The organism is Pyxidicoccus fallax (genome assembly GCF_012933655.1).
GTDB lineage: Bacteria > Myxococcota > Myxococcia > Myxococcales > Myxococcaceae > Myxococcus > Myxococcus fallax.
Window position 1 is genome coordinate 1 of record NZ_JABBJJ010000037.1, and the last position, 56,643, is coordinate 56,643.

At 70.6% G+C, this 56,643-nt stretch carries 48 protein-coding genes (1 of these 48 only partly in view); 17 read left to right on the forward strand and 31 right to left on the reverse strand.

Annotated features, from left to right (window positions below; all coding sequences use genetic code 11):
• From HG543_RS10730 to HG543_RS10785, 12 genes are all read right to left on the reverse strand, one after another.
• Positions 1-433: hypothetical protein (locus HG543_RS10730; protein WP_169344620.1), on the reverse strand; the 433-nt coding region annotated here is incomplete at its 3' end.
• Entirely contained in the window at positions 430-1,659 is a 1,230-nt protein-coding gene (locus HG543_RS10735) for a hypothetical protein (RefSeq protein ID WP_169344621.1), read from the reverse strand. The genes HG543_RS10735 and HG543_RS10730, both read right to left, overlap by 4 nt.
• A complete protein-coding gene (locus HG543_RS10740; RefSeq protein WP_169344622.1) occupies positions 1,656-2,222 on the reverse strand; it encodes a c-type cytochrome in 567 nt (188 codons plus the stop codon). The genes HG543_RS10735 and HG543_RS10740 overlap by 4 nt, the downstream gene beginning before the upstream one ends.
• Positions 2,219-2,770, reverse strand: a complete 552-nt coding sequence (locus HG543_RS10745) for a DUF3341 domain-containing protein (protein WP_169344623.1) — start codon at positions 2,768-2,770, stop codon at positions 2,219-2,221. The genes HG543_RS10740 and HG543_RS10745 overlap by 4 nt, the downstream gene beginning before the upstream one ends.
• 4 nt (positions 2,771-2,774) lie before the next feature.
• Positions 2,775-4,208 carry an NrfD/PsrC family molybdoenzyme membrane anchor subunit gene (gene nrfD, locus HG543_RS10750; protein ID WP_169344624.1) on the reverse strand — a complete coding sequence of 478 codons (1,434 nt, stop codon included), beginning with the start codon at positions 4,206-4,208 and terminating at the stop codon, positions 2,775-2,777.
• A gap of 2 nt (positions 4,209-4,210) precedes the next feature.
• Positions 4,211-7,393, reverse strand: coding sequence for a TAT-variant-translocated molybdopterin oxidoreductase (locus HG543_RS10755; protein WP_169344664.1), 3,183 nt, complete (start codon positions 7,391-7,393; stop codon positions 4,211-4,213).
• Positions 7,390-8,052: a cytochrome c3 family protein gene (locus tag HG543_RS10760; RefSeq protein WP_169344625.1), complete on the reverse strand. Its 663-nt coding sequence runs from the start codon at positions 8,050-8,052 to the stop codon at positions 7,390-7,392. The genes HG543_RS10755 and HG543_RS10760 overlap by 4 nt, the downstream gene beginning before the upstream one ends.
• A 499-nt stretch (positions 8,053-8,551) precedes the next feature.
• The gene (locus HG543_RS10765; RefSeq protein ID WP_169344626.1) at positions 8,552-8,917 is read right to left on the reverse strand and encodes an HNH endonuclease; all 366 of its coding nucleotides are present in this window, start codon (positions 8,915-8,917) and stop codon (positions 8,552-8,554) included.
• A 1-nt stretch (position 8,918) separates the two neighbouring features.
• Positions 8,919-9,572, reverse strand: coding sequence for a ligase-associated DNA damage response endonuclease PdeM (pdeM, locus tag HG543_RS10770; protein ID WP_169344627.1), 654 nt, complete (start codon positions 9,570-9,572; stop codon positions 8,919-8,921).
• On the reverse strand, positions 9,542-12,148 hold the full coding sequence (locus HG543_RS10775; RefSeq protein WP_169344628.1) for a ligase-associated DNA damage response DEXH box helicase: 2,607 nt from the start codon (positions 12,146-12,148) through the stop codon (positions 9,542-9,544). The genes pdeM and HG543_RS10775 overlap by 31 nt, the downstream gene beginning before the upstream one ends.
• Entirely contained in the window at positions 12,135-13,730 is a 1,596-nt protein-coding gene (locus HG543_RS10780) for an ATP-dependent DNA ligase (RefSeq protein ID WP_169344629.1), read from the reverse strand. The genes HG543_RS10775 and HG543_RS10780 overlap by 14 nt, the downstream gene beginning before the upstream one ends.
• A gap of 3 nt (positions 13,731-13,733) precedes the next feature.
• A complete protein-coding gene (locus HG543_RS10785) occupies positions 13,734-14,759 on the reverse strand; it encodes a ligase-associated DNA damage response exonuclease (RefSeq protein ID WP_246356908.1) in 1,026 nt (341 codons plus the stop codon).
• Between the two features lie 201 nt (positions 14,760-14,960).
• Between HG543_RS10785 and HG543_RS10790 the strand changes: the two genes are divergently transcribed.
• The 3 genes from HG543_RS10790 to HG543_RS10800 are packed head-to-tail and all read left to right on the forward strand — an operon-like array spanning position 14,961 to position 17,981.
• The gene (locus HG543_RS10790) at positions 14,961-15,905 is read left to right on the forward strand and encodes an SH3 domain-containing protein (RefSeq protein ID WP_169344631.1); all 945 of its coding nucleotides are present in this window, start codon (positions 14,961-14,963) and stop codon (positions 15,903-15,905) included.
• Positions 15,906-15,927: 22 nt separating this feature from the next.
• On the forward strand, positions 15,928-17,421 hold the full coding sequence (locus tag HG543_RS10795; protein ID WP_169344665.1) for an anthranilate synthase component I family protein: 1,494 nt from the start codon (positions 15,928-15,930) through the stop codon (positions 17,419-17,421).
• Entirely contained in the window at positions 17,418-17,981 is a 564-nt protein-coding gene (locus HG543_RS10800) for a glutamine amidotransferase-related protein (protein WP_169344632.1), read from the forward strand. The genes HG543_RS10795 and HG543_RS10800 overlap by 4 nt, the downstream gene beginning before the upstream one ends.
• A gap of 3 nt (positions 17,982-17,984) precedes the next feature.
• Here HG543_RS10800 and HG543_RS10805 read toward each other — a convergent pair whose 3' ends face one another.
• The gene (locus HG543_RS10805) at positions 17,985-18,590 is read right to left on the reverse strand and encodes a histidine phosphatase family protein (RefSeq protein ID WP_169344633.1); all 606 of its coding nucleotides are present in this window, start codon (positions 18,588-18,590) and stop codon (positions 17,985-17,987) included.
• Between the two features lie 147 nt (positions 18,591-18,737).
• Here HG543_RS10805 and HG543_RS10810 point away from each other — a divergent pair, with 147 nt between their 5' ends.
• A complete protein-coding gene (locus tag HG543_RS10810; protein ID WP_169344634.1) occupies positions 18,738-19,157 on the forward strand; it encodes a hypothetical protein in 420 nt (139 codons plus the stop codon).
• Positions 19,158-19,205: 48 nt separating this feature from the next.
• On the opposite strand, the gene trpA is transcribed toward HG543_RS10810, so the two are convergent.
• The 6 genes from trpA to aroF all read right to left on the reverse strand — a co-directional run bounded on the left by trpA (position 19,206) and on the right by aroF (position 24,825).
• The gene (gene trpA / locus HG543_RS10815; RefSeq protein ID WP_169344635.1) at positions 19,206-19,997 is read right to left on the reverse strand and encodes a tryptophan synthase subunit alpha; all 792 of its coding nucleotides are present in this window, start codon (positions 19,995-19,997) and stop codon (positions 19,206-19,208) included.
• Positions 19,994-21,199, reverse strand: coding sequence for a tryptophan synthase subunit beta (gene trpB, locus HG543_RS10820; protein WP_169344636.1), 1,206 nt, complete (start codon positions 21,197-21,199; stop codon positions 19,994-19,996). Before trpB ends, trpA begins: the two co-directional genes overlap by 4 nt.
• Before the next feature lie 3 nt (positions 21,200-21,202).
• Positions 21,203-21,841, reverse strand: coding sequence for a phosphoribosylanthranilate isomerase (locus HG543_RS10825; protein WP_169344637.1), 639 nt, complete (start codon positions 21,839-21,841; stop codon positions 21,203-21,205).
• Between the two features lie 135 nt (positions 21,842-21,976).
• Positions 21,977-22,729: an indole-3-glycerol phosphate synthase TrpC gene (locus HG543_RS10830; RefSeq protein WP_169344638.1), complete on the reverse strand. Its 753-nt coding sequence runs from the start codon at positions 22,727-22,729 to the stop codon at positions 21,977-21,979.
• A gap of 50 nt (positions 22,730-22,779) precedes the next feature.
• Positions 22,780-23,796, reverse strand: coding sequence for an anthranilate phosphoribosyltransferase (trpD, locus tag HG543_RS10835; protein WP_169344639.1), 1,017 nt, complete (start codon positions 23,794-23,796; stop codon positions 22,780-22,782).
• Between the two features lie 3 nt (positions 23,797-23,799).
• The gene (gene aroF / locus HG543_RS10840) at positions 23,800-24,825 is read right to left on the reverse strand and encodes a 3-deoxy-7-phosphoheptulonate synthase (protein WP_169344640.1); all 1,026 of its coding nucleotides are present in this window, start codon (positions 24,823-24,825) and stop codon (positions 23,800-23,802) included.
• Between the two features lie 190 nt (positions 24,826-25,015).
• Between aroF and HG543_RS10845 the strand changes: the two genes are divergently transcribed.
• A complete protein-coding gene (locus HG543_RS10845; RefSeq protein ID WP_169344641.1) occupies positions 25,016-26,263 on the forward strand; it encodes an FAD-dependent oxidoreductase in 1,248 nt (415 codons plus the stop codon).
• A complete protein-coding gene (locus HG543_RS10850; RefSeq protein WP_169344642.1) occupies positions 26,264-26,923 on the forward strand; it encodes an Isoquinoline 1-oxidoreductase subunit in 660 nt (219 codons plus the stop codon).
• 758 nt (positions 26,924-27,681) lie between these two features.
• Here HG543_RS10850 and HG543_RS10855 read toward each other — a convergent pair.
• Entirely contained in the window at positions 27,682-29,889 is a 2,208-nt protein-coding gene (locus HG543_RS10855) for a xanthine dehydrogenase family protein molybdopterin-binding subunit (RefSeq protein ID WP_169344643.1), read from the reverse strand.
• A complete protein-coding gene (locus tag HG543_RS10860) occupies positions 29,886-30,353 on the reverse strand; it encodes a (2Fe-2S)-binding protein (RefSeq protein WP_169344644.1) in 468 nt (155 codons plus the stop codon). Before HG543_RS10860 ends, HG543_RS10855 begins: the two co-directional genes overlap by 4 nt.
• A gap of 55 nt (positions 30,354-30,408) precedes the next feature.
• Between HG543_RS10860 and HG543_RS10865 the strand changes: the two genes are divergently transcribed.
• Positions 30,409-31,008: a macro domain-containing protein gene (locus tag HG543_RS10865; protein WP_169344645.1), complete on the forward strand. Its 600-nt coding sequence runs from the start codon at positions 30,409-30,411 to the stop codon at positions 31,006-31,008.
• A gap of 127 nt (positions 31,009-31,135) precedes the next feature.
• A complete protein-coding gene (locus HG543_RS10870; protein ID WP_169344646.1) occupies positions 31,136-33,334 on the forward strand; it encodes a M4 family metallopeptidase in 2,199 nt (732 codons plus the stop codon).
• Between the two features lie 61 nt (positions 33,335-33,395).
• Here the strand turns inward: HG543_RS10870 and HG543_RS10875 are convergent, their stop codons facing one another.
• Positions 33,396-34,859, reverse strand: a complete 1,464-nt coding sequence (locus HG543_RS10875) for a hypothetical protein (protein ID WP_169344647.1) — start codon at positions 34,857-34,859, stop codon at positions 33,396-33,398.
• 298 nt (positions 34,860-35,157) lie between these two features.
• On the opposite strand from HG543_RS10875, the gene HG543_RS10880 reads away from it, so the two are divergent.
• Together HG543_RS10880 and HG543_RS10885 are read left to right on the forward strand one after the other, a co-directional pair.
• Positions 35,158-35,499: a hypothetical protein gene (locus HG543_RS10880; protein ID WP_169344648.1), complete on the forward strand. Its 342-nt coding sequence runs from the start codon at positions 35,158-35,160 to the stop codon at positions 35,497-35,499.
• 152 nt (positions 35,500-35,651) lie between these two features.
• Positions 35,652-36,281: an RNA polymerase sigma factor gene (locus HG543_RS10885; protein ID WP_169344649.1), complete on the forward strand. Its 630-nt coding sequence runs from the start codon at positions 35,652-35,654 to the stop codon at positions 36,279-36,281.
• A 9-nt stretch (positions 36,282-36,290) separates the two neighbouring features.
• Here the strand turns inward: HG543_RS10885 and HG543_RS10890 are convergent, their stop codons facing one another.
• Positions 36,291-37,214, reverse strand: a complete 924-nt coding sequence (locus HG543_RS10890) for a universal stress protein (protein WP_169344650.1) — start codon at positions 37,212-37,214, stop codon at positions 36,291-36,293.
• A 202-nt stretch (positions 37,215-37,416) separates the two neighbouring features.
• On the opposite strand from HG543_RS10890, the gene HG543_RS10895 reads away from it, so the two are divergent.
• From HG543_RS10895 to HG543_RS10905, 3 genes are all read left to right on the forward strand, one after another.
• The gene (locus tag HG543_RS10895; RefSeq protein ID WP_169344651.1) at positions 37,417-41,271 is read left to right on the forward strand and encodes a serine/threonine-protein kinase; all 3,855 of its coding nucleotides are present in this window, start codon (positions 37,417-37,419) and stop codon (positions 41,269-41,271) included.
• A 174-nt stretch (positions 41,272-41,445) separates the two neighbouring features.
• Positions 41,446-42,039: a hypothetical protein gene (locus tag HG543_RS10900; RefSeq protein ID WP_169344652.1), complete on the forward strand. Its 594-nt coding sequence runs from the start codon at positions 41,446-41,448 to the stop codon at positions 42,037-42,039.
• Positions 42,040-42,154: 115 nt separating this feature from the next.
• Positions 42,155-43,327, forward strand: a complete 1,173-nt coding sequence (locus HG543_RS10905; RefSeq protein WP_169344653.1) for an acyltransferase family protein — start codon at positions 42,155-42,157, stop codon at positions 43,325-43,327.
• Positions 43,328-43,384: 57 nt separating this feature from the next.
• Here HG543_RS10905 and htpG read toward each other — a convergent pair whose 3' ends face one another.
• The 4 genes from htpG to HG543_RS10925 all read right to left on the reverse strand — a co-directional run bounded on the left by htpG (position 43,385) and on the right by HG543_RS10925 (position 47,589).
• Positions 43,385-45,397, reverse strand: a complete 2,013-nt coding sequence (gene htpG, locus HG543_RS10910; RefSeq protein ID WP_246356909.1) for a molecular chaperone HtpG — start codon at positions 45,395-45,397, stop codon at positions 43,385-43,387.
• Between the two features lie 145 nt (positions 45,398-45,542).
• Positions 45,543-46,355 (reverse strand): carbohydrate-binding protein, encoded by an 813-nt coding sequence (locus HG543_RS10915; RefSeq protein ID WP_169344654.1) that lies wholly within the window; start codon positions 46,353-46,355, stop codon positions 45,543-45,545.
• A 116-nt stretch (positions 46,356-46,471) separates the two neighbouring features.
• Positions 46,472-47,059 (reverse strand): hypothetical protein, encoded by a 588-nt coding sequence (locus HG543_RS10920; RefSeq protein ID WP_169344655.1) that lies wholly within the window; start codon positions 47,057-47,059, stop codon positions 46,472-46,474.
• On the reverse strand, positions 47,056-47,589 hold the full coding sequence (locus tag HG543_RS10925; protein ID WP_169344656.1) for a restriction endonuclease: 534 nt from the start codon (positions 47,587-47,589) through the stop codon (positions 47,056-47,058). Before HG543_RS10925 ends, HG543_RS10920 begins: the two co-directional genes overlap by 4 nt.
• Positions 47,590-47,774: 185 nt before the next feature.
• Between HG543_RS10925 and HG543_RS10930 the strand changes: the two genes are divergently transcribed.
• From HG543_RS10930 to msrQ, 4 genes are all read left to right on the forward strand, one after another.
• Complete coding sequence (locus tag HG543_RS10930) at positions 47,775-49,493, forward strand: DUF8614 domain-containing protein (RefSeq protein ID WP_169344657.1); 1,719 nt, start codon at positions 47,775-47,777, stop codon at positions 49,491-49,493.
• A 77-nt stretch (positions 49,494-49,570) separates the two neighbouring features.
• Positions 49,571-50,362, forward strand: a complete 792-nt coding sequence (locus HG543_RS10935) for a fatty acid desaturase (protein ID WP_169344658.1) — start codon at positions 49,571-49,573, stop codon at positions 50,360-50,362.
• 12 nt (positions 50,363-50,374) lie between these two features.
• The gene (msrP, locus tag HG543_RS10940) at positions 50,375-51,385 is read left to right on the forward strand and encodes a protein-methionine-sulfoxide reductase catalytic subunit MsrP (protein ID WP_371876543.1); all 1,011 of its coding nucleotides are present in this window, start codon (positions 50,375-50,377) and stop codon (positions 51,383-51,385) included.
• Positions 51,386-51,390: 5 nt separating this feature from the next.
• Positions 51,391-52,017, forward strand: coding sequence for a protein-methionine-sulfoxide reductase heme-binding subunit MsrQ (gene msrQ, locus HG543_RS10945; protein WP_169344660.1), 627 nt, complete (start codon positions 51,391-51,393; stop codon positions 52,015-52,017).
• A 165-nt stretch (positions 52,018-52,182) separates the two neighbouring features.
• Here the strand turns inward: msrQ and HG543_RS10950 are convergent, their stop codons facing one another.
• The 4 genes from HG543_RS10950 to HG543_RS10965 form a co-directional block, all read right to left on the reverse strand.
• The gene (locus HG543_RS10950) at positions 52,183-52,665 is read right to left on the reverse strand and encodes a response regulator (RefSeq protein ID WP_169344661.1); all 483 of its coding nucleotides are present in this window, start codon (positions 52,663-52,665) and stop codon (positions 52,183-52,185) included.
• An 85-nt stretch (positions 52,666-52,750) separates the two neighbouring features.
• Positions 52,751-53,986 (reverse strand): hypothetical protein, encoded by a 1,236-nt coding sequence (locus HG543_RS10955; protein ID WP_169344662.1) that lies wholly within the window; start codon positions 53,984-53,986, stop codon positions 52,751-52,753.
• Entirely contained in the window at positions 53,983-56,502 is a 2,520-nt protein-coding gene (locus HG543_RS10960) for a TonB-dependent receptor domain-containing protein (RefSeq protein ID WP_246356910.1), read from the reverse strand. Before HG543_RS10960 ends, HG543_RS10955 begins: the two co-directional genes overlap by 4 nt.
• Positions 56,499-56,643 carry part of the coding region annotated (locus tag HG543_RS10965) for a PEGA domain-containing protein (RefSeq protein WP_169344663.1) on the reverse strand (this coding region is incomplete at its 5' end). Its footprint extends 248 nt past the window's final position, so 145 of the 393 annotated nt are shown. The genes HG543_RS10960 and HG543_RS10965, both read right to left, overlap by 4 nt.

Consider the following 56,643-nt stretch of genomic DNA (forward strand, 5'->3'; position numbering starts at 1 on the left):
GTAGATGTGGATAAGAGACAGGGGCGGGGGGCGGGTTGCGCGCCTCGGTGATGACGCGGTTCATGGCCTCGTTGAGGTCGGGGTGCGCCTTCACGCCGGGCTGGTCGCCCCAGCCGGCGCCGAGCGCCTGCTGCTGGCTGCCAATCTTGTCCACCGCGTGCCAGTCCTGCTCGAACAGGCGCTGGTTGACGATGCCAATCTCGTACTGGCCGATGGCGGCCGGCCGCGGGGCAGCCTCGACGCCAGGGCCGAGGATGTCCTCCATGGTCCGGACCTGGATGCGCCACGCCCAGACGATGCCCACCAGGAAGATGACGAGCGAGCCCACGCCGATGCCCACCACCTTGCTCATCACGATGCGGTCTTCCTCGGCCGCCACACCGTGCGGGCCGACGATGACGCGCGACTCGAGCTCCGACTGGGTCTTCTTCATGGCTGCACGTACCTCAGGGACTCGGCGATGTAGGGGTCCTTCACCGGGAGCGTGAAGCGGTTGCGGGCCTGCATGAGGGCGAAGCCCACCGAGATGCCGCCCACGCCGATGAACGCCGTCACCAGCGTCCAGTGGAAGGTGGGGCCCTCCGTGCCCGTGAGCGCCGGCCACACCAGCCAGTACAGGTCCACCGCGTGGATGGCGAGGATGTAGACGGCCACCACCGCCAGCCTGCGCGGCTGCAGCTTCAGGTTGCGCGACAGCAGCGTGAAGAAGGGCAGCACGAAGTGCAGGAAGAACAGGGCGATGGACAGCGGGCGCCACGAGCCGAAGATGCGCAGGCCGTACCAGGGCGCCTCCTCGGGGATGTTGGCGATCCACACCAGCAGGAACTGGGAGAAGGCGATGTAGGCCCAGAACGCCGTGAAGGCGAGCATCAGCTTGCCGAGGTTGTGGAAGTGGTCCAGCTTCACGACGCTGCCGAAGAGGTTCGCCCCCGTGGCGTTCGCCGTGACGATGGTGAGGATGCAGAAGGCGGCCAGGAAGCTGCCCGCGAAGTAATAGACGCCGAAGATGGTGGACTGCCAGAGCGGCGTGAGGCTCATCAGCCAGTCAAAAGAAGCGAAGGTGATGGTCAGAGCAAGGAACGGCAGCGCGCCCGGCGAGAAGCGGCGCTGCTTCACGGTGAGCTCCAGCTCGCCCGTCTCGTCCTGCTTCAGGCTCCACGAGCGCAGGCGCCAGGCCACGAAGGCCCACACGGCGAAGTAGATGACCTGCCGGACGTAGAAGAACGTCGGGTTCAGGTAGCCGTGCTGCTTGTGGGACAGGTGCTCGGCCTCCAGGCCCGTGATGTGGGCCGCCAGCGGCGAGCCCGGCCACCAGGGGTACAGGTCCTTCGTCATCAGCAGCAGGACGATGAAGAGCGGGATGAAGATGACCACCGAGGCGGCCCCCGTCTCCATGGTGCGGCGCAGGACGATGAGCCACTTGGCCTTGGCCGTGTGGAAGATGGCCACCATGAGGAGGAAGGCCACGCTGATGCCCAGCCAGTAGGCGAAGGCGATGAGATAGGCGTGCGCGGCCTGGCCGGTGGCGCCGGTGAAGTAGCCCGCCAGCGTGGCCAAAAGGCCCAGGATGCCCAGGCCGAAGGCGGGCACCATCAGCTTCGGGGTCGCGGTGTAGCGCGCGATGTCGGACAGGCGCGCGGTGGTGACGGGGGGGCTCATCGGTTCTCCTGCGGAACGGGCTGCTGGCCGTCCGTGCGCGTGTTGCGGGCCGCCTGGAGGGCGCGCACGTAGGCGACCACGGCCCAGCGCTCGCGCACGTCCAGCTCACCCGAGAACGACGGCATCACGCCGTAGCCCTCGTTGATGGCGGCATAGAAGTGACCGGCCGGCTTGCCCTGCAGCTCCAGCAGGGACGGCGGCAGGCGCAGCGCCATGTTCTCCGCGACGATGCTGTTGCCGTCGCCGAGCACGCCATGACACTGCGAGCAGACGATGTTGTACTTCTTCTGACCCAGGGTCAGCAGCGCCTTGTCCACCTCGACGGGGATGTTCCCCACGAGCTGGCCGTTGGAGCGGCCGCTGGTGATGCCGGGGTTGCCCACCGGGCGCTCACGCGGGACGGTGCCCTCGGGGGGCGTGCGCATGGCGCGGCCGTCCGCCCAGAAGTCGGACGCCTCGTAGTACTCGTACTTGGCCTGCGCCTCCATGCGCTGGAGGAACTCGGAGGGGACGTCGCAGCCCGAGAGCGCGACGAGTCCGGCGGCGGGGATGAGCCACCTCATTCCTTCTCTCCCGTGACGACGGTCACCTGGGTGGCACCCAGGGCCGTGAGCTGATCCGTGATGGCGGTGGCGTCCTGGCCGACCGCGTTCGGCACGCTCAGCCAGTAGCCGTGCGTGGACGCGCTGCGGAAGGCCTCGGACTCGAAGACGGGGTGATACGGCTGGGGCAGGCGGCTGAGCCCCAGCAGACCGAAGAAGATGCCGAACGCGGCGAAGAGCACGCTCAGCTCGAAGGTGATGGGCACCCACGCCGGCAGCGACAGCAGCGGGCGGCCGCCGATGTTGAGCGGGTAGTCGAGGGTGTTCATCCACGTCTGCATGGCGAGCGCAGTCACCAGGCCGGTGAGGCCTCCGCACAGCGCGATGAAGGGTACGCGCGAGGGGGGCAGGCCCAGGGCCTCCGAGCCGCCGTGCAGCGGGTACGGAGAGTAGGTGTCCATTCCCTCGAAGCCCTTCTCCCGCATCTGGCGGGTGGCGGAGACGAGGGCGTCCGGCGTCGCGAACTCGGCCAGGACCCAGGAGTAGAGGGGGGTGGTGGCAGCAGCCATGGCTCTAGTGCGCTCCGTGCGTGAGGGTGCCGGCGCCAGCGTCCGCGCCGTCGTGGTGGTGGGCGGCGTGCTTGAGCTCCAGCTGGAGCTCCTTCACCTCGCTCACGGCGACCGCGGGCACGAACTTGAGGAACAGGAGGAACAGGGTGCCGAACAGGCCCAGGGTGCCGATGTAGATGGCCCAGTCCACCCAGGTCGGGCTGTAGATGCCCCACGACGAGGGGAGGAAGTCCTGGCTCAGCGAGGTGACGATGATGATGAAGCGCTCGCACCACATGCCGATGTTCACCATGATGGAGGCCACCCACATGATGGGGATGCTCCGGCGGCACTTCTGGAACCAGAAGATGTTCGGGGTGATGACGTTGCAGGCAATCATCAGCCAGTACACGCCGGCGTAGGGACCGGTGGCGCGGTTCACATAGAAGGTCCAGTACTCGTACTGGTTCTGCGAGTACCACGCGATGAAGTGCTCCATCATGTACCCGTAGGACACGATGAGGCCCGTCGCGAGGATGACCTTGTTCATGTTCTCCAGGTGCCGGTCCGTAATCACGTCACGCAGGCCCAGGTACTTGCGGGCCGGCACCATGAGCGTGATGACCATCGCGAAGCCGCTGAACACGGCGCCCGCCACGAAGTAGGGCGGGAAGATGGTGGCGTGCCAGCCGGGCAGCAGCGACACGGCGAAGTCGAAGGACACGATGGTGTGCACCGAGACCACCAGCGGCGTGGAGAGGCCGGCCAGCAGCAGGTACGCAATCTTGTAGTTGTGCCAGTGACGGCCCGAGCCGCGCCAGCCGAGGGCGAAGAGGCCGTAGATGAGCCGCTGCGTCTTCGTCTTGGACGAGTCACGCAGGGCCGCCAGGTCCGGGATGAGGCCCACAAACCAGAACAGCGCGGACACCGTGAGGTACGTCGAGATGGCGAACACGTCCCACACCAGCGGCGAGCGGAACTGCGGCCACGCGCCCAGGGTGCTGGGGTAGGGGAACAGCCAGAAGGCGAACCAGGGACGGCCCGTGTGCAAGAGCGGGAAGAGACCCGCGCACATGACCGCGAAGAGCGTCATCGCTTCCGCGAAGCGGTTGATGCTCGTGCGCCACTTCTGCTGGAAGAGCAGGAGGATGGCGGAGATGAGCGTACCGGCGTGGCCGATACCCACCCACCAGACGAAGTTGATGATGTCGAACGCCCAGCCGACGGGCTGGTTGTTACCCCACACGCCGATGCCGCGGGCGAGCGTGTAGGTGACGCCGATGACGAGCAGGCCCAGGGCGCTGAGCGTCATGCCGAAGAGCATGAACCAGCCCTTGCCCGGCTTGGCCCAGACGTGGGCCAGGAGCGTCTCGTTGAGGGAGGCGTCGTCGTGGTGCGGCGCGACGAGGGGCCTTGGCTCGAGCGGGTCGAGCGTGGCGGTGGCAGCAGTCTCGGCCATGATTAGTGGCTCCCTTCGGTCGCCGCGGCGGACTTCGCGGGTTCGAGGGCGGGGTTGGGGTTACGCACGCGGATGAGGTGCGCGGTGCGCGGGCGGGTGCCCAGCTCGTGGAGCAGCTTGTAGGCGCGCTCGTCCTCGTGCAGCTGGGTGACGCGCTGCTGCTTGTCGTTGAGGGAGCCGAAGACGATGGCCTGCGTGGGGCAGGTCTGCTGGCAGGCCGTCATCAGCTCCTTCTCCTGGATGAGGCGCTTCTCCACCCGGGCGTTGATGCGCACGCGCTCGATGCGCTGGACGCAGTACGTGCACTTCTCCATGACGCCGCGGTTGCGGACCGTCACGTCCGGGTTCATCAGCATCTTCTCGGTGGAGGTCTTGTCCGCCGTGTAGTGCAGGTAGTTGAAGCGGCGCACCTTGTACGGGCAGTTGTTGGAGCAGTACCGGGTGCCGACGCAGCGGTTGTACACCATGTCGTTCAGGCCCTCGTCCGAGTGCACGGTGGCGTTCACCGGGCACACGTACTCGCAGGGGGCCTTCTCGCAGTGCACGCACATGACGGGCTGCATGACCATCTTCGGGTCGTTCTCGGGACCCTCGAAGTACCGGTCGATGCGCAGCCACTGCATCTCGCGGCTGCGGGCGACCTGCTCCTTGCCCACGACCGGGATGTTGTTCTCCGCCTGGCAGGCGACCACGCACGCGCTGCAGCCGGTGCAGCGGGACAGGTCGATGGCCATGCCCCACTTGTAGCCGTTGCTGTAGTCGAAGTCGGGCAGGTTGTCGTGGATGGTGGGCTTCAGCTCGCCCTGCACCCGGTGCAGCACGTGCTGCGTCGCCACGGAGGGCTTCTGCAGCTCGGCGATGGGCATGTCCAGCGCCACCGGGCGGCCTTCCATGCGCCAGTGCGTCTGGGTGAGGCTGAACTTGTGGCTGCCGCGCGCCTGGGTCAGCTTCGCGCCGCCGTCGAACCACGGCGCGGCGGAGCGGCGCAGGACGTTGGCGTTGAAGCCCACGCCCTTGGCGACGGACTCGTGCAGGCCGCTGCGGCCGTAGCCCAGCGCCACCGTCACGGTGCCGTCCGCGAGGCCCGGCGTCACCCACACGGGCACGGTCAGCGTCTGGCCGCCGTAGCTCAGCTCGGCCAGGCTGCCCGGCTCGAGGTTGTTGTCCGTCGCCGTCTGCGGGCTCACCAGGGCGGCGTTGTCCCAGACCATCTTGGTGATGAGGTCGGGCAGCTCCTGGAGCCACGCGTTGTTGGCGAAGCGGCCGTCGAAGACCTTGTAGTCGTGGACGAAGTTGAGCTCCAGCTCACCCGCGGCCGGCGGCGTGTAGCCCGTCACCAGCGCGCTGGCGGCGCCGAAGTCCGGCGTGGCCGTGGCGGCCGGGGAGGCGGTGCCGGCGATGATGCCCTCGGACACCCATACCTCCCAGCGCGACTCGAAGTCGGCGGGGGCGCCGGCCGTGGCCTGCGCCTGGCCCTGCCAGTACTCGCGCAGCAGCTGGTAGGCGGGGCGGAAGGGCTCGTCCAGGAACAGCGCGAGCAGCTCGGACTCGGGCACGCCGTTGAAGAGCGGCTGGATGAGCGGCTGGGCGATGGCCACGGTGCCGTCCACCGCGCGGCCGTCGCTCCACGTCTCGAGCGGGTGCGCCGCGGGGACGAACCAGTCCACGAACTGGCTGGTCTCGTCCTCGTAGAGGCCCGTGTACAGCACGGACATCTTCGCGCGGTTGGGGTTCTTCGCCGGGTCCAGCAGCTCCGCCAGGCCCGCGTCGGCCGGCAGCGAGTAGACCGGGTTCCAGGTGGTGATGACCAGCGTGTCCACGCGGCCGGCCTTGATGTCCTCCACGAGGGCGCGCACCTGGCTCAGGCCGGTGGGCTCCGCGATGGGGGCCTGGACGTAGCGCACGGTGGAGCCGGCGGCGCCCAGGGCGGCGTTGATGGCGTGGGCCAGGGCGTGCACGGCGGCCGGCTGGCGCTCACCGGCGACGACGACGGCGCGGGCGCCCGCGGTGCGCAGGTCGCCGACGACGGCCTGCACCCAGGCGTTGAGGTCACCGCGCAGCTGCGCCTTGCCCGCGGCGGCGCCGGCCAGCGAGGCGGCGGGGCCACCCACGGCCTGGGCCACGGCGGCGGCGACGGCGAGCACCTCGGAGGACTTCACGCGCAGGCGGTGGTCCGCCATGCCGCCGGTGATGGAGTAGCGGGCCTCGGCGACGTAGAGGCGGTTGAGCGGGCCGTTCTTCGGGTCGCGGCGGTCCGCGAACTGGCGCGCGTAGGCCAGGTTGGCCGGGCGGCTCTCCAGGAAGTCCGCGTCCAGCGACAGGATGACGTCCGCCTTGGAGAAGTCATAGACGGCGGAGACGGCCTGGCCACCGAACAGCGCGCGGGCGGCCTCGGACTCCGCGTCCTGCGTCATCGCCGTGTAGCTGTAGAAGCGCGCGTTGGGCAGCTTCTTCAGGACGCGGTTGCGCAGGTCGCCCATCAGCGGCGAGTTGGTCGGCTCGCCCAGGAAGCGCAGGCGGGCGCCACCGTCGGCGGCGGCGGCCTTGCCCACCAGGGTGGAGATGTCCTCGGCCAGCACGCGCAGGGCGCGCGGGCTCTTGCCCTGGCGCAGCACGCGGGCGCGGCTCGGGTCATAGAGCGAGAGCAGGAACGCCTGCTCCCAGGGGCCGGCGGCGCCCTGGTTGACCGGGTGCTGCGGGTTGCCCTCGATCTTGATGGGGCGACCCTCGCGGGCGGTGATGAGCAGGCCGGAGGTGTGGCCGGCCAGCGTCATGCCGGACGCGTAGTGCAGCGGGTTGCCCGGGGAGACCTCGGGCGGCGTCTTGGTGTACGGCAGGATGCGCTCGTCCTGGGGACGGGTGCTGCACGCCGTGGCGCCGGCCAGGGCCAGCGAGGCGCCCAGCAGCTGCATGAACTCGCGGCGGGCCACGCCGGAGGGGGGCAGGTCCGCGCCCACGGGGAACTCGGGGCGCGTCTCCTCCATGTACTCGGAGGCGCCGAGCTTCTCCTCGAGGCTCCGCCAGTAGCTGCGGCCGTAGCCGGGCTCGGTGGAGACGGCGTTGGCGGCGGCGTGCTCAAGCGCCTCGCCGACGGCGTCAGCCGCGGCGGCGGGCCGGTCCGACACGACCGGGAGCGCGAAGGAAGAGGTGTCCTGCGACGGGGCGCCGTCGCGCTTCGTGTTCATCGGTGGCATGTGGAGCAGCTCGTGCGCGAGTGGACGTCGTACTCTTCCGCCAGCTTCTTGCCGAGCGCGGCGGCCTCGGCGGCATCGGTCGGCGGAACCCAGGTCATGGAGGTGATGAACTCGGCCGGACGCAGGTTGGGCTCCGGATTGCGGTGGCAGTCCAGGCACCAGGCCATGGTCAGCGGCGCGGACTGCTCGACGGCGGCCATCTGGTCGATGCGGCCGTGGCAGGTGGCGCAGCCCACGCCCTTGTTCACGTGGATGGCGTGGTTGAAGTAGACGAAGTCCGGCAGGTTGTGCACGCGCACCCAGGGGATGGGCTGGTCCGCGAAGAAGGCCTTGCGCACCTCGGTGAGGTACGGGCTCTTGTTCCAGACCTGCGCGTGGCAGGACATGCACACCGTGGTGGAGGGGATGCCCGCGGAGGGCGACTCCTCTACCGTCCAGTGGCAGTACCGACAGTCGATCTGCTCGTCACCCGCGTGGTGGCGGTGGTCGAACTCGATCGGCTGTTCGATCGGCATCTGCTGACCGGTGACGTACGGCGAGCGTACGTAGGCCATGAGGCCGCCGATGCCGATGGCGGGCACGGCGAGGAGCGCCGCGGCGGACAGCCGCGACACCGTGTTCGTCCAGCGTGGGAAGAGAGGGCCACTCATACCAGGACCATGGGCAAGGGGGCTTCGACGACAGCAGGGACAGGAAGGCTCTGAAGACGAGAAGAGGCGCTGACGTTGCCGGACGCGGGGAGCGGAAGGGCGATCCCGGCCCCGATGGGGCGGGCGGGCGGCGGCTCCTGGCGCGCGGAATCCGAAGCAGTCACGTCCAACGAAACCTCTATGAGAGTGCCGCGGGCGGGGCCCTCCGAAATCTCCCAGCCCTGACGCGGCGCGGGACCATCGGGCATCGACACGGCAGTGTCAACCATTCTGATGTGGCGGCAGTCGGATACCACTTTCACGTGCGGAGGCGGAAAGTCGCGGGCGAGCGCGGATGAATCTCTCTTCTGGCGGAAGGAAGGGGCGTTTGAGACGCGTGCCTTCAGGGGAGATCAGCGGCCCGGAGGAAGGCCGTCGGTATCACCCGGCGTGTGGTGGCGAACGCCGTGCTACAGGTCGCGACAGACGAAGTGAAGCCCGCCATCAGCGGTGCGAGGACTCACTCCGAGTCGTCGGCGTCCGGGTCTCTCCAGCGCTCGCGGCGGCGGGCCAGCAGCCGCTCCACCATCTCCCGGACGCGGGCGTCGCGGTGGTAGTGGGGGTCGTGCCGGCTGCCCTTGCCCTGGTTGCAGCGGGCGCAGGCCAGGCCGAGGTTGGCCAGCTCATCCGTGCCGCCGGCCGTCTGCGGAACGATGTGCTCGATGGTGGCGCGGCTGATGGGCTCGCCGTCCAGGTCCACCAGCAGGTGCGCGTTGCAGTGAAGGCACTTGCCGATCCACGCCTCGCGGCCCCGGTGCTCGGTGCGCTCGAAGGTGCGATCCGTGGCGATGATGCCCAGGATTCGGCGGCGCTTGGCGGTGCTCATCCTACACCTCGACCACGGCGGGGTCGGCGATGGCGAAGACTCGCTCGCCGGGACGGCGGGAAACGTCGCACCCGCCGGTGAAGGCGCTGAAGGCCGGGAGTACACCCACGTCGCTGCCCACATGGAAGCAGGGCAGGCGCAGCCGGTCCCCCCTGCCGGACAGGCGCACCATGGGATGAAGGTGGCCCGCCCACACGAAGCGGCCGGGGGCGGGCTCGGGGTGGTGGGCGAAGCGGAAGGGGCCCTCGTCCAGGTGGGACTCGCGGACGTCGAGGCGCCACTCCGGGGGCAGCGTCTTCACGTGACGGTCATGGTTTCCGCGCACCAGCACCAGCTCCACCCCGGCCTGGGACTCGCGCCAGGCGGCGAGGCGCTGGACGAGGGCGGGGGTGAGGCCCTGACGGGAGTGGATGAGGTCGCCCAACAGCAGCAGCCGCCGGGCTCCGGTGGCGCCGAGCGCGGCGGACAGCCGGGCGAGGTCATCCTCCAGGACGCCGGTGGGCAGGGGGATGCCGTGCTGCTGGAAGCTCTCCGTCTTGCCCCAGTGCAGGTCCGCCACGGCCAGCACGCCGGCGTCGGGCCAGTACAGGGCGCGCTCGGGGAGCAGCTCCAGGAGGGTGCCGCCTACGCGGACCTGGCATCTTCTCGCGTCCATCTCTCCTTCAGGCGCTCCACGCGCTCCAGCAGGGACTCATTGGAGACGCTGGCGCTGATGCGCTCGACGACGAGGGGGAAGCCCAGGGGCGTGGGCCTGCGCACGTGGACGAGCTCCACGGGACTCTGCTCCAGGCGCTCCAGGGTGCGGCCCAGGCGTCCCTGCTCGAACTGCTGCTCCAGCACCTCGCGACGGGCCTGGACGAGGAGCAGGTTGTCCGGGTCGTACTTGAGGAAGACGTCATAGAGGAGCGACGAGCTGGCCTGCACCTGCCGCGTGGACTTGCGCGCCCCGGGCAGCCCCGGCAGCACCAGCCCCGCCACGCGGGCGATGTCGCGGAACTGCCGCTTCGCCAGCTCGCTGACGTTGACGCTCTCCAGCACGTCCTCCACCAGCCGCTCGCGGGTGAAGAGGGCGGGGCGCAGCGCCTCCTCGAAGGGGAAGGGCGCCGGGGTGAGCAGCTCCAGGCCATAGTCATTCACGGACAGGCTGAAGGTGGCCTTCTGCAGGCGCGTGAGGCGCAGGGCGAGCAGTGCGGCCAGGCCCTCGTGCACCAGCCTCCCCTCGAAGGGGTAGAGGAAGAGGTGGTGGCCGTCACGCGTCTGGCACACCTCCGCCAGCAGCGAGCCCGCGGCGGGGATGCGCGACAGCCGCTCCTGCGCCTCCAGCACGGGCCACGCGGCGGCCAGCTCGTCCATGCTGACGTCGCCGTGGCGCGCGGCGTCCAGCGTGCGGCGCACGGCGGCGGCGAGCGAGCTGGACAGGGGCAGGCGGCTGCCATTCCAGCGCGGCGTCTGCGTGGCCTTCGCCTTCGCGGGCTTCACGTACGCCGTCATGTCCTTGAAGCGGCTGAACTCCAGCCGCTTGCCGGCGAAGATGAAGGTGTCCCCGGGGCGCAGCCGGCTGACGTAGGACTCTTCAATCTGTCCGATGCGGCCGCCGCTCCAGTAGCGCAGTTGCACCACGGCGTTGGACGTAATCGTCCCGATGTTGAGGCGGTGCAGCCGGGCGATGCGCGCGTCCGCGACGACGAAGCGGCCCTCGTGCTCCACCACGCGGCGGAACTCCGGGTAGGCGCGCAGCGTGGGGCCGCCCTCGCGCACCAGGGCCAGCGTCCAGTCGAACTCCTCGTCGGTGAGGCCGGCGTAGGCCGCCGCGGTGCGCACCTCGTCGCGCATGGCCTCGCGCGTGAAGCCGCCGCCCATGGCGCACGTCACCAGGTGCTGCGCGAGCACATCCAGCGGCTTGCCCGGCGGCGTGCGTGGCTCCACCTCGCGGCGGAGGATGGCGTCCTTCGCGGCGGCCATCTCCACCAGCTCCAGCGCGTGCGTGGGGACGAAGAGGATGTGACAGGTGGCCCCGGGGCGGTGGGCGCTGCGGCCCGCGCGCTGCATCGTCCGGCCGATGCCCTTGGGGCTGCCCACCTGCACCACGCGCTCCACGGGCCCGAAGTCCACGCCGAGGTCGAGCGAGGAGGTACACACGACGATGCGCAGCGCGCCGTCCTTCAGGCCTTGCTCCACGCGCTCGCGCTCCTCGCGGTCGATGGAGCCATGATGCAGGGCGATGAGGTGCTCCCACTCGGGGCGGGCGAAGCGCAGGCCCTCGAACCAGCGTTCCGCCTGGGAGCGCGTGTTGGTGAAGACCAGCGTGGACTTCTCCGGGGCCAGCCACGCGGCCACGCGGGCCAGCATGGTGAAGCCCAGGTGGCCGGACCAGGGGAACGAATCCACCGAGTCCGGCAGCAGCGTCTCCACCTCCACCGGGCGCTCCAGCTCCGAGCTGACGAGCGTGGGCGTACGGCCAGTGCCCACGACGTGGCGCGCGGCCTCGTCCAGGTTGGCCAGCGTGGCGGACAGCGCCCAGGTGCGGACCTCCGGAGCGAAGCGGCGCAGGCGGGCCAGGGCCAATTCCATCTGCGTGCCGCGCTTGGAGCCGAGCAGCTCGTGCCACTCGTCCACGATGACGGAGCGCAGCGAGGCGAACAGCTCCGCGGCGCGCTCCTGGGAGAGGAGGACGGAGAGCGACTCCGGCGTGGTGATGAGCACCTCGGGCAGGCGCTCGCGCTGACGCTGGCGCACGGAGGACGTGGTGTCGCCGGTGCGGCTCTCCACGTCGATGTCCGTGTCCAGCACGCTCAGGGGTTCGAGCAGGGCCTTCTCCACGTCGCGCGACACCGCGCGCAGCGGCGTCACGTAGAGGACCTGGAGCCCCTTCTGGCCGCGCTCCGCCACGTCCGCCAGCGGGCCGATGTAGGCCGCGTACGTCTTGCCCGCGCCGGTGGGCACGTGGATGAGGCCGCTGTCGCCGCGCGCGTACGCGGCCCAGGCCTCCTCCTGGAAGGGGTAGGGCGTCCACCCCTTCGAAGCGAACCAGCCTCGCAGCCGCTCCATCGGCGTGCCCGTGGCCTTCGTGCCCGTGGCCTCCGCGGCGCGGCGGCGGCGCCTCACCGGGCGGCGCTTCTTCGCGGGTGGACCGGGCTGGGCGGGCGCGCCGCCTCCCTCGTTGTTGGAGCGCAGGGCCTTGCGCCGGGCGGCAATCTGCGCCCGCAGCGAGCGCGGCCTAGTGGACGGCATGGAGCAGCTCCTTGAGCGAGTCCAACGTGTCCGCGTCCTGGGGCTTCTTGTCCGTGCGCCAGCGGGCGATGCGGGGGAAGCGCAGCGCCACGCCCGACTTGTGGCGAGGCGAGGCCTGGATGCCCTCGAAGTGCAGCTCGAAGACCTGCTCGGGCTCCACCGAGCGCACCGGCCCGTACTTCTCCTTCGTGTGCGCGCGAATCCACCGGTCCAGCCGCGCAATCTCCTCGTCCGTGAGGCCGGAGTACGCCTTCGTCACCGGCTGCAGCTCCTGCCCGTTCCACACCGCGAAGGTGTAGTCGGTGTACAGCGACGAGCGCCGGCCGTGGCCCGGGTGCGCGTAGAGCAGCACCGCGTCCACGGTGAAGGGGTCTATCTTCCACTTCCACCAGTCGCCGCGCTTGCGTCCCGTCAGGTACGCCGAGTCGAGGCGTTTGATCATGAAGCCCTCGACGTTGCGCTCGCGGGCCTGGTCGCGCAGCTTCGCCAGCTCGTCCCACGACTCCGCCTTCACGGCGGGGGAGAGGGGGACGCGGGGCCTGTCCTTCAGCAGCGCTTCCAGCTTCGCGCGCCGCTCGCGCAGGGGGCGCTCGCGCAGGTCCTTTCCCTCCAGCTCCAGCAGGTCGTAGACGATGAAGGCCGCGGGGGCCTCCGCCAGCACCTTGGGCGTCAGCTTCTGCCGGCCGATGCGCCGCTGCAGCTGGGCGAAGGGCAGGGGCCGGCCATTCTCATAGGCCAGCACCTCGCCATCCAGCACCGTGCCCTCTGGCAGCGCCGCGGCGGCCTCGGTGATTTCGGGGAAGCGCTCGGTGATGAGCTCCTCGCCGCGGCTCCACAGGTAAACGCCGCCCTGACGGCGGATGAGCTGGCCGCGGATGCCGTCCCACTTCCACTCCACCAGCCAGTCCTTCAGCTCCCCCAGCGACTCGGGCGGCTGCTCCAGTGGCGAGGCCAGATAGAAGGGATACGGCCGCGAGCGGTCCCCGTCCGACACGTCCGGTGACACGAGCTGCTTGAAGAAGGCCGGCGTGGGTTTCCACGTCCCCATCAGCCGGTGCGCCACGCTGGGCGGTGGCAGCCCCGCCACCTGCGCCACCGCGCGAATCACCAGCGTCGCGGAGACGCCCACGCGCAGCTCGCCGGTGAGCATCTTGTTGAGCAGGAACAGCTCCCGCCGGGGCATCACCTTCCACCAGGACACCACCCGCTCGCGCTGCTCGACGGCGTCCAAGTCCCGCAGGGGCAGGAGCCGCTGCTCCAGCCAGACGGACAGCGGCAGCTCCTCGGGCTCGGCCGGGCGCTCCAGGCCATCGAGGAGCAGGGCAATCACCTCCGCCAGGTCTCCCACGGAGGCGTAGACCTCCGCGAAGAGCCAGTCGGGGATGCCCGTCAGCTCCTGCGTCCACCCCACCAGCAGCTTCGTGGTGAGCAGCCGCTTCAGCTTCTGGCCCGTGAGGAAGTACAGCGCCCACGCCGCGTCCTCGGGCGGCGCTTCCTTGAAGTAGCGCACCAGCGCCTCCACCTTCGCGTTGGTGGACGTCGTCTGGTCCAGCGCTTCGTAGAGGTCCGCGAGCCGCCTCACGCGTCAGTCCTCCGCCTCGCCCTCGAAGGGCGTTGCCAGGGGGGCGGCGTCCACGCCCTTGTCGCGCAGGTAGTGCGCCAACGGGTCCGTGTAGCCGTGCGTCACCAGCACCCGCTCCGCGCGCGTGTCCGCCACCGTGCGCAGCAGGTCCGGCCAGTCCGCGTGGTCCGACAGCACGAAGCCCCGGTCGAACCCGCGACGCCGCCGGTTGCCCCGCACCCGCATCCACCCGGACGCGAAGCCCGTCTCGTGCTCCCCGAAGCGGCGCATCCACGTGGAGCCCCCCGCGCTGGGCGGCGCCAGCACCAGCGCGCCCGCGAAGGACGTGCCCTTCTCCACCTCGGACACGAGCTGCGTGGGGAGCATCTTCACGCCCGCCTCGCGGTAGACGGCCACGAGGCTGTTGAGCGCCCCGTGCACGTACGCCGGCCGGTCTGTCAGCCGCGCCAGCTCCGCGAGGATGCGCTGCGCCTTGCCCAGCGCGTAGCAGAACAGCACCGCGGAGCGGCCCACGGCGCGGTTGGCGTCCCACCAGCGCAGGATGTCCTCGGCCACGAGGCGCGTGTCGTCCCAGCGGTAGATGGGCAGGCCGAAGGTGGCCTCGGTGATGAAGGTGTTGCAGCGCACCACCTCGAAGGGCTCGCACGTGGGGTCCGGCGCGCGCTTGTAGTCGCCGGAGACGACCCACACCTCGCCCTGGTGCTCGATGCGAATCTGCGCGCTGCCCAGCACGTGGCCCGCGGGATGGAAGCTGACGGTGACGTCGTTGATGCGCAGCCGCTCGCCGTAAGGCAGGGTGTCGATAGCGGAGTCGGCGCCCAGCCGCCGGTGCAGCAGTCCCTCGCCTGTTCGGGCGCCGAGGTAGCGGCGGCTGCCGCCCCGGGCGTGGTCCCCATGCGCGTGGGTGATGAGTGCCCGCTCCACCGGGTGCCACGGGTCGATGTGGAAGTCGCCTGGCGCGCAGTAGAGCCCCTGCGGCGTCACGGTGATGAGCGGCGGTCTGTCCTGGAAGGGATAGGAGGCGCTCAAAGCTCCATTCAGATAGCGAGGCGTCCCGATGGAGGCCACCCGAGGTGTGGGTCCACCGGACGGGGCGTTGCCCCCTGGGCTGCTCCCTTGACACGCCCGCGTCAATGACAGGCCCAGGCCACCTTCCGGGACTCCGGGGCCCCTTGGACGGCGCTTCCGGACGGGGGATAACCCCGGGACCTCGCATCTGGACGGTCTCACATGACGCCTGCCCTCTTGCTGTCGCTCGTGCTCTCCCAGGCACCCGCCGAATCGATTCACTACACCGCCCCCGCTTCCGAGGAGGAAGGGGCGAAGCCCGCGGCAGACGGTTACGACTTCACGGTGTGGGAGCCGACCGGCAAGCAGGCGAAGCACTTCATCGGCGTGGACGAGGCGAACCTCCGCGAGACGCCCACCGCGGACGGGCCCGTCGTCACCACCCTGCCGCTGGGCGCCAACGTGCGCGTGTTGGAGCGCGGCCAGGAGCGGCAGAAGGTGGGCGAGTACGTCAACCACTGGTACCGCGTGGAGTACTTCGACACCAAGGGCACCCCGGACACGAACGACGACGCGCCCGTCCGGGGCTGGGTGTTCGGCAACACGCTCACGCCCTTCCGCTTCGAGGCGGACTTCGACGGCGACGGCGAGCTGGAGGTCGCCACGGTGGTGATGAGCGCGGACTTCAAGATTCGCGTCCGCGTCCTGGAGCCCAACGTCAAGCCGCCCCGCCGCGTCAGCAGCGTGGACCTCACGCCCTCCGGACAGGGCTACCTGAGCGTGAAGGGCGGACCGGCGACCGTGCGGCTCGTCGCCGCGAAGACGGCGGGCCTGCCGCTGGTGCAGGTGGACTCGGCGCCCGAGGCGTGCGGCGACTTCAGCACCGGGTACGTGAGCTACACGGTGCCGGGCAACAAGAAGGGCGTGCTCGGCAAGGCGAAGGTGGCGCTGGAGCTGGCCGGCCTGTCGGACGCGCCCAACTACTCCGAGTACAAGGTTTCATTCCAGCCGAAGCAGAAGGGCCTCACGGTGGTGCGGACGAACACCGAGGAGGACGAGTCCGAAAAGACGACGAAGACGACGGAACGCACGCGGTACAAGCTGGTGGACGGTGTCTTCTCGGAAGTGAAGCCCGCGGGTTCCGCGGTGGCCGAGACACAGCCCTAGAAGGGCAGAGCCAATCATGAAGATGGATGCACAGGAGCGGAAGGCGGCGTACCGGCAGCTCGCGGAGAAGGGCCAGTCGGTGCCCGTCTCGGTGGAGCTGCCGGCGGACCTGGATACGCCGCTGTCGGCATACCTGAAGCTGGGCGGAGGCTCGCACGGCTTCATCCTCGAGTCCTGCTACGGCGGCGAGCGCTTCGGGCGCTACAGCCACGTGGGGGCGCATGCGGCGGGCCGCGTGCGGCTGGACGCGAAGGGGGCCACGCTGTGGCGTGGCTCGCGCGAGGAGCGCCGCGAGGGCAAGCCGCTGGACGTGCTGCGCGCGCTGTGGCGCGAGCTGGCCGTGGCCCGGCTTCCCGGCGAGGCCCCGTTCCTGGGCGGGTTGGTGGGGTACATGGGTTACAACTGCATCTCGTGGTTGGAGCCCACCGTGCCGGACCGGCACCCGCGCGACATCTCCTATCCGGACTCGGAATGGCTGGTGTGCGAGGACTTCGTCACCCACGACACGCGCACCGGCACGCTCAAGGCCACCGCCATCGCCCGGCCTTCGCTGCACGGCAGCGTGGCGGGCGCGCTGAAGGACGCCGAGGAGCGCGCGCAGGCCATCGCGGACAAGCTGCTCAAGCCGCTGCCTCCGGAGGCGTATGCGCCGGCCCCGCGCATGAAGGGAGCCACCGAAACCACGGCGTGCTGGGACCGCGCCGGCTACGAGGCCGCGGTGGAGCGCGCGAAGGAGTACATCCGCGCCGGAGACATCTTCCAGGTGGTGCTCGCGCGGCGGTTCGAGGCGCGCGGCGCGCCGCCGCCGCTGTCCCTGTACCGGGCGCTGCGGCGGGTGAATCCGTCGCCGTATCTCTTCCTGGTGGAGCTGGGCGAGGCCCGCGCGCTGGTGGGCGCGTCCCCGGAGCTGCTGGTGCAGGTGCGTGACGGCGATGTGGTGGTGCGGCCCATCGCGGGCACTCGCCGCCGCGGCGCCACCGAGGCCGAGGACCTGGCGCTGGAGAAGGAGCTGCTCGCGGACGAGAAGGAGCTGGCCGAGCACGTGATGCTGGTGGACCTGGGCCGCAACGACGTGGGCCGCGTGGCGGCGCCCGGGACGGTGCGCGTCGAGGACATGAAGGTCATCGAGCGCTACAGCCACGTGATGCACATCGTGTCGCAGGTGCGCGGGAAGCTGGACCCGAAGTACGACGCGCTGGACGCGCTGGCGAGCACGTTCCCCGCGGGCACGGTGTCCGGGGCGCCGAAGATTCGCGCGATGCAGATCATCGACGAGCTGGAGGTGCAGCGCCGTGGGCCCTACTCGGGCGCCGTGGGCTACCTGTCCTTCTGCGGCACGCTCGACGTGGCGATTGCGCTGCGGACGTTCTTCGTGGACGGAGACCGGACGATGTGGACGGCCGGCGCGGGGCTGGTGGCGGACTCGGTGCCGTCGAAGGAGGCGGACGAGACGGAGGCCAAGGCGGGCGCCATGGCCGCCGCGCTCCGGCTGGCGCGTGAGGGAGGTGGGCGGTGATTCTCGTCATCGACAACTACGACTCGTTCACCTTCAACCTCGTGCAGCTGCTGTACACGCTGGGCGCCGAGGTGAAGGTGGTGCGCAATGACGACCTGGACGCCGCGGGTGTGGCGGCGGCCGGGGCCTCGCACCTGGTGATTTCTCCGGGCCCGTGCACGCCGCACGAGGCGGGGGTCAGCGTGGCGGCCATTGCCCAGTCCAAGGTCCCGGTGCTGGGCGTGTGCCTGGGGCACCAGTCCATTGGCGCGGCGTTCGGCGGGAAGGTGATTCGCGCGCCGGAGCCGGTGCACGGCAAGGCGGCGAACATCCGGCACGAGGACACGGGCGTGTTCACCGGGGTGAGCCAGGGCTTCCAGGCGGCGCGCTACCACTCGCTGGTGGTGGAGGCGTCGTCGCTGCCCGCGGAGCTGGAGGCCACCGCGTGGAGCCAGGACGGCCTCATCATGGCGCTGCGTCACCGCACGCGGCCCGTGGTGGGCTTCCAGTTCCATCCGGAGAGCGTGCTGACTCCGGAAGGGCCGAAGCTGGTGCGTAACTTCCTGGAGGGGCGGCTGTAGTCCTCACCCACGCAGGTGCGTGGTGTCGTTCCAGGTGACGATGACGGGCTGGGTACCGTCTCCATCCAGGCTGAGCACGCTGATGGAGGCGGTGCCGAGCATGAAGAGCCGCCCGTTGTCCGGCGGTAATCCCAGCCACCGCGCCGCCAGCACTCGCAGCAGGTGGCCGTGGGCGAAGACGAGCACGTCTCCCTTCACCGCGCGGACATCCGCGATGACACGGTCCACGCGGGCGCCCACGTCCGCCGCCGTCTCGCCGTTCGGGGCGCCGTCCTTCCACAGGGACCAGCCGGGGCGGTCCGCGCGGATGGCGTCCCCCGTGCGCCCCTCGTAGTCGCCGTAGTTCCACTCCATCAGGTCGGGCCGCCGCTTCGCCACGTCACCGAAGCCGGCCAGCGCGCACGTCTCGGCCGCGCGGCTCAGCGGGCTCGTCCACACCTCGGCGAAGCGCCACTCGCGCAGCGGCGCCGCGAGCAGCTCGCCCATCCTCCGCCCGTCGTCGAGCAGCGGGATGTCCGTGCGGCCCGTGTGCTGGCCACTGCGGCTCCACTCCGTCTCGCCGTGCCGGACGAGCACCAACTGGGGACCTCGGGTCTTCATGCCGCGCATCGTGCCAGAGGGCGCGCGCCGGAGCCTCGCGTTCCGCGGTCCCGAGCGCCCGAGGGTGGACATTCCGCGCGGGAGGGAGGTGGCAGGTCCGTGATGCGTGGCAGCCTCGCGGGGTTGCGTTCCGTCCCCCTTCCCGGAGACACACCCATGCGCTTCACCTTCTCGCTGCCGCTCATCCCCACGGTGCTTGTCGCGCTCCTGCTGACGCTGACGGGCCATGCCCAGACGCCGGCCGGCAAGCAGACGCCGCCCGCGCACCTGACCCAGGGCACGCTGCTGCTGACCATCTTCATGCGGCATGACCAGGGCAAGACGGTGGATGAAATCAACGCCCACCTCGACCGCACTGGCTTCCGGAAGAGCTTCCCGCCCCCGGGCGTCGAAGTCGTGTCCTGGTACGTGATGATGGGCGTGGGGCAGGTCGTCACCGTGCGCCTGCCGCCCGAGAAGCTGCGCGACGTGAATCTCGCCTTCGAGAAGGGCGCGTGGGGCGCGTTCCGCACGGAGTTCTACGCCACCTACGACTACCGCCCCATCTGGGAGAAGGCGCGCGCTGGCGGCCAGTGAGGGCACCGCGGAGGAGGGCAGGGGAGCCCCGCCCTCCTACCGCTGCCTTCAGCGCTTCAGCCCGCGCTTGATGCTGGCGCAGAGCGCCTTCGCCGCGCCCGGCCCGTCCGCGTGCGCCGCGCGCACCAGCGCGCTGCCCACCACGACTCCGTCCGCGTGCGCCACCAGAGTGCGCGCCTGCTCCTCGGTGGAGATGCCGAAGCCCGCCACCACCGGCACCGGCGACGCCTTGCGCACCAGGTCCAGCCGCTGCGACAGGTCCGGCGGCAGCTCCGCCCGCATGCCCGTCACACCCGCCACGGACACGCAGTACACGAAGCCCCGCGCATCCTTCGCGATGGCCTGCGCCCGCGCCGGCGGCGTCGTCGGCGCGCACAGCGGCACCAGGTCCACCCCCGCCGCGTCGAACGAAGCCCGCAGCCCCGCGCTCTCCTCGGGGGGCAGGTCCGGGAGAATCGCTCCCGACACGCCCCGCTCGCGCGCCAGCTTCGCGAAGCGCTCCTCGCCCATGGCCATGACGACGTTGACGTACGTCATGATGACCAGCGGCGTCTCCGGGCAGCGCTTGTGCACCTCCGGCACCACCTCGTCCAGCACGCGCTTCAGCGTGGAGCCGGCCTTCAGCGCCCGCTCGGACGCGCCCTGGATGACGGGCCCGTCGGCGATGGGGTCGCTGAACGCCACGCCAATCTCCACGATGTCCGCGCCACCCTCCACCAGCGCGGTGAACACGTCCACCGAGCGCGGCAGGTCCGGGTCGCCCGCCATGGCATACGCCACCAGCGCGCCCTCGCCGCGCGCCTTCGCCCTCGCGAACGTCTTCGCAATCTCGCCGCTCACGCCTTCACCCCCACCGGCGGCGGCACGCCCCGCGCGGAAATCGTCGCCACGTCCTTGTCGCCGCGGCCCGACAGGTTGATGACCAGGTACTTCCCACGGCCCAGCTCGCGGGCCAGATCACGGCCGCGCGCGAAGGCGTGGGACGTCTCCAGCGCCGGGAGGATGCCCTCGGTGCGCGCCACCTCGTAGAAGGCCGCCAGCGCCTCGTCGTCCGTCGCCGTGCGCACCTCCATCCGCCCCGTCTTCACCAGGTGCGCCAATTCCGGCCCCACGCCCGGGTAGTCCAGGCCCGCCGAGATGCTGTGCGCCTCCTGAATCTGTCCGTCCGCGTCCTGCAGCACCAGCGAGCGCGAGCCGTGCAGCACGCCCTCCGTGCCCAGCGTCAGCGACGCGCCGTGCTGGCCCGAGTCCAGCCCGTGGCCTCCGGCCTCCACGCCCACCAGCCGCACGCCCTTGTCACCGATGAACGGGTGCAGCACGCCAATCGCATTCGAGCCGCCACCCACGCACGCGATGATGGCGTCCGGCAGCTTGCCGAAGGCCGCCTGCGCCTGCGTCCGCAGCTCCTTGCCGATGACGGCCTGGAAGTCGCGGACAATCGTCGGGTACGGGTGCGGCCCCGCCGCGCTGCCGATGACGTAGTGCGTGTCCGACACCTGCGACACCCAGGTGCGCATGGCCTCGTTCATCGCGTCCTTCAGCGTGCGCGAGCCGGACTCCACCGGCCGCACCACCGCGCCCAGCGCGCGCATGCGGAAGACGTTGAGCGACTGGCGCTCCACGTCCAGCGCGCCCATGTACACCTCGCAGGGCAGGCCGAAGAGGGCGCACGCGGTGGCCGTGGCCACGCCGTGCTGGCCCGCGCCCGTCTCCGCGATGATGCGCTTCTTCCCCATCCGCTTGGCCAGCAGCACCTGGCCCACGGTGTTGTTGATTTTGTGCGCGCCCGTGTGCGCCAGATCCTCGCGCTTGAGCCACACCTCCGCGCCGCCCCAGGACTCCGTGAGCCGGCGGGCGGGCGTCAGCGTCGTGGGCCGCCCCACGAACTCCTTCAGCACCCGCGTCACTTCCTCACCGAAGCTCGGGTCCGCGCTCGCCTTCGCGTAGGCCTCTTCCAACTCCATCAGCGCCGGCACCAGCGTCTCCGGCACGTAGCGTCCGCCGTAGCGCCCGAAGCGTCCGACGGGGGTCTCCGTGGTCATCTCTCACTCCCAGAGGTTGATGGACTTCGCGAGCCGCACGAAGGCGCGCACCGCGTCCAGGTCCTTGATGCCAGGGGCCGACTCCACCCCACTGGCCACATCCACACCGTACGGCCGCGTCGCGCGCACCGCCTCGGCCACGTTGGACGGCTTCAGGCCGCCCGCCACCAGCACCGGCACGCCGCTCCCGGAGAGCTGCGCCACCAGCGACCAGTCGAAGCCGACGCCACCGCCGCCATACCCCGGAGCCGCCCCGTCCAGCAGCAGCCCCGCCACATCTCCCACGCCGAGGTACTCACGCGCGCGCGCCACGTCCTCCGGCCCGCGCACCCGCAGGGCCTTGATGACGGGCACCCCATAGCCCGAGCACGCCGCCGGCGGCTCGTCGCCATGGAGCTGCACCACCGTGAGGCCGCACTCGCGCACCTTCGCCCGGATGTCGTCCGCGCCCGCGTTGACGAACACGCCCACCACCGCGCCCAGGGGAGGGCGGGTGGCGGCCAGCGCGGCGGCCGTGGCCACGTCCACGCAGCGCGGAGACTTCGCGTAGAAGTTGAGGCCGAGCGCGTCCGCGCCCGCCTCCCACGCCGCCTTCGCGTCCTCCAGGCGGGTGACTCCGCACACCTTCACCCGGACGCTCACGCGGACACCTCCATGCCGGGGAGACGCCTCGGTGCCCGCCGGGATTCCACCTGCCTCACCCGGACGCTCACAAGGCCTCCATGCCAGGCAGCCGCCTCGGTGCCCGTCCGGATTCCGCCTTCCTCACCCGGACGCTCACGAGGCCTCCACGCCGAGCAGCCGCCGCAGCGCCCGCCCGGGCTCCGGCTCGCGCAGGAGGGACTCGCCCACCAGCACCGAGTCCGCGCCCGCCTCCCGCGCCGCCAGCAGGTCCGCGAGCGTCTTCAGCCCGCTCTCGGCCACCAGCGCCCGGGAGCGCGAGCGCAGCCGCGGCATCACCCGCAGCGCCGTGCCCGTGTCCGTCTTCAGCGTGGCGAGGTTGCGGTTGTTGATGCCCACCAGCTCGGCGCCCGCGGCCAGCGCGCGCTCGGCGTGCGCCTCCGTGTGCGCCTCCACCAGCGCGGCCACCCGCACCTCGCGCGCGGCGACGACCATCTCCCGCAGCTCGCCGTCCTCCAGCGCGTCCGCGATGAGCAGCACCGCGTCCGCGCCCCACAGCGCGCTCTCCTCCACCTCGCGCGCGGCGACGAGGAAGTCCTTGCGCAGCACCGGCACGGATACCGCCGCCCGCACCGCCACCAGGTCTTCCAGACCGCCGCCGAAGTCCGGCCCGTCCGTCAGCACGCTGATGGCGCTGGCCCCCGCGGCCTCGTAGGCCCGGGCCACCGCCACCACGTCCGCGTGCGGAAACGCGCCGCCCGAGGGGCTCTTGCGCTTCACCTCCGCGATGACGCTCACCGGCCGCCCCGGCACCTTCGCAATCAGGGCCCCGGCGAAGTCCCGCGGCGCCGGACGCGGGCGCGGCGCCATGGGCGGACGCACGGCCAGCTCCCGGCGCTTGCGCGCCATGATGAGGTCCAGCGTCCCGGGGGCCGCTACACCTTCCCGTGGGCCCCCGCTCACGACGTGGCCCCGTGGATGAGCGCGGCGAGCTTGCTCGCGGCCGAGCCCGAGTCGATGGCGTGCTCCGCCTTCCGCACGCCCTCGCGCAGGTCCTCCGCGTGGCCCACCACCACCAGCGCCGCCGCCGCGTTGAGCAGCACCGCCGTGCGCAGCCCGGAGCGCTCGCCCTGCAACAGCGAGCGCAGCCGCTTCGCGTTCTCCTCCGCGTCGCCACCAGCAATGGCCTCGCGGGGCACCACCTCCAGCCCCGCGTCCTCCGGCGTCACCGTGAAGGTGCGGACGCTGCCGTCCTCGCGCAGCTCCGCCACCCGCGTCGGAGCGCAGGGGGAGATTTCGTCCAGGCCGTCGTCGCCGTGCACCACCCACGCGCGGCGGCTGCCCAGCCGCCCCAGCACCCGCGCCGTCTGCTCCACGCGGTTGCCATCGAAGGTGCCCAGCAGCTGGTAGCGCGCGCCGGCCGGGTTGGTCAGCGGGCCCAGCAGGTTGAACACGCTGTGGAAGCCCATGTCCCGCCGCGCCTGCGCCACGTGCTTCAGGGCACTGTGGTGCGAGGGCGCGAAGAGGAAGCCCACCCCGTGCTCGTCGATGTCCTTCGCCACGCGGTCGTGCGGGCGCTCCATGGAGACGCCCAGCGCCGCCAGCACGTCCGCGCTGCCGCAGCGGCTGGAGACGGCGCGGTTGCCGTGCTTGGCCACCGTCACCCCCGCCCCGGCGGCCACGAAGGCCACCGCGGTGGAGATGTTGAAGGTGTGCGCCCCGTCACCCCCGGTACCGCAGGTGTCGAGCACCACCTCCGCCCGGGGAGACAGCTTCGCCGCGCAGGCCCGCATGGCCTCCGCCGCGCCGAGGATTTCGTCCTCCGTCTCCCCCTTCATCTTGAGCGCCGTCGCGAGCGCGCCCACCTGGGCAGGCGACGCCTCTCCCGCGAGCATCAGGCCCATGATGCGGGCCATCTCCTCGCGGGTGAGGTCGCGCCGGCCCACGACCTTGCCCAGCGCATCTTTGAGCGTCATGGCCTACCCCAGCTGGACGACTTCGCGGCCCATCGCCTGGGCGATGGCGCGAACCTCGTGCATGGCCTTCTCGAACTCGGGGAAGTCCAACGACTGGAAGCCGTCCGACTTCGCGCACGGAGGGTTCGGGTGCACCTCGACGATGATGCCGTCGGCGCCCACCGCCGTGGCCGCCCGCATCATCGCCGGCACCGCCTTGCGCACGCCGATGCCGTGCGACGGGTCCACGAACACGGGCAGGTGCGACAGCTGCTTGAGCATGGGCACCGCGTTGAGGTCCAGCGTGTTGCGCGTCATCGTCTCGAAGGTGCGGATGCCGCGCTCGCAGAGGATGACCTGCGTGTTGCCGCGGGCGACGATGTACTCGGCCGCCATCAAGAGTTCCTTGATGGTGGCGCTGATGCCGCGCTTGAGGAGCACCGGCTTGCGGCGCTCGCCCACCGCCTCCAGGAGGCTGAAGTTCTGCATGTTGCGCGCGCCAATCTGGAGGATGTCCGTGTGCTCGCACACCGCGTCCAGCGTGGCGGTGTCCTTCACCTCGGTGGTGACGAGCAGACCCGTCTCCTTGCGCGCCTCGGCCAGCAGGGCCAGGCCGTCACCCTTGAGGCCCTGGAACTCGTAGGGGCTGGTGCGGGGCTTGAACGCGCCGCCGCGCAGCATGGTGGCGCCCGCCTTCTTCACCGCGTGGGCGGTGGACAGAATCTGCTCGCGCGACTCCACCGAGCACGGGCCGGCGATGACGTGGAACGCCGCGCCGCCAAGGGTCAGGCCCCCGAGCTGGACGACGGTGTTGTCTGGCTTCACCTCGCGGCTGACGAGCTTGAACGGCTGGGAGATGGGCACCGCGTCCGCGACGCCGGGCAGCACGCGGAAGGGCTCCGGCTCCACCGCGCCCGGGTTGCCGGTGATGCCGATGGCGGTGCGGGTTCCCCCTGGAATCGCGTGCGGTTGCCAGCCACGACGGCGGATCTCGTCGTTCACACGCTCGATGTCCTGGGCCGTCGCGTCGGGTCGCATCACGATCAACATGGGGATTCCTGCTCTCTCTCCGAGTGAAGGCACCGGAAGGATTCCGGCACCGGGCAGACAGGCTAACGGGCACGCTGACACCCTTCAGCAACAAGTGTCCGTCACCCGCAAACCCGCAATCAGTCTCCCTTGTGCCCGGGATGCAGTTCAAGCCACGGTGCCCGGTTTTCCGGTGCATGTAGGAGGGTGAGTGTCGAACCCTGATGTGATTGTCGTGGGTGCAGGGCTCGCCGGGCTGGCGTGCGCGCGGGCGCTCGTGGCCTCGCGGGTGAAGGTTCTTCTTCTGGAAGGAGGAGACGCACCCGGAGGCAGGGTTCGCACCGACGGGCATGAGGGGTTCCTTCTAGACCGTGGCTTCCAGGTGTACCTGACCGCCTACCCGGAGGGCCGGCGTTCGTTGGACCACGGAGCATTGGGCCTGCGCCGTTTCACTCCGGGCGCGAAAGTGTGGCGTGGCGGGCGGCTCCACACGGTGGCGGATCCGCTACGGCGGCCGGGGATGGCGCTGTCGCATCTCTTCGGTGAGCCGGGCACCTTCGGGGACAAGCTGCGCGTGCTGGAGCTGCGGCAGCTGTCGGTGTCCGGCGAGCTGGAGGACGTGTGGCACCGTCCGCAGCGCGCGTCGCTGCGGTACCTGCGGGAGCTGGGCTTCACGGACGAGATGCTGGAGGGCTTCCTGCGGCCGTTCTTCGCGGGCATCTTCCTGGAGCGCGAGCTGGACACGTCGAGCCGGTTCCTCGAGTTCGTCTTCCGCATGTTCGCCACGGGGGACACGACGGTGCCCGAGCGGGGCATGGGCGCCATCCCCGAGCAGCTCGCCGCGGGCCTGCCCTCGGGCACGCTGCGGATGCGCTCGCCGGTGGGGGAGGTGTGGGGCCACCGCGTGCGGCTGGCGGACGGCGAGACGATTGGCGCGAAGGCGGTGGTGGTGGCCACGGACCCCGCGAGCGCGGTGGGGCTGTTGCCCGGGATGCTCGCGCCCCGGATGAACCGCGTGACGTGCCTGTACTTCGCCGCGCCGGAGCCGCCGGTGACGGGGCCGTGGTTGGTGCTGAACGGGGAGGGCCGGGGCGTGGTGAACAACGTGGCGGTGATGAGCGAGGTGTCACCCGCCTACGCGCCCTCGGGACAGTCGCTCGTGTCGGTGTCCGTGCTGGGCGAGTGGCTGGACACCGCGGCCCTGGAGGCCCGCGTGCGCGAGGAGCTGAGCGGCTGGTTCGGCACGGCGGTGTCCGCGTGGCGGCACCTGCGCACGTATGTCATTCCGCGCGCGCTCCCCTCTCAGCTCCCCGAGGCGCTGGAGCCACCGCGCCGCCCGGTGCGGCTGTCTCCGGGGCTGTATGTTTGTGGAGATCACCGCGACAATGCCTCCATCGACGGAGCCCTGGGCTCCGGCCGGCGCGCGGCGGAGGCCGTGCTCTTCGACTTGGGGCGCTGAATGAGACCGACCCGCATCGCCGTGTTCCTCCTGGGCGCCGCCCTGACGTTGGCCGGCTGCAGGTCGTCCGCGACTCCACAGACGCCCGCCGCCGCGCCGGATGCTGGAGGCTCGGAGCGGCCGGGACTCCAGCCGGTGTCCGCGTTCGACGGCATCTCCGACAGGACGGCTCGCTCCGTCGCGCTCTTCGTCGAGGCCGGACGGGTGATTGCGCATCCTCGCTGCGTCAACTGCCACCCCGCGGATGGCGTGCCCCGGCAGGGAATGGAGCAGCGGCTCCACGTGCCGAAGGTGCAGGGCGGCGCGGACGGCCACGGGACGGCGGGCCTGCCCTGCACCGGGTGCCACCAGCAGGCCAATACGCAGCTGGTGGGCGCGACACTCCGGAGCATCCCCGGCAATCCGAAGTGGGCGCTGGCGCCCGCGGAGATGGCGTGGGTGGGCAAATCCCTGGGTGAGATCTGCGAGCAGCTCAAGGACCCGAAGCGCAATGGCGGCAAGTCCCTGGAGCAGCTCCATCACCACATGGCCGAGGACGTGCTCGTCGGCTGGGGCTGGGACCCGGGGCCGGGCCTCCAGCCCGTTCCTGGCACCCAGGCCCAGCTCGGCGCGCTCATCCGGGCGTGGATGGACACCGGCGCCGCGTGCCCCAGGCCCTGAGCGAGGTTCCAGGCATCAGGGGCCAGGGGCCTCGCTCGCGTGGTCAGTCAGGCTGGTAGACAGCGTGGAGCGAGAACCCCGGCGCTCGCAATCGCTGGGCTGCATCACCAAGGGGCATTGTCAGACACAAGTCTGACCATGTCATCCATGATCGCCTGTCGGAGATCCAGGAGATCATCACTGGATGGATCTTCAATCCTCCGGATTGCATCATGGCTGGCGCCAGTCCTATCAATCACCTTCCACTCGGGCCCCCCGCCATGCTGGCCGTACTCCGTGTACTGATTGCAAGCCTCCTTCAGGCCACGAGTGCGCAGCAAGAACTTGAGGTATCTATCAACCGTCTGTCGATTGGCTGAGCATGTATTCCCGAAGGAGATCGCCTCCTTCAGGGTGGAGAATTGCAGAACGGAAAAGTGCTCATCCTTCGATAGATCCGTGAATTTGGACATAAGACGCTCTGCGGTCAGAACATGCCGTTGGGGCTGCTCGTCTTCTGGGGATTCATTCGCGACGCACCGAACGCGGCACCTGCGCGGCGAATCGGAAACCTGATTTCACCTTGATTAATGGTTGGTCAAGCTTTCCAGTCAGGTAGCACTGGCCTGTTCCTGACGTCAATGCGGTGCCAGTCGTCCAGACGAGCACCCTGGCGCGGAGGGCAAGCTGCCGACAGCTCGTAGCCTGGGCCATGGCGTCTACGTGGCGCCTGGCGGCCCCTGGGCTGCTCTGCAAGCAAGAGCGTTGCGTGACTGTCTCTAGCCCTGCTTGCCTGAAGCGGCCAGTCGCTCTGGCGTGAGCGGCAGGTCGCGCACCCGCACGCCTGTCGCATCGAAGACGGCGTTGGCCAGGGCCGCGGCCGTGGGGCCCTGGGCGGCCTCGCCCGCGCCGAGGAATGGCTCTCCGGGCCGGTCGATGAGCGCGACGTCCACGGGTGGCACCTCCGAGAAGGTGAGGATGGGGTAGGTGCTCCAGTCGCGCGAGAGCACGCGGCGCGCGTCGTACCGGACCGCCTCCTTCAGGCTCCAGCTCAGCGACTGGATGAGTCCGCCCTCGAGCTGGTTGACGAGCCCGTCCGGATTCACCACCTCGCCCGCGTCGGCGGCCAGCACGGCGCGGAGGACGCGCACGGCGCGCGTCTTCGGGTCGACGGAGACTTCCACGCAGACGGCGCAGTAGCTCGCGAGGTTCTTGTAGCGGGCGAAGCCGATGCCGCGCCCACGTCCCGGCGGGCGCGGGGCGGGCGACCAGCCGAAGCGCTCCGCGGCCTTCAGGATGACGGCCCTGGCCCGGGCGTCCTGGAGCTGGCGGAGCCGGAAGTCGACCGGGTCCGCGCCCGCCGCGTGCGCCAGCTCGTCCATGAAGGACTCGATGGCGAAGACGTTGCCATACGCGCCGAGCGCTCGCATGGAGGAGACCCGCAGCGGCATCCGCGGCACGAAGTGGGTGGTCACCTTCCGGCCCGGAAAGGCATACAGCGGAATGGCGTTGCGGTCGGCGGCGTAGCTCGGCGGTCCTCCATTCCGCGGGACGGGCATGCGGAAGGGCGACGCCCGGGAGCGGCCCGCCAGCAGGTTGCCGGGGTTTCCTCCGGGGCGCGTGCCATGAGGCATGGACCAGAGCTCGTAATCCCAGTCGAGCACGTCGCCCCGGTCGCTCACCCCGGCGCGCACCTTCATCACCATCGCCGAGCCATAGGGCTCGCACGCATGTTCGTCCTCGCGGGACCACTGCACACGGACGGCGCGGCCCGGCAGCGCGTGCGCCAGGAGCGCGGCATCCGCGGCGGCATCATCCGCGCCGTTGTGTCCGTAGCAGCCCGAGCCTTGAAGATGCCGGCCATGCACCTTGTCCGTCGGCAGGCGAAGCATCCTCGCGATGGCCTCCGTGGTGTCGAAGATGCTCTGGCTGTGGCTGTGGACCGTGAGGACGTCGCCGTCCCACTCCGCCACCGCGCACGACGGGCCAATGGCTCCGTGCATCTGGTAGGGCCGGCGGTAGCGCGCCTCCACGGTGCGCGCCGAGGCCTCGTCCGTCGGACGTGGGGTGTCCTCGATGACGGTGTCCTGCGTGGGCTGCTCCAGCAGCCAGGCGTGCACGTCCACGGGCAAGGCCTCCTGCTCGCGCCAGCGGGCGGTCTCCGCGAGGCTCGCGGCGGCCTTGATGGCCAGCCACTCGCGGGTCGCGATGACGGCCAGGAAGTCCCCGTCGCGCACCACCTTCAGCACGCCCGGCAGGCCCTCCACGCGCGCCGTGTCCACCTCGACGAGGCTCGCTCCCGGGGAGGGCGCCCGGACGACGCGGCCGTGCACCAGCGTGTCGGAGCGGAAGTCCTGCACGAAGACGGGCTCGCCCATCACCTTGGCCGGCAGGTCCACGCGGGGCACCGGACGGCCGATGTAGCGGCGCTCGCCAGGGGGCTTGGGGGACACGGTGCCGGTGGCCTCCCGGTTGAGCGACTTGCCCCCCATGAGGCTCCAGTAGGTGACGGAGCGTCCGCCGGGCGCGGTGATGAGCCCATCCTTGACGCGCAGCCGCGACGCCTTCACGCCCAGGTGCTGGCCGGCCATCTCCAGCAGCAGGGCCCGGGCCTCGGCGGCGGCATGGCGCACCGCCGTGCCGCTCTCGGGCATGGACATGCTGCCGGCCGTGGTGCCCTCGTCCGGCGAGCGCACCGTGTCACCGGAGACGAGGGTCAGCCGTGAGAAGTCGACGTCCAGCTCGTCCGCGCAAATCTGTCCCAGCGCCGTCAGCACGCCCTGGCCGAGCTCCACCTTGCCCGTCTTCAGGGTGACGACGCCGTCCGCGCTGATTTCGAGCCACGCGTCGAGCCGCGGGTGGGCCCGCAGGCTTCTCGGCAGCCCTCCGGGACGCGGTGCCGCGCCGAGCGCGTGCGGCCCCATCAGCGAGAAGGCCAGCACCAGCGAGCCCTTGAGCACGGTGCGGCGGTCCACGGGCGTGCTCATTTCGCCAGCTCCGCCGCGGCACGCTGGATGGCGCGCACGATGCGGTTGTGCGAACCGCACCGGCACAGGTTGGCGTCCAGCGCGGTGCGAATCTCCGCCTCGGAGGGGCGGGGCTTCTCCCGCAGCAGCGCCGCCGCCGCCATCAGCATGCCGGGGATGCAGTAGGCGCACTGGCCCGCCTGCTCGGCCAGGAAGGCCTTCTGAAGGGGATGCGGTGCCCCATCGGGAGCCCGGAGGCCCTCCAGCGTGGTCAGCTCCCGGCCGCCGAGGCGTGCCGCCGGAACGACGCAGGAGCGCAGCGAGGTCCCGTTGCTCAGGACGGTGCACGCGCCGCACTGGCCGACACCGCAGCCGTACTTCGCGCCGTTGAGTCCCAGCTCGTCCCGCAGCACGTACAGCAGGGGCGTGTCTTCCGGGACGTCGACGGTGTGGGCCCTGCCATTGACTTTCAGCGTGAAGGACATGGAACGCGCTCCTCTCCGGGCAGCGTACCGCGCTCCGAGGCATGATGCCGGTCCCATGTCCCAGCTCACTCTCAAGCTTCGCGACCTGAACAGCTCCATGGTGATGGCGTGGCGCCGGGCCTTCCTCCACTGCGAAGGCGTGGAGGTTTCCGGCGGCGACATCTTCGACGAGCGCGCGGATGCCATCGTCAGTCCGGCCAACAGCTTCGGCTACATGGATGGCGGCATCGACCTCGTCTACAGCCAGTACTTCGGCTGGGACCTCCAGCGGCGGCTCCAGGAATTGCTTCGCCAGGAGCACCACGGCGAGCTGCCCGTGGGCTCGGCGGTCATCATCGAGACCCGCCACGCGGAGATACCCTGGCTGGTGAGCGCCCCCACCATGCGCATCCCCATGGCCGTGCCCGACACGGTGAATGCCTGGCTGGCCTTCCGAGCCACGCTGCGCGCCGTGTTGGCGCACAACGCGGCGAATCCCTCGAAGCCCATCCGCAGTCTCCTGTGCCCCGGGCTGTGCACCGCCGTGGGCCGGATGCCGCCCGAGCGCGCCGCGCGGCAGATGCGCCATGCGTGGAACGTCGTCGTCCTCGGCGAGCCCTGGCCTCCGGCGACGCCCGGAAAGACGCTCCAGTCCCACTTCGACCTCATCGGGTGAGCCGCTCCTCGCGCGGTGTGTCAATCCCTCTCAGGTCGGGGACAAAAAGAAATCTGCTGTATTCTTGTAATTCAATGTTGTTTGGCGTCACCATGGTCCTCCCACGCCGTTTCGCCGAGGGGGTCCCATGGTTGAGAAGCGATTACGCGGTGCGCTGGGCCTTTCGTTGCTGTCATTGCTGACGGGTGCCTGCACCGAGGCCACGCCTCCCGGGAAGAGTGCCCGGGACGCGGAGGTCCGGAAGGCGTCCTCCTCCCTGGCGGAGGGCCTCCAGGTGGTGGCCACCGACTCGGGCGCCGTCCCCACCTTCATCACCGGCCCGCTGGGTGCAGTCCCGACGGGGGCCGAGGAGGTCCGCTCCCTCCAGGCGGAGCAGCTGTTGCCGGTGCTGGCGCGGGTGGCGCCGCTGTTCCGGCTGGCGCCGTCGCAGCTCTACCTGAAGAAGGCCTATGTCGGCTTCGACGGGGACGCGCACTTCCGCTACGGCGTGCGATTGAATGGCGTCGACGTGCTGGGCGCGGAGCTGCGCCTGCACGCGCGCGACGGTGCCGTCTTCGCCGCCAACACCAACGCTCGCGGAGACCTGCCCGCGCCGGAGCGGCCCGCCGTCACCGCCGAGGCCGCGGCCACCGCGGCGCGGGAGGACAAGGCGTCTCCCTCGGGGGCCACCGTGCACGGCGAGCCCCATCTCGTCTACTGGCGCGAGGGCAACGAGCTGGTGCTCGCGTACGAGGTCCGCGTCCAGGGCACGGGAGAGGACGGCGCGCCGGTGGATGACTCGGTGCTCGTCAACGCGCGGACGGGAGACGCGTTCCTGCACCTGGCCCACGTCCACTCCGCGCTGTACCGCCGGGTCTCCGACGGGAATGGCGGGCCGGGACGCATCGAGGGCTCGCCCCCTGTGGCCAACCCGCTGGTCAACATCGCCTATGACCACCTGGGCTCCGTCTACCAGTGCTACAGCAGCCTCTACGGACGCGACTCGTATGACGGCGCGGGCGCGCACCTCGTCAGCACCGTGTCGCGGGGCTCGCTCACGAATGCCTTCTGGAATGGCACGCAGCTCGTCCTGTCCGCGGGAGAGGGCGTGACGGACCTCCAGCTCTCCCGGGCCGTGGATGTGATGGCGCACGAGGTGACGCACGGCGTGACGGACCACTCGTCGGGCCTCATCTACTCGGGTGAGTCCGGCGGCCTGAACGAGTCCATCTCCGACATCTTCGGCGCCGTGTGCGAGTGGTACAGCAAGGGCAAGGTGGTGGACGCCAACACGTGGCTCTTCGCCGAGGACATCTGGACGCCGGACATCCCCGGTGACGCCCTGCGGTACATGCACGACCCCAAGCTGGATGGCGTCTCGCTGGACCGCTACGGCGATTACGCCTCGGGCACGGACGTGCACTACAGCTCGGGCATCTCCAACCTGGCCTTCTACCTGCTGTCGCAGGGCGGGGTGCATCCGCGCATTCCCAGCCAGACGCCCGTCGTGGGCATCGGCATCGAGAAGGCCGCGAGCATCTTCTACAAGGCCAACGTGGACCTGCTGCTGCCATCGTCCACGTTCGAGCAGGCGAAGCTCGCCACCGAGCAGGCCGCGCACCAGCTCGGCTACGACTCGGCGACCATGACCTCGGTCACCCGCTCATGGTGGGCCGTGCAGGTGGGCCTGCCCACCATCCCGCCGCCCCTGCCCGTGCTGGAGAAGGACATCGCCGTCGAGGTCTCTGGTTCCAGGGGAGCGAAACAGTACTTCGATGCGCCGGTGCCCGAAGGCGCAAGGAACCTGCGGTTCACCCTCTCGGGAGGCACGGGGGACGCGGATATGTACGTGCGGTTCAACCTGTCCCCGACGACCACGCTCTACGATTGCCGCCCCTACAAGACAGGTAACGAGGAGGAGTGCCTCTTCCCGGCTCCGGCCCACGGCCACTGGTACGTGATGCTCAACGGCTACTCGGCCTATGCCGGCGCGACGCTGAAGGTGACCTGGGAAGGGGGCTACGTGCCCATCGAGCCCGGCGTGGCCGTCACGGGTCTGTCCGGAGGCCCGGGCTCGTCACGCGTGTTCACGCTCCAGGTGCCGCCGGAGTTCGAGGACGGTGGTGGCCGGAACGTCCACGTGCGGCTCCAGGGTGCGGGCAACGCGGACCTGTATGTGCGGCGCGGCGCGGCCCCCAGCTTCTTCGAATACGACTGTCGCGGCCTGAAGGAGCACAGCACGGAGAACTGCAACCTGAACGACTTCGAGCCGGGCCGGTTCTTCATCGAGGTCTTCGGCGCGAAGGAGGGCTACTCGGACGGCTCGCTGCTCGTGACCTACGACTGAGTCTTCGCTGATGGCGCGAGGCCCGCCCGTCTCATCGAGAGGGGCGGGCCCGCGCGTGGGCTCACGGAAGCGGCGAGGCGGCGTGCCCCGACGGAGGCCCGGCCGGATGGCCCGGGGGCGGCATGGGCTCCACGCGCGCCATGCCCTGGAACGAGCCGGGCTCGCGGCCGTCACCGGGCAGCGTCGACAGCTTCAGCGAGAAGATGTTGCGCCCGCGCAGGGCCACCTCGCGCTGCTCCACCAGCTCGCGCACGGGCACTTCCACCGTGCCCATCAGCTCGCCGCCGCGCGGGTCGTCCGAGTACACATTGAAGATGACGCGCTGCTCGTCGAAGGCGTTGGACAGGGTGACGAACTCGGAGTCGTAGCGGGTGTAGACGCCGCCGCGCGCGGGCGTCGTCAGCCGGGTGCCGTCCGCGAGCAGCGCCTCCACGCGGAGCTGGGGACGGTTCTCGTCGGGAATGGCCATGGCCATCTCCATCACCGTCTCCGTCAGGCCACGGCGCTCGGCCATCTGGGTCAGCCGCTGGGCCAGCCGGCTGAAGATGGGGTTGGCCACGCCGACCCAGGCATTGCCGTCCGGACGGACGGGCGACACCATCACCGAGCGCACGGCGATGCGGTACGGCCTCAGCTCCACGCGGTCCAGCTGCTGCGCCGCGTAGCCGTCATCCTGGCCGGTGTGCAGGGCGCTGCGGAAACCGTCCGCGGACCCCGTCCAGTCGCGGTTGGCGAGCTGCTGCTCGGCGCGGAGCATGTGGCTGACGTACTGCTCCAGCGGCGCGGCCCGGCCGCCCTGGCGCATGCCCAGCGCCGCGCGGTAGCGGTCCTGCGCGAACGCCCAGTCGTGCCGCGCGCGGGCGGCGTCGCCCTCCTGGGCCAGCCGCTCGTACTCCGCGGTGACGAACTGCTCGTACTCGGCGGCGATGCCCTGGGCCCAGCCGGCCTGCGAGGCGTCCAGCCCGGCGACGAGCTGCGCCAGCTCGTGGGCCGCGATGAGGTTGTGCTCCTTGCGGAAGCCGTCCGCGCGGGCGCGGCCGCTGGTGACGATGAGGCGCCGCGTCTCCTCGCCCCGGGTGCGCACCTCGGGGGCCTGCGACAGCCCGGTGGCGCGCTCCATCAGGTCGACGGCCTCGCGGAACTGGCCGCGCTGCGCCTGCTCGGTGGCGAGCTGGAGCTGGTTCATCGCGACGCGGGTCGCCGCGCGGGCGCGGAAGGCGGCGAGCTCCGCGTTGCCTCCGTCCACGGAGAGCGCGAAGTCGGACTCCCCGAGCGCGCAGTTCCAGTCCTCCACCTGGGCGCAGGCCTGCGCGCGCTTCTGCGCGTCCTCCAGCGCCTGCTCCCGGGCCTGGTTGTACTTCGACTTCAGCTCCGGACTGTCGGGGTCATTCGCCAGCGCCTGGCGGTACGCCGAGTACGCGCCCTTCCAGTCGCCCACGGCGGCCGCGCGGTCTCCAGCCTTCTCGTGGCCCGCGCACGCGGCCAGCATGACGGCCGCCATCAGTCCAAGCACCACTCGCTTCATGTCGGGGAACTCCATTGAGAGGCCGTCGAGGATATCCGATACCTCGGGAGTTGGCAGCGGCGCCCCTGAGTCGATGACCACCCAGGAGCCGCCGCCGGCCACGCGCGGAGTGCGGGGCGGGGCGCACGAGGCTCGCGTGGGGATTCACCTCATTGGACTTCTCCAATGCATTTGCAACCAAATTACATGTGTTGCTTATGCTGTTTGGGAATGGAAGCATGCTTCGCGGGACAGGCGCCGTCCGGCGCGCCTCTCGATGCAACCGTGTTGATTCTCATTGGAAGGAAAGAGGAGTCGAATGTCCGCATCGCGTTTCATGAAGGCGTGTCTTGTCGTGGGCTCGGCGGTTCTCGTCGCGTGTGGCACGGACCTTGAGGCTCCGCTCCCGGAGCAGGAGGCTCCAGGGGCTGTCGACGGTGTTCGGGCTGAGACGGTCGACTGCATGCTCCTGGAGCACCACTTCATGAATCCGGGGGCGTGCATGCCGGTGGAGTACTTCAAGCAGGCTGCCGCCGAGCATTGCAACAGGGTGGGCCTGTGGACGGGGAACTATGTGTTTCCCCAGGCGCAGAACCAGGCCTGCGGCTGCACGACTGGCGCCTGCTACTTCGGTTATAGCTGCTGCATGGAGTGGAAGTGACGGTTCCGCGCTGATTCGGTGCAGCGCGCACGGCGAGCGGCCAGGCCCATGGCGGCCGCTCGCGCCTCACGTCTGGACGTAGGGCTGTCCACCCCGGCAGCGCCCCCGCATGCACGCGCGCGCGGGACATCCGCTTCGAAGTGGGGGAGGACATGGTGGAGCAGCCTGACAGGCGAGAGACCCTGGAACAGCGAATCCGTGAGCTGTGCGACGAGGGCGACGTGGGACGCGCCGTGGAGGTGGCCCTGTCCGGCTATGGGGGGGAGTTCATGCGGCTGATGACCTCCCTCCTGCGTGACACGGAGCGGGCCCGCGAGGCCTACGCCATCTTCAGCGAGACGCTGTTGATGGACCTGCCGTCCTTCCGCTGGGAGAGCTCCTTCCGGACGTGGTCCCATCGCGTGGCGCGCAACGTCGCCTACCGGCTCGCCGCCGCGCCCTCCCGGCGCGAGGTGCCGGTGAGCCAGGGCGCGTTCGTCCAGCAGCGGCATCACGAATGGTCCCGCACGCACCCCTGGCTGCGGACGGACGTGAAGGAGCGCATCCGCGCGCTGCGCTCCCGCCTGGAGCCTCGCGAGCAGATGCTCCTGGAGCTGCGCATCGACCGGCGCATGTCCTGGACGGACGTGGCGCGGCGGCTCGGAGGAACGAACGAGCTGTCGACCCCCGACTCCCTCGCCCGGAGGGCCGCCGTGCTTCGCCAGCAGTTCCAGCGCATCAAGTCCCGCCTGCGCGCGCTCGCTCGCGAGGCCGAGCTGCTGTCTCGGGAGTCCTCCACCTGACAGCGGGGTTCAGTGTCGGGTTCTGCCGCGGCCCTTGGCGGGGGGGCGGACCAGGAGGACGTCGCAGCCGGCTTCGCGAACCACGTCCGTCGCCACGCTCCCGAGCAGGACGCGCGACAGGCTGGAGCGCGCCAGGGTGCCGAGCGCGAGCAGGTCCGCCCGATGCCGGCGCGCTTCCTTCAAGATGATGGAGCGCGGGCTGCCGTGCTCGAGGGCCTGATGGTAGCTCAGGTCCATGGCATCCAGGTGCCGGTGAAGCGGATGGAGCTTGCGCAGCGCGGCCTCCTTGAACTGTTCCCGGTACCGCGCGCGCTCCTCGAGCGTCAGCCCGGGGAAGACGATGTACTCCAGCGGCGACTCGTACGCGTGGATGAGCCGCAGCGAGGTGCGCGGCGTCAGCAGGGCGGGCAGGAAGCTCGCGACGTGCCGCGACGTCTTGTCGGTGTCCACGGCCACCAGGGGATGGCGGTACCCGTCCTCCACCAGTCCGTGGACCACGAGCACCGGGGACGGGCCGTACTGGATGACGTGCTCGGCGGTGGAGCCCAGGAACAGGTCCCGGAGGGGCCGGCGGCCATGCCGGCCCAGGACGATCAGGTCCGCGCCGGCCGAACGGGCCTGGCGCAAGAGGGTGGGGGCCGGCTTCCCGAACACGAGCCGCGCTTCGACGGAGGCGCTGGAGCCAGCGGCGTGAAGCGAGGCGTGGAGCTCCTGCGCGACGACCGCCAGCGTCCTGCTCGCCCGCTCCCGGGCCTGCTTCACGAACTCCTTGGGCGCCCGTCCCGGCAGCGCGTGCAGCAGGATGACGGTCGCCTTCGTGGCGAGCGGCAGGCGGGCCGTCCGCTCCACGGCGCGCGCTCCGGCAGGTGAGAAGTCGGTGGCGACGAGCACCGTCCGGAGGCGCGACGGGGAAGGTCTCCGCGAGAGGGCCATTCCGTAAGATAGACAACCGCTGCCCCGCGCAGAGGTTCCGCGCTTTGGCTGCTGGGCTGCCTGCCGTGGGCCGCGGCTCGCCTCGCGGAGCCTCCTGCCGGCGGTGCTGGCCGGACTCCGTGTGACGCGGTGGGCCGCATTCACATCCGGCGCGGCCCTGCCCTGAGTCTCCACGGTGAACCATCCGAGGAGACGCGGGGGAATGAGCGACGATTCGGTGCCGGACGCGGGCCTGCCACCCCACCTGCGTCCCTTCGCGCGCAGCACGCGGTTCCAACTGCTGGGCCGCCTGGGCGAGGGAGGCATGGGCACCGTCTACCGCGTCCATGACCGCGAGCTGCGGCGGGACGTGGCGCTCAAGGTGATGCGGCACGCGGGGCCGTCCTCGCTCCATGCGCTCAAGCGCGAGTTCCGCTCCCGCGCCGGGCTCAGCCACCCCAACCTCGTCCAGCTCCACGACCTCATCGTCGGCGAGGACTACTGCTGCTTCAGCATGGAGCTGGTGGACGGCGTGGACTTCCTGCGCTGGGTGCGCCCGGAGTCTCCGTGCGCGAGGAGGACGGCGGCTCCGCTTCCGCCCGAGGCCCTCGCGCGCCTGCGCGCCGTGCTGGCGCAGCTCGTCCGGGGCCTGCGCGCGCTCCATGCATCCGGACTCGTGCACCGCGACATCAAGCCGTCCAACGTGCTCGTCGCGCCGGAGGGGCGGGTCGTCATCGTCGACTTCGGGCTGGCCACGGAGCTCCACGAGCGGCTCCCCGCGCGGGGCGGCGCCTCCGGTGGCGGGACGCTGCCGTACATGGCCCCCGAGCAGCTCCGGGGCGGGCCGCTCACTCCGGCCTCGGACCTGTACGCCGTGGGGCTCGTGCTGTACGAGGCGCTCACCGGCCTGCGCCCCTTCCGGAACGAGACCGGCTTCTTCCTGACGGGCGACGCGGAGCGGCTCCTCCAGCGCAGACTCTCCGAGCCCCCGCCCGACCCGAGGGCGCTCGTCCCCGGCATCCCGGACGATCTGGCGGAGCTGACCCTGTCGCTGCTGTCCCCCGAGCCCGGAGCGCGGCCGGACGCGGACGCGCTGCTGGCCCGGCTGGCATCGGCCGGCCCCCCCGGTGAGGATGGGTCCTGGCGCGACGAGCCGCTCTTCGTGCCCCCGAAGTCGTCCTTCGTGGGCCGCGCCGCCGAGCTGGAGGTGCTGGACGACGCGCTCCGGTGTGTCTCGCGGCGCGGGCAGCAGCTCACCGTCCACGTCCACGGCCCGTCCGGCATCGGCAAGTCCACGCTGCTGCGCGAGTTCCTCCGGCGCCAGGGCGAGCTGCTCGTCCTGCGGGGCCGCTGCCATCCGCGTGAGGCCGTGGCCTACCCGTCGCTGGACCCCATCATCGACGCGCTGGCGGCGCACCTCTCCACGCTCCGGGACGAGGCCCTCACATCGCTCGTTCCGGAGCACGCGCATGCCCTCGTGAGGCTGTTCCCCGTGCTGGGCCGCGTGTCCGCGCTCCGGGGCGCGCCGGTGCCCGCGGCGCTGCCCGAGGACGTGGAGCTGCGCAGGCTGGGCATCGAGGCCCTGAGGGAGCTGCTCACCCGGCTCGCGCGCGGGGGGCCGCTGGTGGTGTGGATGGATGATGCGCACTGGGGAGACGCCGACTCGTCCCGGCTGGTGGAGCAGCTCCTGCGAGAGCCCGAGCCGCCCGCGCTCCTCCTCGTGCTCACCTACCGGAGTGGGGACGGTGGCTGCCCGAGCTCGGGAAGCCGGCCGGACCTGCCGAAAGAGCGCGTGCGGTTGCTGCCCCTGGGGCCGCTCGCCGCGGGAGAGGTGCGCGTGCTCGCGCGGCGGTTGCTGGAGGGCACGCCCGTGAGCGACGAGGTGGTGCGCTCGCTCGCCACGCAGTCCGGGGGCAGCCCGTTCGTGGTGGGCGAGGCGGCCCGGTACCTCGCGTCCGTCGTCAGCCACGGCGAGGCCGTGGAGGCCGGAGCGCCGTTGGAGCTCCACCGGCTGCTGGCCGAGCGGCTCCGGGTGCTCCCTCCCTTGCAGCGCGCGCTGGTGGAGCTGGCCGCGGTGGCGGGGGTGCCCGTTCCCCGCGACGTGCTGCTGGCCGGAGCCGGGCTGGACCCGGGAGGACGGACGCTCGTCTCCGCGCTGTGTGATGCGTCGCTGCTGCGGCTGGCGGGCGGGGAGCGCGCGGAGGCCGTGACGACCTACCACGACTGCACGCGCGAGGCGGCGCTCGCCCGGCTCGGGGACGCGACGCGCGCGCGGCGGCACCGGGCGTTGGCGGAGGCGCTGGAGCACGCGGGCTCGGACAACCTGGAGCTGCTCATGGCCCAGTGGCTGGGCGCGGGCGAGCCGGTGCGCGCGGGAGGCTACGCGGTCCGCGCCGCCGACCGCGCCGCCCATGCGCTGGCCTTCGACCATGCCGCGCGGCTCTACGAGCAGGGGCTCGCGCTGCTGGGGGACGCGGGGGAACGGGCGGCGCTCCTGGAGCGGCGGGGCGACGTGCTCGCCAGCCTGGGTCGCCGGGTGGACGCGGCGGACTGCTACCTGAAGGCCGCGGAGGCGATGGGCGGTGCGAAGGCCGAGCCGGTGCGCGCCCTGCGCCGCCGCGCCGCGGAGCAGTTCATCCAGTGCGGCCGGGTGGAAGAGGGCTGGCGGCTCTTGCGCGCGGTGCTGGAGGAGGTGGGCGTGCCCGTGCCGCGCACCCGCCGGCACGCGATGCTGTCCGCCGTCTGGAGCCGGCTGCGCTTCGTCGAGACGCACCGCGAGCCGCGACCCCGCGCGCACAGCCAGGTGCCCGCGGCGGAGCGGCCGAGGCTGGAGGCGCTGTGGACGGCGGCCACCAGCCTCGCGCAGGTGGACGCCGTGCTCGCGGACGCGTTCCGCATGAGGTACCTGCGGCGCGTCCTGGAAGTGGGAGACGCGTCGTCCGTGTGCCGGGCGCTCGCCTTCGAGGCCGCCCTGGAGGCGCACCTCCAGGGCGGGTGGATGGACAAGCATTGCCGGAAGCTGCTCGGCCAGGTGGAGCGGCTGGCGCGCTGGACGCTGGACGCGCGGGACGAGGGCTGGTCGCTGCTGGCCCAGGCCACGCGGGCCTTCACCCACGGCCAGTGGCGCGAGGCGGTGCGCGTGTGCGAGCGCGGCGAGGCCATCCTCCGCGAGCGGTGCACCGGCGTCTGCTGGGAGCTGGACATGTTCGCCGCCCACCACCACGGCGCGCTGGCCCTGCGCGGCGAGTTGCGGCGGCTCGGCGCGCGGCTGGAGTGCTTCCTGGAGGACTCCACGCGGCGTGGCGACATCTTCGGAATCATCGAGAGCTGCCTGGGCGACTGCCTCCTGCCGTGGCTCGCGAGGGGCCAGGGCTCCCGGGCCTGGAGGCTGGCGGAGCCGGCGGTGGAGTCGCTGGCGCGGGGTTCCGGCAGAGGGAGGGATTGGAACGACGTCTCCCAGGTGGGGCCCGCCCGGCGCGCCAGCTATTGCCTGCTGCTGGCCCACGTCCACTCGGCGCTGTACGAGGGCCAGCCGTGGCGGGCGTGGCGGGAGGTGCGGGCGCGGTGGGACGGCCTGTACCGCGCCACCCCGTCACTGCGCTTCTACGACGCGCACGTCCGGCACGCGCGGGCGCGCGCGGCACTGGCCGCGGCGGAGCGGCTCGAGGCGGGGCAGGCACCGCCCGTGGAGGTGGAGGCGCGCTGGACACGGCGGGCGCTGCTGGCGGACGCGCGCGTCCAGGCCCGGCGCATCGGCCATGAGCCCCTGCCGATGGCGGCGCCCCTCTCCGCGCTGGTGCGCGCGGGCGTGGCCCGGCTGGAGGGAGACGTGGACGCGGCGAGGACGCTGCTGGCGCAGGCCCTGGTGGGCTTCGGCCGCGCGGACATGGCGCTCCACCGCGAAGTCACCCGGTACGCCCTGGGTGCGCTGACGGAAGGGCCCGAGGCCGCGGCGCACGTGGAGCTGGCCGAGGCGTGGATGGAGGACCAGGGCGTGGTGGACACGCGCGCGCTCGTGGCCACGCTGGCGCCCGGCCTCGGCATTCAGGCCGCTCCAAATCTCGCCGCATGTCTGTAATTGCGAGGCCAGATGTGGGGTCAGGCGGGACTGACCTGACAGCCTGTTTCCCGAAGGGCGAGAAGCCTGACAGGAGGTATTTGCGTCAGGAAAAGGAAGTTCGCCTTTGCTGGTTATTCTGGTATCGGGCTCGGTTCGCTCATCGTCCCCTTGGGGGCGAGTTCAGGAGACATCATGCTCTACAACGCGTTCGAGCCTGGACTTCAGATACTCGGGCAGGCCCTGTACACGATTGCGGATGGCTTTGGCGCCTTCCGCAGCATCGCCGCGCAGTACTTCCTCGCCGAGGGCGTGGGGTCACAGAACCCGGACGGCACCCTCAAGCTGGACCTTGGCGCGTGGTACCCCGTGGAGGCGGAGCTGCGGGTGATGCGCAAGGTGGAGCAGGAATTGGGCTCGCTCATCATCTTCAACGCGGGGAAGAAGATTCCAGAGAACGCCGCGTTCCCGCCGTCGGCGGACATCCACACGGGGCTGGCCGCCATCGACATCGCGTACCACATGAACCACGGGAAGAACGGGCGGCCCCTGTTCGATCCGGCCACCGGCCGCAAGTCGAATGGCATCGGCAGCCTCGCCTACCGGCCGTCGGCCACCGGCAACGGCGGCGTGCTCACGGCCCACACCTTCTACCCGGACGAGTTCATCCGCGGGCTCATCGTCGCCATGGCGGCGAAGTTCAAGCCCCAGGTGCGCGTGCAGGTGGACCCGTCGCAGCCGAGCATCTCCAAGGGCGGCGAGACGACGACCTGGCTCATCTCCTGGTAGCGCGTCGCCGTCCCGCCGTGTCGGGGTGGGTGCGTGAAACGGGCCGGGGGGACTACAGGTCCGGTGGCGGTCCCGGCTAGGCTGCGGGGAGACTTCCTTCCGGACCCTTCAACCCATGAGTGACTCTTCGCCCGCTGCCGCGACTCCCTACCGTCCGGACCTGGACTGGATTCGTTTCGTCGCCATCATCCTGGTGCACGTGCACCACGTGGGGCTCATCTACGGGCCCTTCAATTGGATTGTGAAGAGCCCTATCGAGCTGACCTCGCTCAAGGGCCCCATCCTCGCGGCCGGGCAGGTGCGGCTGCCGTTGCTGCTGCTCATCTCCGGCGTGGCCACGGCCTACGCGTTCCGCCAGCGCACGGTGGGAGGGCTGTTGGGAGACCGCGCCAAGCGGCTGCTGATTCCGCTGGTGTTCGGCATCTTCTTCATCACCCCGCCGCAAATCTATATCGAGCGGCTCATCCAGGGGCGCTTCCAGGGCAGCTACCTGGAGTTCTGGCCCTCCGTGCTGGAGTTCGTCCCCTGGCCGGCGGGGAGCCTGAGCTGGCACCACCTGTGGCTGCTCTGCTACCTGTTCCTCTACAACGTGGTGCTGCTGCCGCTGTACGCGTGGCTGCGCACCGCCAGCGGGGAGCGCTTCTGCACGTGGGTGGAGGGGTGGCTGGTGCGCGGGGTGAACCTGTGGCTGCTGTTCCTGCCGCCCGCGCTCAACCGACTGTGGCTGTACGACTACCCGCCGAACATGGCGCTGGTGAATGACTACTGGCTGTTCAACCACCTGCTGCTGTTCTTCATCATCGGCAACTTCTTCGGGCGCAGCCCGCGCGTGTGGGAGCACCTGGTGGAGAAGCGCAAGGTGCTGACGGTGGTGGCGGCCGTCACCTGCACCGTGGCGTTCCTGCCCATCCCGATGACGCGGGTGCCGCAGACGCTCGTCACCTACCTGGCCGGGTGGTGCTTCATGCTGGCGGCGCTCGCCTGGGCGCGCACGCTCGTCACCACCACGAGCGCGTGGCTGAAGTACGCGCGCGACAGGGCGTTCCCGTTCTACATCCTCCACGAGATGGTGCTGGTGGTGATGGCCTACCCGCTCCTGAAGCTGCCGCTGGGCGGGTGGACGAGCTTCACGCTGGTGCTCGTGTCGACGATTCTGGGCACGTGGGCGCTGACGGAGGTCTTCTTCCAGGTGCCCTTCCTGCGGCCCCTCGTCGGCCTGAAGTTCCGCCGCACGCGCCGGGAGGCGCCCGCCGAGCCGCGGCCGGCGATGAGCCCTCCGGCTGTCTGAGAAGCCGGAGGGGGCCGGAGCGAGGCCGGACGGCGCTCGCTCCGGGGGAGGCCCGCGTCAGCTCGCCTGCGTGGAGGCGGGCGGCTGCGGGGCCGCGGGCTCCTGCACCGGCGTCTGGGCCACGGCGCCGTTGGTGGACGCCTGCGACGCGGCCTGGCCGGCCACCTGCGTCAGCAGCGCCGTCATGCGGCGCGCGAAGCGGTTCGGGTCGGAGATGGTGCTGCCCTCGGTGAGCAGCGCCTGGTCGTGCAAGAGCTCAATCCACTCCGTCACCTGCGCCGCGTCCGGCTGCTGCTCATTCACCGCCTTCAGGTGGGTGATGACGGGGTGGTTGGGGTTCACCTCCAGGATGCGCTTGACGCGCGGCATGCCCACGCCCTTGCCCCGCTGCGCGAGCAGCCGCTCCAGGTAGGCCGGCGAGCCGCCCTCGGGCACCACGAGGCACACCGGCGAGTCCGTCAGCCGGTCCGACACGCGCACCTCGCGCACCGAGTCATTCAGCACGTCCTTCATCTTCGAGGTGAGCGACTTCAGCCCCTCGGCGCGCTGCTCCTGCTCCTTCTTCTGCTCGTCCGTGGACTGCAGCTTCAGGTCCGACTGGAGCGCGGACACCAGCGGCTTGCCCTGGAACTCACGCAGGCCCTGCGCGGCCCACTCGTCCACCGGGTCCGTCATGTAGAGCACCTCGAAGCCGCGCTGCTTCAGCGCCTCCAGGTGCGGGCTGTCCGCCACCGCCTGCCGGGACTCGCCGTAGATGTAATAGATGGCCTCCTGGCCCTCCTTCATCCGCGACACGTAGTCCGCCAGCGAGGTGAGCCCCTCCTCGCGCGAGCTCTCGTAGCGCAACAGGCCGCCAATCTTGTCCTTGTTCTCGGACTCGATGGCCAGCCCCTCCTTCACCACGGTGCCAAACGACTTCCAGAACTCGCGGTAGTCCTCGGGCTTGTCCTTGGCCAGCTTCTCCAGGAGCTCCAGCGACTTCTTCACCACGTGCTTGCGGATGGCGCGCACCACCTGCGAGTCCTGCAGCAGCTCACGCGACACGTTCAGCGGCAGGTCGTCCGAGTCGATGACGCCGCGCACGAAGCGCAGCCACTGCGGCACCAGCTCCTCGCAGCGGTCCATGATGAAGACGCGCTTGACGAACAGCCGCACCCCGCGCTGCTGCTGGGCGTTGAGGTCGAACGGCGGGTGCTTGGGCACGAAGAGCAGGCCGGTGAACTGCTGGTTGCCGTCCGTGCGGAAGTGGGTCCACGCCAGCGGCGCTTCCCAGTCATGCGTCAGGTGCTTGTAGAACTCCTGGTACTGCTCGTCCGTGATTTCGGACTTGGAGCGCTGCCACAGGGCGCTGGCCTTGTTGACGACCTCCAGGGCCGTCTCCGTCTTCGCGTCGTCCCCCGTCCCGGTGGTCTTCTTCACCTGGAGCTTGATGGGGTGGCCCACGTAGTCCGAGTACTGCGTAATCAGCGTGCGCAGCCGGTACTCCTCGAGGAACTCCTTCTGGTCCTCCTTGAGGTGGAGGGTGACGGCCGTGCCGCGCGTCGCCCGCTCGGCGGGCTCCACGGTGAAGGAGCCCTTGGCCTCGGAAATCCACTTCCAGGCCTTCGGGGCCTTGCCGGGGGCGCGGCTGACGACCTCCACCCGGTCCGCCACGAGGTACGCGCTGTAGAAGCCCACGCCGAACTGGCCGATGAGCTGCACGTCCTTCTGGCCGCCGCCGCGCTGGGCCAGCGTCTCGAGGAACTCGCGCGAGCCGGAGTGGGCGATGGTGCCCAGGTTCTTCACCAGCTCGTCATGCGTCATGCCGATGCCGGTGTCCTCGATGGTGAGGGTGCCCTTGTCGGCGTCGGGGATGACGCGCAGCTCCAGGGCGGGCTCGTCCGCCAGCAGCTCGGGCTCGGTGATGGAGCGGAAGCGCAGCTTGTCGAGCGCGTCGGACGCGTTCGACACCAGCTCGCGGAGGAAGATCTCCTTGTGGCTGTAGAGCGAGTTGATGACCAGGCTGAGGAGCTGGTTGATCTCCGCCTGGAAGGCATGGGTTTCCCGCTGGGGGGAAGTCTCGACGGTCATGTGGAAAAGGCCTCCGGGCGCTCCATGGAGCGCGAGCGTCGCCTCCCCCATAACCATGGAAATGGACGTGTCGAGCGGGAAAGCCCGGGGGCAGGGCGGGCGGCCGGGCCGGCCACCGTGCCCCCGGGTGCCCTCCTACCCGTGACTACGGGGCGGGGGTGGCGTGGACGTAGTCCTGGCCGAAGTTGCTGTCCCAGTACGTCTGCCCGTTGACCTGGTAGCGCACGTAGAAGCGCAGCGGGCCGCCGGTGGTGGGGACGGGGATGTGGGCGCTCCAGCGCTCCACGCCCTTGGCGTTGGGGCTCTGGATGTAGGAGTAGCCGTAGGTGTAGCTGGGGACGTACTGCGCGGGAGCCTCGGCCTGGGTGGCCCAGTTGTCCAGGGTGTAGACCACCGTCACGCTCTTCGAGTAGGCGAGGTTCTGCACGTCGACGCTGACGTCCAGGTGGCCGGTGTCACGCCAATAGCTGCCGGCCACGAGGACGTTGGTGTTCTTGAGGAGCGGGCCGTCATTCCGGCCGAGGTGGTAGTTGGCGCCCCAGTTGTTGTCCCAGTACGAGGTGCCGCCCACGACGATGCGGGGGACGAACTCCAAATCCCTCGTGGCCTCCGGGGTGGTGCCCCAGCTCGTGTACTGGCGGGTGACCTGCCAGACCTCGTAGCCGTTGCTGGCGGGGCCCACGTAGGAGCCGGGCAGGTTGACCCAGGTGCCGTCGGGCTCCTTCTGGTAGACGTAGACGAACTTCTCGTACGCCATGTTCTTCACCAGCAGGGTGTAGCTGACGTCCTGCCAGACCTGCCCATAGCGGCTGCCCACGGAGCTGTGGGCCTTGAGCAGGCGGACCTCGTCCGCGGCCCGCGCGGGCAGGGAGGTGAAGCCGAGGGTGAGCCCGGCCAGCAGGGCCAGCAGCGCGCGCCAGCGGGGAGCGGGAGAGTGCGTGCGGGGGGAGTGCGTCATGATGGGGGGTTCCTCTCACGAGCCCGGACTGGCGAGCCCGGGCAATGGGGACCCTGGGTCATCCAGGGCCCGCGCATGTTGCCAGCGGGCTCCGACGTCCGTCGCGCCGCGAGAGGTCAGCGGGGTTCACTCGCGGAAATCGCTTCCGATGTTCGCCGCTCGGACCGTTGAATTTGCGCGTGGATGAATTTCCGAAGCCTGCGAATCGGTGCTCGCGAGGCGAGAGGCATCAGGTCCACTTCCTCCAGCCTGGGCCGCAGGGCCTTGGCGAGGGTCGCGGGCTTCACGCCCAGCAGGGCTGACAGGGCCTCGCGTGGCGCACCGCGAGCCCATTGCAGGTGCTCCGGGCGAGGCTCGTGTCCGGCGATTCGCCGGAGGATGTCCGGCTCCAGGAAGAGGAGTCCCTCCGGGGCGGACCGCAGGAGAATCACCCGCATGGCCGGGCCCGTTCGCTCGGCGCTCGGGTTCAGCAGTGAATAGGCATAGGCCTTGTCCCACTCGTGTGCGTCCGGGCCACGTCTCTTCCGAGGGCCCAGCACCAGCGCCACGTTGGCGCCCTCGCGAACCATCGCGCGAGCGCGGCCCACGGCGTTGAGCCAGCTGCGCCCATCCAGCAGCTCGACCCTTCGTTCGAGCTCGGGCCCCAACAGCCTTCCCAGGAGCAGCGCCGCGGCGTCGCTCGAGGTCACGACACAGGGCTTCATTGGAAGTCCTCCTTGTGCAGTCGATGGTCCATGGCGCCTTCCTCGACGGCGCCCCGCCACTTGCGCCGGAGCGCCGAGCGCATGCCTTGTTTCAGGGCCAGGGAGAGGTCGGTGTCATTCCAGAGCAGGACGTTGCGAATCGGATGGGCCGCCACTGCCCGAAGCGCGGGCCAGGTGAAGCCACTGGTGCTGCACAGCAGCCCCATGGCGGGCGCTGGTCGGCGCTGCATTCGCATGGCGAGCCTGGCGATGGCATCGAACCCGATGGGCTCGACGTGGTCCTTCGCCTCCACGAGACACGCCAGTCCATCCACGTAGACGCTTCCGTCAATCTGCTCGAGGTCGCTTACATAGGGCCAGACGACCCTCGCGCCTTCGAGCTGGAAGGCCCTCAGCAGCAGGAACTCGAAGGCCCTGCCCGGAGCCCATCCTTCGATGCGCTCGCGTTGCCGCACCCGTCTCCAGAACGCCAGAAGCTCGTCCTGCCCCATCCCCTGCACCCTCCGCGCGTACTCTTCTTCGACCCCCACGCCGCCACCTCTCTATACAACCCATGAGGTAGATGAGTCTACCCATGACCTCTGACATGCGGTGGAGGGGCGCCCGGGAGGCTTCGGGGCGGAGACGAAGCAAGTCCCCTGCCACCCATCCAACAGTCCCCACACGGGCCACGGAGGACTGGGACGCGGCGTTCTCATGGAGTAGGGAAGGGGACATGAAACGTACCCTCGTGTCCCTCTTCGGAGCGGTGCTGCTGTCGGGCACGGCCTCCGCCGCGGAGAAGACTCCCGCCCGCGTTCCCGATGCCGCCGAGCTCAAGCGCATGACGGCGCGCTTCGCCCCCGTGGAGCTGCGGGTGGACCTCAAGGCCCTGCCCGACAACGAGAAGCGCGCCCTCGCGAAGCTCGTCCAGGCGTCGAAGCTGATGGACGCCCTCTTCCTGCGCCAGCGCTGGGCCGGCAACGAGACGCTGCTGCTCGACCTGCTCCAGGACGAGTCGCCGGACGGCCGCGCGCGGCTGCACGCGTTCCTCCTCGACAAGGGCCCCTGGAGCAGCCTCGACGAGGCCCGGCCCTTCATCCCCGGCGTGCCGCCCAAGCCCGAGGCAGCCAACTTCTACCCGGCCGGCGCCACCAAGGCCCAGGTCGAGGCCTGGGTGAAGTCGCTCCCCGAGGCCCAGCAGAAGGAGGCCACCGGCTTCTACACCACCCTCCGCCGCGGCACCGACGGCAAGCTCATCTCCGTCCCCTACAGCGTCGAGTACCAGGGCGAGCTGGCCCAGGCCGCCACGCTGCTGCGCGAGGCCGCCGCGCTCACGAAGCAGCCCACCCTCAAGGCCTTCCTCACCGCCCGCGCCGACGCGTTCCTGTCCAACGACTACTACGCCAGCGAGGTGGCGTGGATGAAGCTGGACGCCAGCATCGAGCCCACCATCGGGCCCTACGAGGTCTACGAGGACAACTGGTTCAACTACAAGGCCGCCTTCGAGTCCTTCCTCGGCCTGCGCGACGCCGCCGAGACGCAGAAGCTCGCGAAGTTCAGCGGCCAGCTCCAGGACCTGGAGAGCAACCTCCCCATCGACCCGAAGCTGCGCAATCCGAAGCTCGGCGCGCTCGCGCCCATCCGCGTCGTCAACAGCCTGTTCTCCGCCGGTGACGCCAACCGCGGCGTGCAGACGGCCGCCTACAACCTGCCCAACGACGAGCGCGTCACCCAGGAGATGGGCTCCAAGCGCGTCATGCTCAAGAACGTGCAGGAGGCCAAGTTCGAGCGCGTGCTCGTGCCCATCGCGAAGCTGGCGCTTCCCCAGAAGGACCAGCAGGACATCTCCTTCGACGCCTTCTTCACGCACATCCTCATGCACGAGCTGATGCACGGCCTGGGGCCCCACAACATCACCGTGGCCGGCAAGCAGACCACGGTGCGCCAGGCCCTCCAGGCCGCCTCCAGCGCCTTCGAGGAAGCCAAGGCGGACATCTCCGGCCTGTGGGCCCTGCAGCGGCTGGTGGACCAGGGCGTGCTCGACAAGTCGCTGGAGCGGACGATGTACACCACGTTCCTCGCGTCCGCGTTCCGCTCCATCCGCTTCGGCATCGACGAGGCGCACGGCAAGGGCATCGCCCTGCAGCTCAACCACTTCCTGGACACCGGCGCGGTGAAGGTGAACCCGGACGGCACCTTCTCCGTGGTGCCGGAGAAGATCCGCCAGTCCGTCACCTCGCTGACGCAGCAGTTGATGGAAATCCAGGGGCGCGGTGACCGCAAGGCCGCCGAGGCCCTGCTGGCGAAGATGGGCGTGGTGCGGCCTCCCGTGCAGAAGGTGCTGGAGCGCCTCAAGGACGTGCCGGTGGACATCGCGCCGAACTACGTCACCGCCGAGGAGCTGGCGCGTGACTTCTCGGGCCCCTCGGCCGATACCGCCGTGAAGAAGTAGCCACCGGGCGCAGCCCGGGTCCGCCGCCTTGCTTTTCCCGTGCGCGGCGGGCCCGGCGTGCCCAGTAAGCAGGGGAGATGCGGAGCCTGGCCCATCATCGTCCAGCACCCCCGGACCCGTGGGGCATCCTCCTCGCGCTGACCGTCATCGGCGCGTGGCTGGGGCACCTCGTCTGGCTGCTCGCCGTGCCCACGCTGCCCTGGGACTCCCCGCTCACCTGGCTGCACGTCGCCCTGCAGGCCTGGCTGTGCACCGGCCTCTTCATCACCGGGCATGACGCCATGCACGGCACGGTGTCCCGCCGGCGCTGGGTGAACGAGGCGGTGGGCACGCTCGCCTGCTTCCTCTTCGCGGGGCTGTCGTACCGCCGGCTGGTGGTGAATCACCGCGCCCACCACGCCAACCCCACGGGCGACGACGACCCGGACTTCTCCACGCGCACCCAGTCCTTCTTCCCCTGGCTGGTCACCTTCATGGCCCGCTACACGACGCTGCCGCAGCTGGGCGTCATGGCGGCCAAGTTCAACGTGCTGCTCCTCTTGGGCGCGTCCGAGCCGCGCATCCTCGGCGTCTGGGTGCTGCCCGCGCTGGTGGGCACGCTGCAGCTCTTCTACTTCGGCACGTACCAGCCGCACCGGCGCCCGGACACGCCGGACATGACGCCCCACCACGCGCGCACCCTGCCGCGCAACCACGCGTGGGCCCTGCTGTCCTGCTTCTTCTTCGGCTACCACTGGGAGCACCACCAGTCGCCCGGCACTCCCTGGTGGCGGCTGTGGCGCATGAGGGACGCCCGGGCTCGCGAGGCCGCTCGGGGCGCCGCGCCGGTGGCCGGGCCGCTCCCGGAACGGGAAGGCGCCTCGCCGTAACCGATTGGCACCGTGGCCCGTTATACAGAGGCCATGAGCGACAAGCCGCCCGCCGAGCCCCCCAGCTCCGAAGTCACGCCCGAGACGCTCTACCTGCGCCGCCGGGAGTTCCTCAAGAATGCCGGCCTCTTCGCCGGGACGGCCGCCGCCATGGCCGGGGGCCTGTACCTCCTGGGCCGCAAGCAGACGCGCCCCATGGACGCCTTCGTGCCGGATGCGGGCCTCGTGGAGCTGCCCGTGGCGAAGGCCCATGGCCCGTACGACACCGACGAGGCGCGCACGCCCTACGAGGACGTCACCACCTACAACAACTTCTACGAGTTCGGCTTCGACAAGAACGACCCGGCCCGCCACGCGCACACGCTGAGGCCCCGGCCGTGGACCGTCGCCATCGACGGCGAGGTGCACAAGCCGCAAACGGTGGACATCGACCAGCTCACCTCGTGGTTCCCGCTGGAGGAGCGCGTCTACCGGATGCGCTGCGTGGAGGCCTGGTCCATGGTGATTCCGTGGCTGGGCTTCCCCCTGGGGGAGCTGCTCAAGCGCGTGGAGCCCACGAGCCACGCGAAGTATGTGACGTTCACCACGTTGCTGGACCCGGAGCGGATGCCCGGCCAGCGTCGCGGCACGCTGGACTGGCCGTACGTGGAGGGCCTGCGCCTGGACGAGGCCATGCACCCGCTGACGCTGATGGCGGTGGGGCTCTACGGACGGCAGCTGCCCAACCAGAACGGCGCGCCGCTGCGGCTGGTGGTGCCGTGGAAGTACGGCTTCAAGGGCATCAAGTCCATCGTCCGAATCTCCCTCACCCGCGAGCAGCCGTTCACCACGTGGAGCCTGGCCGCGCCGGACGAGTACGGCTTCTACGCCAACGTGAATCCCGCCGTGTCCCACCCGCGCTGGAGCCAGGCCTCCGAGCGCCGCATCGGCGAGCTGGAGCGCCGTCCCACGCTGCCCTTCAACGGCTACGCGGAGCAGGTGGCGCACCTGTACGCGGGCCTCGATTTGCGAAGGAACTACTGAGCCCCATGGCCTCGCGTCCGTACCCCTGGCTCAACCCCGCCCTCACCGTGGGCGGCCTCGCTCCGCTGCTGATGCTGGCCGTGCAGGGGCCGCGTGGGGATTTGGGCCCCAACGCGATAGAAGCCGCGCTCAACCAGACGGGCCTCTTCGCGCTGGTGCTGCTGCTGGCGTCGCTGGCGTGCACTCCGCTGCGGCTCGTCTTCAAGTGGACGTGGCCCGCGCGCGTGCGCCGCACGCTGGGGCTCTTGGCCTTCACCTACGCGCTGTCGCACTTCCTCGTGTACGCGGTGCTGGACCAGGGGCTCGCGCTCGGCGCCATCCTGGAGGACATCGGCAAGCGGCCCTTCATCACCGTGGGCTTCACCGCGCTGGTGCTGCTGGTGCCGCTGGCCGTCACCTCGACGAACCGCTGGGTGCGCAGGCTGGGCTTCCCGCGCTGGCAGCGGCTGCACCGGATGGCCTACGTGGCGGCGGTGCTGGGCGTGGTGCACTTCCTCTGGCGCGTGAAGGCGGACCTCACCGAGCCGCTCATCTACGCCGCGGTGCTGGCGCTGCTCTTCGCCATTCGCGCAGGGGAGGCGATACGCAAGCGCCGCGCCCGCGCCGCGGTGGCGGCGCGGAACGCGGCCTGAGCGCCCGCCAGCGCGGATCCGCTGAACCGAGCGCGCCGGCTCTCGCCGCTCCGAACCCGGGCACGAGGCCACGCTGGAGCGGAGGCCCTGAAACACGAACGCCGGGCCCGTGCCGCTCTTTCGCGGCCCGGTACCCGGCGTGAGGTGCCTCCCTCGTGGAGGAGGCTACTTGCGCGGCAGCGGGAGGATGGTGTCCACCAGCGTCATGAGCTGCGCGCAGCTCACGGGCTTGCGGACGAAGGCGCTGATGCCGGCCTTCTGACCGAGCGCGCGGACCTCCGCCACGTTCGGGTCGCCCGTCATCATGAGGATGGGCACCTTGGACAGCCGCGGATTCGTGCTGGCGCGAATCTGCGCCGCGAAGTCCGCGCCGTTCATCCCGTCCATGTGGAAGTCCGTCAGGATGAGGTCCACCGGACCGGACTCGGCCACCTTCAGCCCCTCTTCGGCGGACTCCGCCTCCAGGAACTCGAAGTTGCGTGCCATGAGGTAGATCTTCAGCAGCGTCCGGATGGAGCGGCTGTCGTCCACCAGCAGGACCCGCTGCGGCGCGGCGCCCGTGGCCGGGCGCGCCCCGAGGGGTCGGGTCGTCTCCGCCGTGGTGCGGGCGGGGACGGGCTCTGAAGATGAGAGGGTTCCGGCCTTCATCGGATCATCAACCTCAGGTGGGGCTGTTCCCCTGGAAACTTTGTCATGTTGACGGAAGGACAGGCCGAAGTCAAAGGCGCGGACGTCAGGGGACCTCCAGATAGAAGGCCTGGCTCTCCACCGGAGGCAGTCCTACGCCAGGGGCGAGGGCCGGGTCCAGTTCATTGGGCACCCGCCATGTCTGCCCGGTGGGTTGGATCACCACCACCGCGTAACGGCCGCGTGGCACATCCTTGAGAGGGGCGGGGGCGGCGGGGTTCCGGGCGTCCAGCGCCTGCGGAGCGACAGCCACCTGCAGCTCCGGGACGACGACCGGCTGCATGCGTGGCTGGCCCTGCTCGTCCGTGAGGGCGGTGATGAGCGGGTCCGCCATCAGCCTCGCGGCGAGCACCACCACGTCCGGCTTGCCGTCCAGGGTGCCGTCCGCGTGCAGGTAGTCCTCACCCTCGGCGTCTGGCACACCATTGCGGTCCACGTCGTTCTCTTCCACACCTGGCAGCGTGGGATGCAGCTTGCGCACCACCACGCGCAGCGAGAAGTCGGGCACGTTGTCGCCGTTGGCGTCGTCCGGCACGCCGTCCCGGTTGGCGTCCACGTAGCCGACGAGGAAGCCCGGGGTCCGCTGGTCCACCGCGCCGTTCTGCATCTGGAGGGGCTGCAGGCGCAGCACCTTCGGCGTGTTGCCCAGGGTGCGGTCTCCCACCACCTGGAAGGCGGGCCGGTCCACCGGCACGCGGGCCGTGTCCGAGAAGCTCACGGACACGCCGGTGAGGGGCTGGGGATGGCCGTCCGCGTCCGCGGTGACTTCCAGCGTGAGGGGCGCGCCGGTGGTGGGGTCCACCGCGGCGCCGCCCACGTCGCCCGCGTTGGGCTCGCTGGTGACGCCGTACCAGGGGATGAAGTCCGGCCGGTGGCAGGGCTGCACCGCCGCCGTGCCGCAGGTGTCCGCGTCGATGAAGCCCCGCAGCGTGTAGCGCCCCGCCGTCACGAGGCTGAAGGTGAAGGGCGCGGTGAAGGGGCCGGGCGCGTTGGTGGTGAGCGCCGGGCCGAAAACCTGCTCGGCGGGGATGACGGTGAAGGCGATGGGGCGGCCGGTGCCCTGCGGCGGCGGAGGACGGTCCGCGTCGTAGAGGAACACCACCGCGTTGCCCCGCGCGCGCGACTGCACCACGAGGCTGCCCTCGATGCGGGCCGTGTGCGTGTTCTGCCGGCCGTCGGCGGTGGGCACCACGGGCGGCGGCTCGCAGCCGAAGCCGAGGAGGGACGCGAGGACGAGGCCCCCCAGGGCCTTCTTCTTCCAGGAGGAGGTCGGGCGGCTCATGGAGTCACAGTCAGGGTGGCGTACACGCGACGCTCGATGCGGTTGCCGAAGGGGTGCTGGGAGTGCGCGCCGCCCAGGTGGCTGCCCACCAGCGCGACATTCACGGTATCCGGGACGGCCTCGTAGCCCACGCGCGCGTTGAGCACGGTGTGGGCCTTGAGCGGGTTGGACACGAAGTCGATGCGGGTGGGGTCCGCCGCCGCGGGCTCGCGCTCAATCCAGGTGGTGGACGAGGTGAAGGCCGCGTCCACGCCGAACTCGAGGTCCGCCTGGGTGCGGTAGGTGACGCCGCCGTACAGCTTGAGCTGCGGCGCCTGGCTGCACGGGCCGCACTGCGCCTTCTCCTCGATGTCCGAGGAGACGCTCTGGAAGGCGGCGCTCAGCTTCACGCCCAGGCCGTCCACGGGGGCCATGTTGAGGCCGGCCTCCGCGCCGCGCGCGGTGTAGACGGCGTCCTCGTTCTGGAAGAGCGAGCGGCCGAGCAGGTACGAGCCGGTGACCGGGTCGTAGGACTCGCCCGCCGGCAGCCGCTGCACGGCGGACAGGGCGATGAGGTCCCTCACCGTGTTCTGGTAGAGGGCCACGTCCCAGTCGATGCCCAGCTCCGCGGACTCACCGCGCCAGCCCAGCTCGAAGGCCGTGAGGCGCTCGGCGCGCAGGCTGGTGTTGCCGGTGGTGAGCGCGCTGGCGCCGTTGACGCCCGGCACCGGGACGGGGATGTGGGTGTAGCTCTCCAGGAAGGTGGGCTCGCGGAAGGCGGAGGCCGCGCTGGCGCGGAAGGCATGGCCCTCGAAGGGGATGAACAGCGCGGACACGCGCGGCGAGTGCGCCAGGCCCGGCTTCCCGTTGTCCAGCAGCGGGTGCCGGTCCACACGGTAGCTGGCCACCAGCCGCAGGGGCTCCACCAGCCGCCACTCGTCCTGGATGAAGGCGGCCGCGTGCACCTCCTGGCGCAGCGGGCCCAGGTAGTCCCAGTCCACGCGCTTGAGGCGCCCCTCCACGCCCACGTTGAGCTGGTGCTCGCCGCCCAGGTGGAAGGCGCGGGCGAAGAGCAGCTCCGCGTTGAAGAGGTTGGAGCTCACGTCCCGGATGAGCGAGCGCTGGCCGATGGGCTCGTACTGCGGCCCCGCGTCACCGGAGATGTGGTTCCAGAAGGTCTTCAGCTTGAGCGGCCCCACCTCCACGTCGCCCTTGGCGTAGGCGGTGAGGCCGTCCATGTAGTAGTTGCGCAGGGTGCCCAGCGGGTAGATTTCCGTGTTGAAGCGGTGCACGCCGCCGGACAGGCCCACCTGGCGCCCCTCGCCGAACGAGTACACGGTGGACAGCGTGCCGCGCGCGCCGCGCAGGCCGATGTCCGGGTCCGGCTCCCTCAGCGCCATGTCCGGCCGGTCGCTGGCGAAGTCGCGGCTCCACTTGTCGGCCTGCGAGTACGCCACCGACGCGCGGTAGCGCAGCGCGCCGGAGCTGCCGTGGCTGAGGAACGAGCCGTTGACGGAGTTGCCGGTGCCGCCGGTGACGGAGAAGCGGGCGCGCCGGCCGCTGCCGGGGGACTGGGTGATGATGTTGATGACGCCCAGCATGGCGTTGGCGCCGTACAGCGCGCTGCCCGGGCCGCGGATGACCTCGATGCGCTCGATTTCCTCCAGGCCGATGGGGATGGAGGACCAGAGCGTCAGGCCGAGGAAGTCCTGGTACTCGGTGCGGCCGTCCACCAGCACCAGCACCTTGTTGGCGATGCGCTGGTTGAAGCCGCGCAGCGACACGTTGGCGCTGCCCACGCCCAGGGACATGACGTCCGCGCCCGGCACGCGTCGCAACAGCTCCGGCAGGCTGGTGGCGCCGGACATGCGGATGTCCTCGGCGGTGATGACGGTGGTGGCGTTGGGCGCCTCCAGCGAGGACTGGGCGCGGCGGCTCGCCGTCACCACGCGCTCCTCGTAGGGCACCGCGCCCTGGTCGGCGGAGGACTCCGCGCCGTCGGACTTCGACGCCGTCGTGGCCGCGGGCGAGGCCGCCGCGGGCGAGGCCGTCGCGGGCATGGACTCGGCGCGCTCGATGGCCTTCTCCAGCCGCTCCAGCAGCGAGGACAGCTGCTGCTGGGCCTGGATGCTCGCGGGCGGCGGCGGCATGGGCAGCGCGGACTTGTCCTCGGGCGTCGCGGCGGCGGTGGCCTCGGAGGCCTTCAGCTTCTCCTCCAGCACGGCGACGGTGGTGACCACCGAGCCCGCGTCGGGAGGATTGCTCGCGAGGTAGCGCTTGTACGCGTCCAACGCCTCCGTCAGCCGGCCGGCGTCATGGTACGCGCGGGCGATGTTGAAGAGGACGTTGGGGTGCGGCTTGATGGCGTACGCGGCCTCGAGCTCGGCGATGCCCTCGTCGTACTGCTTCTGGGCGATGAGGCTCATGCCGGCGCGGAAGTGACGTCGTGCCTCGAGACGGGCGTCCGCCAGGGCCTCGCCCGCGCAAAGACACAGCGCGAGCAGGCTCGCTCGTTGGAGGAATCTGGGGGTTTTCAATTGTACGGATCGTCCTTGTACTGCGAGGAGCCCGAGGCCTTGCCGGGCTTCGGACTCGCCTTCTTCTTGGGCAGGGGCAGGAGCTTCTGGGTGACGGGTTCCTCGGACCGACTCCCCTTGAGGGTGAGGGGGGTCTCCCTG

What these genes read in the sequence shown, in the direction of transcription:
- HG543_RS10905 (WP_169344653.1), top strand. Translation starts at nt 42,155, where the DNA reads ATGAGTGACTCTTCGCCCGCTGCCGCGACTCCCTACCGTCCGGACCTG.
- HG543_RS10920 (WP_169344655.1), bottom strand. Translation starts at nt 47,059, where the DNA reads ATGAAGCCCTGTGTCGTGACCTCGAGCGACGCCGCGGCGCTGCTCCTG.
- HG543_RS10765 (WP_169344626.1), bottom strand. Translation starts at nt 8,917, where the DNA reads ATGAGCACCGCCAAGCGCCGCCGAATCCTGGGCATCATCGCCACGGAT.
- HG543_RS10865 (WP_169344645.1), top strand. Translation starts at nt 30,409, where the DNA reads ATGTCCCAGCTCACTCTCAAGCTTCGCGACCTGAACAGCTCCATGGTG.
- nrfD (WP_169344624.1), bottom strand. Translation starts at nt 4,208, where the DNA reads ATGGCCGAGACTGCTGCCACCGCCACGCTCGACCCGCTCGAGCCAAGG.
- pdeM (WP_169344627.1), bottom strand. Translation starts at nt 9,572, where the DNA reads ATGGACGCGAGAAGATGCCAGGTCCGCGTAGGCGGCACCCTCCTGGAG.
- aroF (WP_169344640.1), bottom strand. Translation starts at nt 24,825, where the DNA reads ATGTTGATCGTGATGCGACCCGACGCGACGGCCCAGGACATCGAGCGT.
- HG543_RS10775 (WP_169344628.1), bottom strand. Translation starts at nt 12,148, where the DNA reads ATGCCGTCCACTAGGCCGCGCTCGCTGCGGGCGCAGATTGCCGCCCGG.
- HG543_RS10735 (WP_169344621.1), bottom strand. Translation starts at nt 1,659, where the DNA reads ATGAGCCCCCCCGTCACCACCGCGCGCCTGTCCGACATCGCGCGCTAC.
- HG543_RS10935 (WP_169344658.1), top strand. Translation starts at nt 49,571, where the DNA reads ATGCGGAGCCTGGCCCATCATCGTCCAGCACCCCCGGACCCGTGGGGC.
- HG543_RS10795 (WP_169344665.1), top strand. Translation starts at nt 15,928, where the DNA reads ATGGATGCACAGGAGCGGAAGGCGGCGTACCGGCAGCTCGCGGAGAAG.
- HG543_RS10885 (WP_169344649.1), top strand. Translation starts at nt 35,652, where the DNA reads ATGGTGGAGCAGCCTGACAGGCGAGAGACCCTGGAACAGCGAATCCGT.
- HG543_RS10760 (WP_169344625.1), bottom strand. Translation starts at nt 8,052, where the DNA reads ATGAGTGGCCCTCTCTTCCCACGCTGGACGAACACGGTGTCGCGGCTG.
- HG543_RS10850 (WP_169344642.1), top strand. Translation starts at nt 26,264, where the DNA reads ATGAGACCGACCCGCATCGCCGTGTTCCTCCTGGGCGCCGCCCTGACG.
- msrQ (WP_169344660.1), top strand. Translation starts at nt 51,391, where the DNA reads ATGGCCTCGCGTCCGTACCCCTGGCTCAACCCCGCCCTCACCGTGGGC.
- HG543_RS10870 (WP_169344646.1), top strand. Translation starts at nt 31,136, where the DNA reads ATGGTTGAGAAGCGATTACGCGGTGCGCTGGGCCTTTCGTTGCTGTCA.
- HG543_RS10880 (WP_169344648.1), top strand. Translation starts at nt 35,158, where the DNA reads ATGTCCGCATCGCGTTTCATGAAGGCGTGTCTTGTCGTGGGCTCGGCG.
- HG543_RS10790 (WP_169344631.1), top strand. Translation starts at nt 14,961, where the DNA reads ATGACGCCTGCCCTCTTGCTGTCGCTCGTGCTCTCCCAGGCACCCGCC.
- trpB (WP_169344636.1), bottom strand. Translation starts at nt 21,199, where the DNA reads ATGACCACGGAGACCCCCGTCGGACGCTTCGGGCGCTACGGCGGACGC.
- HG543_RS10955 (WP_169344662.1), bottom strand. Translation starts at nt 53,986, where the DNA reads ATGAGCCGCCCGACCTCCTCCTGGAAGAAGAAGGCCCTGGGGGGCCTC.
- HG543_RS10915 (WP_169344654.1), bottom strand. Translation starts at nt 46,355, where the DNA reads ATGACGCACTCCCCCCGCACGCACTCTCCCGCTCCCCGCTGGCGCGCG.
- HG543_RS10900 (WP_169344652.1), top strand. Translation starts at nt 41,446, where the DNA reads ATGCTCTACAACGCGTTCGAGCCTGGACTTCAGATACTCGGGCAGGCC.
- trpD (WP_169344639.1), bottom strand. Translation starts at nt 23,796, where the DNA reads ATGACGCTCAAAGATGCGCTGGGCAAGGTCGTGGGCCGGCGCGACCTC.
- HG543_RS10855 (WP_169344643.1), bottom strand. Translation starts at nt 29,889, where the DNA reads ATGAGCACGCCCGTGGACCGCCGCACCGTGCTCAAGGGCTCGCTGGTG.
- HG543_RS10755 (WP_169344664.1), bottom strand. Translation starts at nt 7,393, where the DNA reads ATGAACACGAAGCGCGACGGCGCCCCGTCGCAGGACACCTCTTCCTTC.
- HG543_RS10895 (WP_169344651.1), top strand. Translation starts at nt 37,417, where the DNA reads ATGAGCGACGATTCGGTGCCGGACGCGGGCCTGCCACCCCACCTGCGT.
- HG543_RS10745 (WP_169344623.1), bottom strand. Translation starts at nt 2,770, where the DNA reads ATGGCTGCTGCCACCACCCCCCTCTACTCCTGGGTCCTGGCCGAGTTC.
- HG543_RS10930 (WP_169344657.1), top strand. Translation starts at nt 47,775, where the DNA reads ATGAAACGTACCCTCGTGTCCCTCTTCGGAGCGGTGCTGCTGTCGGGC.
- htpG (WP_246356909.1), bottom strand. Translation starts at nt 45,397, where the DNA reads ATGACCGTCGAGACTTCCCCCCAGCGGGAAACCCATGCCTTCCAGGCG.
- HG543_RS10810 (WP_169344634.1), top strand. Translation starts at nt 18,738, where the DNA reads ATGCGCTTCACCTTCTCGCTGCCGCTCATCCCCACGGTGCTTGTCGCG.
- HG543_RS10890 (WP_169344650.1), bottom strand. Translation starts at nt 37,214, where the DNA reads ATGGCCCTCTCGCGGAGACCTTCCCCGTCGCGCCTCCGGACGGTGCTC.
- HG543_RS10875 (WP_169344647.1), bottom strand. Translation starts at nt 34,859, where the DNA reads ATGAAGCGAGTGGTGCTTGGACTGATGGCGGCCGTCATGCTGGCCGCG.
- HG543_RS10805 (WP_169344633.1), bottom strand. Translation starts at nt 18,590, where the DNA reads ATGCGCGGCATGAAGACCCGAGGTCCCCAGTTGGTGCTCGTCCGGCAC.
- HG543_RS10740 (WP_169344622.1), bottom strand. Translation starts at nt 2,222, where the DNA reads ATGAGGTGGCTCATCCCCGCCGCCGGACTCGTCGCGCTCTCGGGCTGC.
- HG543_RS10860 (WP_169344644.1), bottom strand. Translation starts at nt 30,353, where the DNA reads ATGTCCTTCACGCTGAAAGTCAATGGCAGGGCCCACACCGTCGACGTC.
- HG543_RS10950 (WP_169344661.1), bottom strand. Translation starts at nt 52,665, where the DNA reads ATGAAGGCCGGAACCCTCTCATCTTCAGAGCCCGTCCCCGCCCGCACC.
- HG543_RS10830 (WP_169344638.1), bottom strand. Translation starts at nt 22,729, where the DNA reads ATGGCGCGCAAGCGCCGGGAGCTGGCCGTGCGTCCGCCCATGGCGCCG.